This is a genomic window from Marinobacterium weihaiense (assembly GCF_019061305.1).
Taxonomy (GTDB): domain Bacteria; phylum Pseudomonadota; class Gammaproteobacteria; order Pseudomonadales; family Balneatricaceae; genus Marinobacterium; species Marinobacterium weihaiense.
The window spans coordinates 1-56972 of record NZ_JAHQZT010000014.1 but is presented as its reverse complement, the minus strand read 5'-3'; the positions used below and the strand labels follow the sequence as shown (position 1 = coordinate 56972).

Genomic DNA, 56972 nt, shown 5'->3' with positions numbered 1-56972 from the left:
GCACGACTGCGGGAAGAGCGCGCCCAGCTGGTTCAGCTCAACGACCAGACCCGAGGCAAAGTTGAGGCCATGATACAGCGACTCAAGGCACTGGAGCAGACTTCATGAGCGCAGACGCACGCACGGTTACCGTCAAGCTGCTGGACAAGGAGTACACCATCAGTTGCCCGGACGGCGCCGAAGCCGAGCTGCTGGCATCGGCCGACTACCTCAATCAGAAGATGGTGGAGATCCGTAATTCCGGCAAGATTATCGGCCTCGAGCGCATCGCGGTCATGGCCGCCCTGAATATGTCCCATGAGCTGATCAAAAGCCATGAACAGCAGCGCCAGAACATCGAGACCAACCTGCGCCGCCTGGGGCAGAAGATCGATCACAGCCTGGACGACCAGGCAAAGCGTCATGAAAAGCTTTCATCTTCCTGAAAAACCTTTTCTCAACAACGGGATAGCTTCGTGCTAACCAGCCCTAATTAGCATAGAACACAGGAATTTCAAGGGCTGACATCACACCTTGAATGCGTATAATGGATTTCAGGTTCCTGGAGTGTGCGGCAGTTGGTCAAGTCCCTCGAGCCGATAAGCAGTACCCAGGCAGCGTTCAACAGGTGATGTGAGCATGTCCGCTTGACGGAAAGCCTGATTTGCCTGTGAAACGCTTCCACTCTGAACCTTAGGGTTCAGGGCCACGACCGACACCGGCACTCTGGGAAGCCTTTTGCCATGATGCAGGATCGCAAGACACTCCGCCGCCAGATGCGCGCCCGCCGCCGCGCACTCAGCCCGCAACAGCAACGCCAGTCGGCCCGATCACTGTGTCGACAGCTCAGCCAGCATCTCTGGTTTCGCCAGGCCCGCCACATCGCCCTCTACCTGCCCAATGACGGTGAAATCGATACCGCTCCCCTGATTCACCTGTGTCGCCGCTTGGGCAAGCAACTGTATCTGCCGGTGCTGCACCCTATCCGTCATAATCGACTCTGGTTCACACCCTATCACCGCCATACCCCCATGCGCCGCAACCGCTACCGCATTCTGGAACCGGTCCTGCAGGGCAAGCCCGTACGGCCAGCGTTTGCACTGGATCTGGTGCTGATGCCACTGGTGGCATTTTCAGCTGACGGGGGGCGCATGGGCATGGGGGGCGGCTATTACGATCGCAGCTTTGCCTTCAAGCTGCAGGCGAAAGGACTCGGAGGACCACGTCTGATGGGGCTAGCACATGACTTTCAGCGTCAGACGCAACTGCCGCTGGAGCCTTGGGATGTACCCCTGGACGCCATTGCTACCGAACGGGGCATTTACCGGATACGCTGATCAGCTGTTGAAGGCGGTCTGGACCAGTGCGGCTAATTGCAGATCACTCTGGGAAATTCCCGTCATAACGGTTCCGACAACAAAAACGATAACGAGCACCAATACCAGATCCGGACTTTTGTTCATGGCTGTAGCAGCTTCTGTGGTTATTGATCTGAGAAAAGAGATGGGCGAGGGTGCCCGACTGATGCGATCTAGTCTTCCACAGGCAGTTTTTTTTTCAACCCTTTACGGCTTCTTTTAAACTTTTATCCTCACTTTTTCAGATCTTGCATGATCTTCTATAAAAACTACCTTTCTGAATGCTTAACTTGTTTTTAAATGGCAACACTTTCTCAATATTCACAGACACCATCACTCAACACAGCAGAAAGCGATGCCAAACCGCCCCGCCTGCGATACATTCAAATGGCACGGCACTCACCGTAACCGGACCCTACAACAACAGTAACAAGGGATCATCTTCATGCTGACATCACTGGTGCTTACCGTTATCGGCCCGGACAAGCCGGGCCTGGTGGGGCTACTATCCCACACCATCGCCAACCATCACGGCAACTGGCTGGAATCGGGCATGTCACGCCTGGGTGGCAAGTTCGCCGGCATTCTGATCACCCAGGTACCTGAAACCGAAGTCGAGGCGCTGACACAGGCCCTGCAGGGGCTTGCCCAACAGGGCCTGAAAGTCACCGTGGAGCATAGCGAGGAGCCCCCTCCCGCCGCCGCAATGCAGCCGATGGTGCTGGAACTGGTCGGGCACGATAAGCCGGGCATTGTGCGCGAGATCTCCCACGCCCTCGCCGCTCGTCATATCAACGTGGAACGCCTGAGCACCGAGCTGACCTCGGGCTCGATGTCGGCGGAAGAGCTGTTCAAGGCGGAAGCGGAGCTGCTGGCTCCGGCCGACCTGGACCCGGACGAGCTGCAGCAGGCGCTGGAGGCGATCGCGGGGGATCTGATGGTGGATATCACCCTGCGCTAGGCCGTAAAAACGCAAAAACCGCCCGAGGGCGGTTTTGGTACATCGGGGCGGACCACTCGGGATCCGCCCCTCGGCATTATGAATCAGTCGGCGCGCGCCGCCAGCAGATCACGACCGCGAATCACCGCGGCACGTACCTGATCCGGCGCGGTACCGCCGATATGGTTACGTGCCGCCACCGAACCTTCCAGCGTCAGTACTTCAAACACGTCCTGCTCAATGGTATCGGAGAACTGCTGCAGCTCGTCCAGCGTCATATCGGACAGGTCCTTGCCAGTCTTGATGCCGTAGGCCACAGACAAACCCACAATTTCGTGCGCATCACGGAAGGCCACGCCCTTGCGCACCAGGTAGTCGGCCAGATCGGTGGCGGTGGAGAAACCGCGACGGGCCGCTTCACGCATCTCGTCCTTGCGCGACTCGATCGCAGGCACCATGTCACCGAAGGCGCGCAGGCAGCCCTTGACCGTATCCACGGCGTCGAAAAGCGGCTCCTTGTCTTCCTGGTTGTCCTTGTTGTACGCCAGCGGCTGCGACTTCATCAGCGTCAGCAGTGACATCAGGTGACCGTACACACGGCCGCTCTTGCCACGCACCAGCTCCGGCACGTCCGGGTTCTTCTTCTGCGGCATGATCGAGGAGCCGGTGCAGAAACGGTCCGGCAGATTGATGAAGTTGAACTGGGCCGAGGTCCAGAGCACCAGCTCTTCCGACATCCGGGTCATATGCATCAGCAGCACACTGGCGGCAGCGCAGAACTCGATACCGAAGTCACGGTCGGAGACCGCATCCAGCGAATTGCCGGCCGGGGCGTCGAACTGCAGCAGCTCGGCGGTGTAGGCACGGTCGATCGGGTAAGTCGTCCCGGCCAGCGCCGCCGCACCCAGCGGCATCACATTGACGCGCTTGCGGCAGTCGGCAAAGCGCTCGTAGTCGCGGCTGAGCATTTCGAACCAGGCCAGCAGATGGTGACCGAAAGTCACCGGCTGAGCGGTCTGCAGGTGGGTGAAACCGGGCATGATGGTGTCCGCTTCCTGCTCGGCCAGATCCAACAGACCCTGCTGCAGGCGGCTGATTTCGCTCAGGATCAGATCAATCTCGTCACGCATGTAAAGGCGAATGTCGGTGGCCACCTGGTCGTTGCGCGAACGGCCGGTGTGCAGCTTCTTGCCGGTGATGCCGATCTTTTTGGTCAGCGCCGCTTCGATGTTCATGTGCACGTCTTCCAGCGCCACCGACCATTCGAATTCACCGCGCTCGATCTCGACCCGAATCTCGCCCAGGCCGCGAATGATGGCATCACGTTCATCTTCGGTCAGTACGCCGACCTTAGCCAGCATGCGCGCGTGAGCAACCGAACCCTGAATATCCTGCTTGTAGAGGCGCTGGTCAAAATCGACGGACGCGGTAAAACGGGCCACGAAGGCATCGGTCGGCTCGTTGAAACGGCCGCCCCACTGCTGATTGGTTGTCTGGCTCATGCCGGAAGTCTCCTGCTACTGATGCGGCCACTGCAGCGGCCCTGTCTGTTTGGCCCCGATTATAGCAACCCTGCCCGCCGTCAGTCTTGTCCCCACCGCCTTTGGCCGATGTTGGCGACGTTCTGGTACAATCGCGTTTATTTTCCCGCATGTCGGGTTGTCGCTTGCATAAGGAGAGTCACATGTCCCGCACCATCCGCATCGCCACCCGCCGCAGCCTGCTGGCCCTTTGGCAGGCCGAGTATGTCAAGGCGGAGCTGGAACGGCACCACCCGGGGATTCAGGTCGAGCTGCTGAAGATCGAATCCCGCGGCGACAAGATCCTCGACACCCCGTTGGCCAAGATCGGCGGCAAGGGCCTGTTCGTCAAGGAGCTGGAAAACGCCCTCCTCGATGGTAGCGCCGACATCGCCGTGCACTCGATGAAAGATGTGCCGATGGAGTTTCCCGAAGGCCTCGGCCTGCCGGTGATCTGCGAGCGTGAGCGTCCGACAGACGCCTTTGTCAGCAACCGGTACAACAACCTGGACGAACTGCCGGAAGGTGCCGTTGTCGGCACCTCTTCCCTGCGCCGTGAAGTGCAGATCCGCGAGCGCCGCCCCGATCTGCAGGTCAACTTCCTGCGCGGCAACGTGCAGACCCGCCTGCGCAAGCTGGATGAGGGCCAGTATGACGCCATTATACTGGCTACCGCCGGCCTGATGCGCCTGGAGCTGAATGAACGCATTCGCAAGGAGATCACACCGGAGGAAAGCCTGCCTGCGGGTGGCCAGGGTGCGGTCGGCATCGAATGCCGTAATGATGACGCCGAACTGATCGCGCTGCTGAAACCGCTGCACCATGCCGATACGGCCAGCCGCGTACTGGCCGAACGCGCCCTCAACCGCCGCCTTGAAGGCGGCTGCCAGGTGCCGATCGGCTGCTATGCGGTGCTGGATGATGCCGGTGAAGCACTCTACTTGCGCGGCCTGGTCGGCCGTCCGGACGGCACCCGCGTCCTACGGGACGAAATTCGCGGCCCCCGCGCCGAAGCGGAAGCCATGGGCATTACCCTGGCCGAGCGCCTGCTGGCAGCCGGCGCCGACGAGATTCTGCGTGAGGTGTACAGCGAACGTGGCTAAACCGCTGCAGGGCCAGCGGGTGCTGGTTACCCGACCGGCCCACCAGTCCGCCTACCAGATCCAGTGCCTGCAGCGGCTGGGCGCCGAGGCCGTGGCCCTGCCGCTGCTGGAGATTCTGCCTACCACCGCGGCGGACACTGCCGACTTCCAGCAGTGCAAGACCTGCATCCTCGACCTGGACCTGTACCGTGATGTGATCTTCGTCAGCCCCAACGCCGCCCGCATCGGCGCCGACTGGATCGACGAATACTGGCCCCAGCTGCCGCTGGGCGTGCGTTGGGTTGGCATCGGTCAACAAACCCGCGACACCCTTGAGCGACTGGGCTTCACGGCCTGGCACGCCGAAGGCGGCTTCGATTCCGAGACCCTGCTGGCGCACCCGTCGATGCAACGACTGGACGGTGAACGGGTCCTGATTCTGCGTGCCGAGGGCGGCCGCGAACTGCTCGCCGATACCCTGCGACAACGCGGTGCCCGGGTCGACTGTGCCCATATCTACCGCCGCGCCTGCCCCGCACATCCAAATGGGATTATCCAAAGTACTATTTATGCTCAACCGTTATCGGCTATCCTGATCACCAGCGGTCAAGCGCTGCGCAATCTGCTGCAGCTGTGTGCGCCTGCCACCGACATCTTGACCGACACCCTGATCATCGTTCCCAGTGCCCGCCTTGCCGAGCTGGCCCGTTCGCTGGGATGCAAACGAATCCGGGTAGCACAGGGACCGGACGACCAGTCGATGGTCGGGGCCCTGCTACCCGCCTGACCATCGGAACACGGCATGACAGACAAGCGCAACGAACACCAAGACAAGGATAACAACGCCTCGCTGCCCGACGACACTCCGTCTACGACCGGCACCGAAACCGATTCTCCCGCCAACACCCGGCCCGACACCGCCGCCGATGAAGTGCGCAGTGAAGACCCGCCGGTCTACCAAAGTGGTCCTGCATCACCGCCGCCGGCCGAGCCGGCAACCGCCGCAACCGACAAGCGCCGCGGCGCCACCTGGCCCGGCAAGCTGGCCTTGGTGTTGTCCTTTATCGCACTGGGCGGTGGCGGCTATATGGCCTGGGAAGGCTGGCAGCTGAAACAGCAGAACACCCAGCTGCAGGAACGGATCAGCCAAAAAGTGGAAACCCTGGTCGCCAACGGCCGTGCCGAAGCGGCGCAGACCGTGGCCAATGTCAGCCAGCAACTGGGCCAGCTGCAGGCACGCGCCGAAGCCGACAAGGCCAATATCGATGAACTCCAGAACCGCCTGACCCGTAGCATTCAGCAGGTGACGGCGGATGCGGAAGTGAGCCGCAAAGACTGGCTGCTGGCGGAAGTGGAATATCTGTTGCGCCTGGCCAACCAGCGCGTATTGATGGAACAAACCGCTGCCGGCGCCCTGACGCTGTTGAAATCGGCGGACGAGAGCCTGCGTGACGCCGACGACGTAACCCTGTATGACGTGCGCAAGGCGCTGGCCGAAGATATTGCGGCACTGGAGGCCGTGCCGACCCTGGATACCGAGGGCGTCTTCCTTAAGCTGGCGGCCCTCAACCGCCAGGTCAACGAGTTGCGCGTCACTCCGATCACCGACAAGCGCAAGCTGCCCTCCCTGCTGGAAGAAATCACCCCAGAAGCGGTCGAGCAGTCCTGGGGCGACGGCATCAAGGCCAGCTGGAACAAGGCGGTGGACAAGTTCGAAACGCTGGTCGTGATCCAGCACCATGACGAACCGGTCAAGCCGCTGATGTCGCCGGAACAGACCTTTTTCCTGCAACAGAACCTGCACCTGATGCTGGAGCAGGCACAGATGGCGCTGCTGCAGCGCAAGCAGCAGGCCTTCGATGCCAGCCTGGCCAAGGCGCATGACTGGATCGGCAGCCATTTCAATCCCAAGGACGCTACCACCCAGGCCATGCTGCGTGGACTGAGCGAGCTGCAGCGTGTCAATGTCGCCCCGGAACTGCCGGACATCTCCGGCTCGCTGACCAGCCTGAAAACCTACCTGCGCCAGATGCAGGACCTGCGAGCGGAGGGCTGATCGATGAAAAAGCTGTTTGTCTTTCTGTTGATCTTCCTCGTGGCCGGCGCCTGGCTGGGCCAGATGATGGTACAGGACCCGGGCTACGTGCTGCTGGCCTACAAGCAAACCACAATCGAAACCAGCCTCTGGGTACTGCTGTTGCTGCTCATCGTCGGTTTTGCTCTGGGGCACTGGCTGCTCAACCTGATTGCCGGAGCCCGCCTGCCGGGCGCCAAGGTACGCAACTGGCAGAGCCGTCGCAGCCAGCGCATCAGCCAGAAAAAAACGCTCAAAGGCATGGTAGCGCTGTCTGAAGGCAACTGGTGGAAGGCCCAGCGCTTCCTGAGCCAAGCCGCCGAGCGCTCCGACCTGCCGGCGATCAACTACATGGCCGCCGCACGTGCCGCTCAGGAACAGGGCGACAGCACGGGCGCCGACGCCTTACTGCAGCGGGCACGTGAAGCCACGCCTGAAGCCGAGGTGGCCATTGGCCTGACACAGGCGCAGCTGCAGCTGGATCGCGGTCAGCTGGAACCCTGCCTGGCCAACCTGATCAGCCTGCGCCGCCAGGCCCCGAAGAACACCCGTGTCCTGCGCCTGCTCCAGCAGGTCTATGTGCAGCTGGAAGACTGGCTATCACTGATCCAGCTGTTGCCGGAGCTGAAGCGCCAGCATGTGTTGGATACCGAGGCCCTGAATGCGCTGGAACACCAGTGCCACCTGCAGCGCCTGCAACAGAGTCTGACCACGCTGGAGGGTGATGCTGATGCTCAGCAGCAGCTACAGGCCCTGAGCCGCAGCTGGCAGGCCATACCTGTCCATCTGCAACGTGACAGCGAACTGGTCGGTCGCTACACCGAACTGATGCGCGAGATCGGAGCCGAAGCCGAGGCAGAAAAGGTATTGCTCGACCTGATCAAGCGCCACTGGGATGTGCGCCTGGTTGAATGCTATGGCCTGCTGGCCGGACAGGACGCACACCAACAACTGGAAAATGCCAAGGGCTGGCTGAAAAAGCACCCGGACTGTGCCGAGCTGGAGCTGACCCTGGGCCGCCTGAGCATGCGCAATGCCCACTGGGGACAGGCCATCAGCCACTTCGAACGCAGCTTCGAGCTGGACCCGCGCGAGGACACCTTCAGCGAGCTACAGCGCCTGCTGCATCACCTGGGCGAAACCGAACGCGCCGCTCAATTAATGCAGACCCAGCTCGGACGCCTGGCACCCGGCCTACCGAGCCTGCCGCTGCCGGAGAAAACGGACTGAACCGGCCGGGCGCGGACACGAAAAAGGGCAGCTGAAGCTGCCCTTTTTGCACCTGCATTCAAGCCATCGCGTCGGAGGAGCGGGCTCAGACACTGGCCGTCTTGGCCGGGCGCGGCGCCCAGGCAAAGACATCAGAATGAATCTGCGCTTCCGCAACACCCTTTTCTTCCAGGCGATCCACCAGCGCATGCACCATCCCCGGTGAACCGCAGGCGTACACCGCCAGGTGCTCATCCACCTGCTGCAGTTCGGCCGCCAGCACATCCGGCATCAGGCCGGTACGGCCTTCCCAGCCCGGGCTGTTGTCCGGCTCGCTGACCACCGGCACAAAACGGACATTGGCGTGCTCGTGCGCCCACTGCTCCGGCAGTTTTTCCAGATAGATGTCGGCCTCAACGCGGGCCCCCCAGTAAATATCGATCGGATTGCCGACCTGGTTCGCCAGCAGGTGCTCGACCATGCTCTTGATCTGGGCAAAGCCGGTGCTGGCGGCGGCGAAGATGAAGCGTGTCTTGGTGTCGACCCCGTACGCATCCAGGCAGGAGGTGCCTTTGGGCAGTTCCACATCCACTGCACTCTGGGTGCGCAGATGGTCCAGGATCATGGCATTGAACTCGCTGCCCGGTACCTGGCGGATATGCAGCTCCAGATCGCGCCCCTGATCGGGAGCCGAGGCGATGGAGAAAGACGCCTTTTTACCTTCCGGCAGGCACAGGTCGAGATACTGGCCGGCATGAAAGTGCATGTTGTCATGATCGGTGCTTTCCAGACGCAGACGCACCCGGAAGACATCATGGTTCAATGCTTCAAAGCCGGTGATGTCACAATGTTTCTTGGTTACAGCAAACACGTATTGACTCCTGACCGGACGCCTTGTGCGCCCGGAATAGTACGTTTAACAGATATCCAGCTGGTCCCAGATGGCATCAACCCTGTCCTTGACGGCCGGATCCATGCGGATCGGCTCGCCCCATTCACGGGTGGTTTCTCCCTGCCACTTGTTGGTAGCATCCAAGCCCATTTTCGACCCCAGCCCCGATACTGGCGAGGCGAAGTCGAGATAATCGATTGGCGTGTTGTCGATCATCACCGTATCGCGCTGAGGATCCATGCGCGTGGTGATGGCCCAGATAACATCCTGCCAATCGCGCGCGTTAACATCGTCATCACAGACGATGACGAACTTGGTATACATGAACTGACGCAGGAATGACCAGACGCCCAACATGACGCGTTTGGCATGCCCCGGGTACTGCTTCTTGATGGTAACCACCGCCATACGGTAGGAACAGCCCTCCGGCGGCAGGTAGAAATCAACGATTTCGGGGAACTGCTTTTGCAGTATCGGTACGAACACCTCGTTCAGCGCCACCCCCAAGATAGCCGGTTCATCCGGCGGCCGACCGGTGTAGGTGCTGTGGTAGATGGCATCCTTACGCCGCGTAATACGCTCCACGGTAAATACCGGGAAGGAATCCACCTCGTTGTAATAACCGGTGTGGTCACCAAAGGGCCCCTCGTCCGCCATCTCGTCGGGGTCGATATAGCCTTCCAGAATAATCTCGGCACTGGCCGGTACCTGCAGATCCGAGCCCAGGCACTGCACCACCTCGGTCTTGCCACCGCGCAGCAGGCCGGCAAAGGCATACTCGGACAGGGTATCGGGCACCGGCGTCACCGCGCCCAAAATGGTCGCTGGATCGGCCCCCAGGGCGACCGCCACCGGAAACTTCTCGCCCGGATGCGTCTGCTTCCATTCGCGGAAGTCCAGCGCGCCGCCCCGGTGAGCCAGCCAGCGCATGATCAGTTTGTTGCGACCGATCACCTGCTGACGGTAGATGCCCAGGTTCTGACGCGGCTTGTCCGGCCCACGGGTGATCACCAGCGGCCAGGTGACCAGCGGGCCGGCATCCCCGGGCCAGCAGGTCTGGACCGGGATGCGGCTCAGGTCAACCTCGTCTCCTTCCAGCACCACCTCCTGACAGGGTGCCCGGCGCACCCTTTTCGGCCCCATGTTGAGAACCTGCTTGTACAGCGGCAGTTTGTCCCAGGCATCCTTCATGCCCCGCGGTGGCTCGGGCTCCTTCAGCTGTGCCAGCAGCTTGCCCACGTCACGCAATGCCGACACCGACTCTTCGCCCATACCTAGCGCCACACGTTCCGGGGTACCGAACAGGTTACCCAGCACCGGCATGTCATAGCCCTTGGGGTTCTCGAACAGCAGCGCCGGGCCCCCAGCCCTGAGGGTACGGTCACAGATTTCCGTCATCTCCAGCACCGGATCGACCGGGTGGCTGATGCGCTTGAGCTCGCCGCGCGCCTCGAGCATGTGGATGAAATCGCGCAGGTCCTTGTATTTGGGTGTCGCCATGATGTGCTCGTTTCAGACTGGACACCGGAGCGGCAGCAGGCCCCGGATATGAAAAAGGGTAAGTCTCAGCTTACCCTTTTTGCATCGGTTCGGTTCACAGCAGTGCCGTGCGACCGGTTACTTGCGCTTCATCGACAGGAAGAACTCGTCGTTGGTCTTGAAGTCCTTCAGCTTGTCGACCACGAACTCGGTCGCGGCAGCATCTTCCATCGGATCCAGCAGCTTGCGCAGAATCCACATGCGCTGCAGCTCGTCTTCAGTGGTCAGCAGGTCTTCACGACGGGTACCGGAGCGGCGGATGTTGATCGCCGGGAACACACGCTTCTCGGCGACCTTGCGGTCCAGATGCACCTCGGAGTTGCCGGTGCCCTTGAACTCCTCGAAGATCACTTCATCCATCTTCGAGCCGGTGTCGACCAGCGCCGTGGCGATGATGGTCAGGCTGCCGCCCTCTTCGATGTTGCGCGCCGCACCGAAGAAGCGCTTGGGGCGCTCCAGGGCATGGGCATCAACACCACCGGTCAAGACCTTGCCGGACGACGGGATCACGGTGTTGTAGGCACGCGCCAGTCGAGTGATGGAGTCCAGCAGAATGACCACGTCCTTCTTGTGCTCGGTCAGGCGCTTGGCCTTTTCCAGCACCATCTCGGCGACTTGCACGTGGCGTGACGGCGGCTCATCGAAGGTGGAGGCCACCACTTCGCCGCGTACGGTACGCTGCATGTCAGTCACTTCCTCCGGGCGCTCGTCGATCAGCAGCACGATCAGATAGCATTCGGGGTTGTTGCGGGTAATGCTGTTGGCAATATTCTGCAGCATCAGCGTCTTGCCCGCCTTGGGCGGTGACACGATCAGGGCACGCTGGCCCTTGCCCATCGGGCAGACCAGGTCGATGACACGAGCCGTCAGGTCTTCGGTACTGCCGTTGCCGATTTCCATGCGCATACGCTGCTGTGCAAACAGCGGCGTCAGGTTTTCGAACAGGATCTTGCTCTTCGCGTTTTCCGGACGGTCATAGTTGATCTCGTTGACCTTCAGCAGCGCAAAGTAGCGTTCGCCATCCTTCGGCGGACGAATCTTGCCCGCAATGGTATCACCGGTACGCAGGTTGAAGCGGCGGATCTGACTCGGCGACACATAGATATCGTCGGGGCCGGCCAGGTAGGAGGAATCGGCAGAGCGCAGAAAGCCGAAGCCGTCCTGCAGGATCTCCAGTACGCCATCACCATAGATGTCTTCGCCGCTCTTGGCGTGCTTCTTGAGAATGGCAAAGATCACATCCTGCTTGCGGGAGCGGGCCATGTTGTCGAGGCCCATTTCGGTGGCGATATCCAGAAGTTCCGGAACGCTTTTCAGTTTGAGTTCGGTAAGATTCATAATTTTCAGGAAGCAGCACAGAGTCGGCTGGTTACGGATGGAAACCGGACGGTTAGTCGGAAGAATAAAGGTTCAAGGTGTTGCCTGTGACACCCGGGCCATGGACCGCCGGGCTGATAAGTGAATCACACTATAAAAGGTAAAATCGGGACTGTCCAGCAGAAGTGGCGGAAAAGCGCAATCATGCGGGGTTGCGTCTTTCCGCCCGCAGCCACCATCAGAGGTTGGCGTCGATAAACGCGGCCAGCTGGGACTTGGACAGTGCGCCGACCTTGGTAGCTTCGACGTTGCCGCCCTTGAACAGCATCAAGGTGGGGATGCCGCGAATACCGAACTTCGGCGGTGTTTCGTTGTTTTCGTCGATGTTCAGTTTGCAGACCTTCAGCTTGCCCGCATACTCCTTGGCGATCTCTTCCAGAACCGGTGCGATCATCTTGCAAGGTCCGCACCACTCGGCCCAGTAGTCTACCAGGACAGCGCCGTCAGCCTTGAGGACATCTTCTTCAAAGGAGGCGTCAGTTACATTGACGATATTTTCACTCATGGATAGATTCTCCAGTGCACCCGGTGCGTTAGAAACAGTTTTTCGATGATAACACCTGCTACACTCAACCGCCAGATTCGCACCGACGCCCCGCCGCGCGGCGCTGTCATCAAAAAAGGTAGCGCCCGCCACGGCATCCCCGGTATGTTGATCGGTTGGTATGCGCTGAGACAGAGGACACCTCCCAATGCACGTTCAGGAATCGCCCCCCGCCACCGACTCATCCCTGCTGGCCGCCATCGACCTGGGGTCAAACAGCTTCCACATCATTGTTTCCCAGCTGTTTGCCGGCGAGCTCAAGACCCTAGATGTACTGTCGGAGAAAGTGCAGCTGGCGGCTGGCATGGATGAGGATGACAACCTGACCGAAGCAGCCATGACTCGCGGCCTGGAATGCCTGAGCCGTTTTGCCCAGCGCGTTGGTGAGCTGCCGCGCCAGTCGATCCGGATCGTGGGTACCAACGCCCTGCGCCAGGCTCACAACCGCCGTCAATTCATTGAGCGCGTCCAGGCCTTGCTGGGCACGCCGGTGGAAGTGATTGCCGGCCGTGAAGAGGCACGCCTAATCTATCTGGGTGTGGCCCATACACTGGCCGATGATGCCGGACGCCGCCTGGTGGTGGATATCGGCGGCGGCAGTACCGAGTTCATCATCGGTGAACGCTTCGAGCCCCGGGTCTGTGAAAGCCTGCACATGGGCTGCGTCAGCTATACCGACCGTTTCTTTGCCGATGGACGGATCACCGCCGAGGCCATGGAGCACGCCCGTACCGCGGCGCTGCGCGAACTGCTGGCAATCCGCCGTGACTACCGCCGCCTAGGCTGGCACAGCTGTGTCGGGGCCTCGGGCACGGTCAAGGCCGCCCGTCAGGCCTGCGTTTCCCTGGGCCTGAGCAGCGAGATGATTACCGCCGAGGCCTTGCACCGGCTGCGCGATTTTCTGATCGAACAGGGCCACTGCGATCAGATCCAGATCGACGGCATCAAGCCTGAGCGCTGCGCGGTGCTGCCGGCCGGCATCGCCATTCTCAGCGCCCTGTTCGAGTCCCTTGGCGTCGAGCAAATGAGCTTTTCCGAGGGAGCCCTGCGCGAAGGGGTGCTCTATGACATGGCCGGTCGCCTGCGCCACGAAGACGTGCGGGAACGCACCATCAACGCCCTGGCCAAGCGCTACCATGTCGACCGCAAGCAGGCCAACCGGGTCGAGGCCACGGCCCTGATCGCGCTGGCCCAGGTCAAGGACAGCTGGGACCTGACCAGCGGCGTGTATCACGAGATGCTCAGCTGGGCCGCGCGCAGCCACGAGATTGGCCTGGCCGTCTCGCACAGCCAGTTCCACAAGCACAGCGCCTATTTGCTGCAGCACTCCGACCTGCCCGGTTTCACCCAGTTGGAGCAGCAACTGCTGGCCTTCCTCGTGCGCAGTCACCGGCGCAAGTTCCCCAAAGACGACTATCGCCAACTGCCGCCGGCGCTGCGCCGGCCCTACCGCTGCCTGTGCCTGCTGCTGCGCCTGTCCGTGATCCTGCATCGCAGCCGCAGCAAGGCGCGCCTGCCGGCCTTCACCCTCAAAGCCGACGGCAACCGGATCGAACTCAGCTTCCCGGCCGGCTGGCTGGCGCACCATCCGCTGACCCGTGCCGACCTGGACCAGGAAGCCAACTACCTGCGCAACATCGATTTCAAGCTCAAGGTGTCCTGATGGCAGCCGCACTGCTCACCGCCTGTCGCGAGATTCTCGGCGACAGCGCCCGGGTGATCCTCACCCTGTTTCGCATCATGATCCCGGCCATTCTGGTCGTGAAGCTGCTGACCGAACTCGGTGCGGCGGAGCTGCTCAGTCAGGCTCTGGCACCGGTGATGGGCTGGATGGGGCTGCCACCGGAAGCCGGCCTGATCTGGGCAACCACCCTGCTGACCAACATCTACACCGGCGTAGTGATTTTCTTTTCCACCGCCGGTACCGACAGCTGGACCCTGGCCCAGGTCACGGTACTGGGCACGCTGCTGCTCAGCGCCCATAACCTGCCGGTCGAGGCCCGCGTGGCCCAGAAAGCCGGCTGCCGCCTGCTGCCGCAACTGCTGCTGCGCATTGGCGGCGGCATTCTGCTGGGTATCGTGCTGCACCACAGCTATGCCCTCAGCGGCACCCTGCAGTCGGTGCATCAGGCGCCCTGGAGTCCGGCACCGGTCGATGACGGCTGGCAGGGCTGGGCCCTGAGTCAGCTGGAGACCCTGGCCTGGACGGCACTGGTGATTCTGCTGCTGATGACCGCCCTCCGGCTGCTGCGACTACTGGGGGTTGAGCGCCTACTGGCATGGCTGCTGCGCCCGGTGCTCAAGCTGATCGGTATCGCCCCCGGCGCCCTGTCGATCACGCTGATCGGCATGACCCTGGGCCTGGCCTACGGTGGCGGCCTGCTGATACGGGAGGCGGAACGGGGGGATATCGCACCGGCTGACATCTTCTGTGCCATCAGCCTGCTGGGGCTCTGCCATAGCCTGATCGAAGATACCCTGCTGGTACTGTTGATCGGTGCCGATCTGTCGGGCGTCTTCTGGGCCCGACTGGTCTTTTCATTGCTGGTGATCGCGACCCTCAGCCGCCTGCTGCCCCGACTCCGGCGTCAGCACTGGCTGGTGCGCCCCGTCCACGCCGGCTGAGCCCGGAAACGAAAACGCCCTGCATCAGCAGGGCGTTTTTTGCATCCGGGAACCGACTTTCATCAGATCTTCGGACCGGCTGCCTTGATCTCTTCGGAGACGCCGTCAAACTTGGTGAAGTTGTCAACGAACTGCTTGGCCAGGTCGGCGGCAGCGGCGTCGTAGGCAGACTTGTCCGCCCAGGTTTCACGCGGGTTCAGCAGGTTGCCGTCAACACCCGGCACCGCGGTCGGTACCGCCAGGTTGATGCCATCCAGCTGTTCGGTTTCGCAATCCTTCAGCGCACCGCTCTGGATGGCGCTGATAATGGCACGGGTGGTCGGAATGCTGAAACGCTCACCAACACCGTAGGAACCGCCGGTCCAACCGGTGTTCACCAGGTAGACGCGTGATCCGTATTCTTCGATGCGCTTCATCAGCAGCTCGGCATACACGTGTGCCGCACGCGGGAAGAAAGGTGCACCAAAGCAGGTGGAGAAGGTGGACTTGATGCCGCCACCGGAACCCATTTCGGTGGAACCGACCAATGCAGTGTAACCGGACAGGAAGTGATACGCGGCCGCTTCTTTGGTCAGCACGGATACCGGCGGCAGCACGCCGGTCAGGTCGCAGGTCAGGAAGACGATGGAATCCGGCTCGTCACCCATGTTGGTGGCGGAACGCTTCTCGACGTGATCCAGCGGGTAGGCACAACGACCGTTCTCGGTCAGAGAGGTATCGTTGTAGTCGGCCTTGCGGCTGCCGTCCAGGGTCACGTTCTCGACGATGGCACCGAAACGGATAGCGTCCCAGATGATCGGCTCGTTCTTTTTGCTCAGGTTGATGGTCTTGGCATAGCAGCCACCTTCCAGGTTGAACACCACACCCTTGCCCCAGCCATGCTCGTCGTCACCGATCAGGTAACGCTCGGGGTCAGCAGACAGCGTGGTCTTGCCGGTGCCGGACAGACCGAAGAACAGGGTGGTGGAGCCGTCTTCGCCGATATTGGCGGAACAGTGCATCGGCAGCACGTCTTTTTCCGGCAGCAGGAAGTTCTGCACGGAGAACATGGCCTTCTTCATCTCACCGGCGTAGCGCATGCCGGCAATCAACACCTTGCGCTTGGCAAAGTTCAGAATCACGCAGCCATCGGAGTTGGTGCCGTCACGCTCGGGCTGGCACTGGAAGCCGGCCACATTCAGGATCTGCCACTCTTCCTTGCCCTTGGGGTTGTACTCGTGCGGACGGATGAACAGGTTCAGACCAAAGAGGTTCTGCCACGCGGTTTCGGTGGTCATTTTCACCGGCAGGTAGTGGTTGTGATCCGCACCCACGTGCACGTCGGCGACAAAGTGTTCCTTGTCGGCCAAATACTCTTCCACCCGACCCCAGAGGGCATCAAACTTGTCGGCATCGAACGGGCGATTGATGTTGCCCCATTCGATGGCATCAGCGGTGCTGGGCTCTTCAACGATGAAACGGTCCATCGGCGAGCGACCAGTGCGCTCTCCGGTGGTGACAACCAGTGCTCCGGTGTCAGCCAGGACACCTTCATTACGCTGAATCGCACGCTCAACCAGCTCAGCCGGGGTCAGATTCACGTGTACGCTATTGACGGTTTCTTTGGTCATTACGGATTCCCTTGGCTGTTCGCCAAACAATTACCTGAAAGCAAAAAGGCTCCTGCGTTCCGGTCAACGCAGTTCGGGTCGTTATTTTGGTGCGATATTATTGCACAAAATGCCCGCTGATGGGACTGCATTGAACCATTCTCATTTGAAACCGGGAACGGTTTATCAGCCCCTGCGGTAAGGCACTGATTACTCAGTGCATTCGGCCATCTTCATCGAGGTAGCCGGGCGCGCTGAACAGGGCCCGGATGTCGGTTTCATCGAAGTGATACTGCTGATTGCAGAACTGGCAGCCCACATCAATGAGACCGTTCTGCTCGGCCAGAATTCCCAGCAGCTCATCCTCGGTCATGAACTTGAGGGCCTCGGCACTGCGCTCACGAGAACAGTCGCACTTGAACTGCAGCGCCTGGGGCTCGAACAGACGGCAGTCTTCCTCGTGAAACAGGCGGAACAGCAGGGTTTCGTTGTCCAGCCCCAGCAGTTCATCCGGCTTCAGTGTCTCCGCCAGCATGCTGACACGTGTCCAGTCCTCGTCACCGGTACCCTCGGCCGGCAGCACCTGCAGCAGCAGGCCGGCGGCTTTTTCGCCATCAGCCGCCAGTTTGATGGAGGTCCCCAGCTGCTCAGACTGCTCAAAGTAGGCCTGCAGACACTCAGCCAAGGTCGCATGTTCCAGCGGCACCACGCCTTGATAACGCTGACCGCTTTCGGGTTCGATGGTCAGCGCAATGCGCCCGTTAACCAGCAGTTCGTTGAATGCTTGGTCATCAGCCACTTCGCCCTCGTAACGGGCAATGGCGCGCAGCTCGCGGTGGTGGTTGCACTCGGCCATCAGCAGACGCACATTGCCCTCGCCCTGCGCCTGCAGGCTCAGGCGGCCCTCGAACTTGAGAGTCGAGCTGAGCATGCTGACGGCCGCCAGCATTTCGCCCAACAGGCTCTGCAGCGCCCGGGGGTAGTCATGTCGTGCCAGCACCTCCTGATAGCTGTGCTCTAGTCCGGCAACGACGCCGCGAACATCAATCTGGTCGAAAAGAATACGCTGAATCTGATCAGGGTTGCTCATGCAGGGATTCCCGGGGTTTTCTGGTCTGATAAGTCGCGCCCAGCCGCATGCAGCGGGCGGGCAGGATTGCCAACGTGGATGACCCTTCATTTTAGCCGAACACGGATGAAATGATCACCCCGTCACCGTTTTTATCCATGCACTTGCTCGCTTTCAGTCCCAACTGCCCTTGATGCGCAGCAATTCACGCCGGCTCTTCTTGTCCGGACGATGTTCCGGTGCACTGCCCAGAGTCTTGCGTGCCAAAGCTCGGGCTTCCCGCGCCTTGATGCTGTCTTCGGTTTCCCGGTACAGTTTCTGCGCTTCGCTGGCCCCGCGACGCTGGTCCGACAGTGCCAGCACTTCGACCGTCTTCTCGTCATGGCCCTGCCGCAGCTGAATCAGCGCCCCCACTTCCACGGCCTTGCTGCACTTGCTGCGCTGGCCGTCATAGTGAACCTTGCCGCCCTCGATCATCTGTTTCGCCAGGGCACGGGTCTTGTAGAAACGCGCAGCCCAGAGCCATTTGTCCAGGCGTACGCTCTTGTCTGCCGGGGTATCGGCATGCTTGTGATGATGGCTCATAGCGCGGCAATCACCTCACTGAAATCGTTGGTGGCATCATAATCGTCGATCCGGCGGGGCGGCTGCATGGAATCAGGCTGGGTGATCGACAGCAGGTGCGCGATGCCGTACCGGCGAGCCGAGGCCAGCACCGCCAAGCTGTCATCCACCAGCAGAGTCCGCTGCGGATTGAACGGCTCCACTTCCTGTAGCGCATGCCAGAACGCCTGCTTTTCCTTGGGTTGGCCGAAGTCATGGGAGCAGATCACCAGATCGACATGCGTGTCGATGGCGGTCACTTCAATCTTCAACGCCAGGCTATCCCGGTGTGCGTTGGTCACGATCACCGTGCGCCGGCCGCTGTCACGCACCGCCTTGAGGAAGGTTTCGGCACCGGGGCGAAAACCGATCCGGTCCATGATGTCACGCTTGAGCCGGGCAATCGGCAGGTTCAGCTGCTCGGTCCAGTAGTCCAGGCAGTACCAGCTGAGCGCTCCCTGCTCTTCGCGGATGCGCCCATGCAGCCAGTGGCGGGCCTGTTGCAGATCCAGCCCCTGCGCCTGCGCGTACCGCTCGGGTAACAGCTCCAGCCAGAAGTGAGAATCGAAGTGCAGGTCGAGAAGGGTGCCGTCCATATCCAGAAGGACGGTATCGATGGCTTGCCAATCCAGCATAATCAGGGAACACTCTAGGTAATAACAGTTTCCGGATATTCAGTATGACTGCCAAGCCCGAGATTTTGAAGTTGACCAAGGTGGCCAGCAGCCGCCTGTTCCACATCGAAGCCATGGATCTGCGCTTCAGCAACGGTGTCGAACGCCGCTATGAGCGCTTGCGCACCGGCGGCCAGGGGGCGGTCATGATCGTGGCCATCAACGCGCATGACGAGGTGTTGCTGGTGCGTGAATACGCAGCCGGGCTGGAAGAATACGTGCTGACCCTGCCCAAGGGACTGATCGACCCCGGCGAAGACGCCGCTACGGCGGCCAATCGTGAGCTCCAGGAAGAGGCCGGTTTCGGCGCCCGGCGCATCAGCCATGTGCGCCAGCTGACCGCGGCGCCCAATTACATGGGCCATCGTCTGGAGGTCATGCTGGCCGAGGATCTCTATCCCAACAAGCTGGAAGGCGACGAGCCCGAGCCGCTGGACGTGGTGCCCTGGCCACTGTCAGGTCTGAACGAGCTGTTTGAACAGCGCGAGTTTTCCGAAGGCCGCGCCATTGCGGCCCTGTGCCTGGTACAGCAACGGCTGGCGCGCACGGCGTCAGCGGATTCCTGACCCGGCCCCCTTGTTTTTTGCTCCGGGCGTCTCCACCTAGTGATTGATACCGGAGCAGATACCGAACACGGCCAATACTGCCACAAACTGTGTCATGATTAGCCGTTCTGTTGGTGCTATCATCACAGCACCCAACGAGGCACCGCCTCCAATAACAATCGGTTTTATGCTGAACCTGTCTGACAAATCAAGGTGAATACTATGAGCTTCGAACTGCCTGCACTGCCGTACGCGAAAGATGCACTGGAACCGCACATCTCCGCCGAAACCCTGGAATTCCACCACGGCAAGCACCACAACACCTACGTGGTCAAGCTGAACGGTCTGGTCCCGGGTACCGAGTACGAAGGCAAGTCTCTGGAAGAGATCATCAAGACGGCTCCGGCTGGCGGCATCTTCAACAACGCGGCTCAGGTATGGAACCACACCTTCTACTGGCACTGCCTGTCTCCGAACGGTGGCGGTGCACCGACCGGCGCCATCGCTGACGCCATCACCGCCAAGTGGGGCTCCTTCGAGGCGTTCCAGGAAGCGTTCAACGACAAGGCAGTGAACAACTTCGGTTCCAGCTGGACCTGGCTGGTCAAGAATGCCGACGGTTCCCTGGACATCGTCAACACCAGCAATGCCGGCACGCCGATGACCGAAGGCCAGACCGCACTGCTGACCGTCGATCTGTGGGAACACGCCTACTACATCGACTACCGCAACGTACGTCCTGACTACCTGAAAGGCTTCTGGGCGCTGGTCAACTGGGATTTCGTCAACGAAAACTTCGCTGCCTGAGTGCAGATGACGACCTGAGAAAGGCGCCCGCGGGCGCCTTTTTTGTTTATACTGCGCCCTTCACGAGGTAAGGATACCTGTACTGATGCGCCGTGCTTCCACCCTGCTGATACTGCCGCTGTGGCTCCTGCTGACACTGGTGTGTGCCACGGTCCTGGTGCGCTACGATCTAGACCACCTGCAGCAGCGCCAGCACGAACGGCTGGGCGCTCTCGCTCTGCAGCTGAAAGAGCACCTGACTCTCAGCCAGCGCCTGCTGGAACAGGTGGTGCAATTGCTCGACGTGCCCGAACCGCAACTGTTCGATCCTGCCCTGGCGGCAGCACTGGAGCAGCGACGCCAGCTTACCCCTGGAGTCAAGCGCATCCAGCTGCAACAGCGTGTTCGCAGCGACGACATTCAGGGCTTCGAGCAGCGCATGCGGCGTTATTATCCCGATTTCCTGCTGCACGGTCTCAGCGCCATGACCCTGCCCGCGCGGGAAGACTCCGGCACGCCGATCTATCATCCACTGATTCTGGTCGTGCCCGATACGCCTTCGGCACAGCCGCCTCTGCCGGGTACCGACCTGGGCCTGATCCCGGCCCTGCAGCCGGCCCTGCTGCGCACGCCGTCCAGCCATGACATCACCTACTCGCGCCTGTACAGCCAGAATCAGGGCCAGCCGCTACTGAACCTGTTCCTGAGTGCACCGCATGATCGTCGCCTGATCGCCTCGCTGGTACTGGATGTCAACCGCTGGCTGCACACCCCGACGCTGCCCGCCGGCTGCCGACTCAGCCTGTCCCTGCCCGGCAGCCACACGCCTATCCAGCTGGTCGGCCAACAGGAAGGCTCCGCTCTGCTGCAAATACAACAACAGCGTGACATCCAGATCGGCAACCTGCCGGTGCAGTTGACACTGACCAATACCCTGTACTGGACCGACCTGCTGGGCTGGGTACTGTTGCCCCTGCTGATCAGCACCGCCATCAGCCTGCTGGCCCATGCCTGGATTCGGCAGCGCCATGCCGCGAACCAGTACCGCGCCGAAACCCGCGAGACCGAACGCCTGCGCCAAAACCTGCAGCAGCATTCCGGCCAGCTGCAGTTGCAACTGCAGGAAAACCAGCGTCTGACCCAACGCATTCTCGACATTCAGGAACGTGAACGACGACACTTGGCGCAGGAGCTGCATGATGAACTGGGCCAATGCCTGACCGCCATCCGCACCGATGCGCGCATGCTGTTGCAGGATCATCCGGACAGCAACGACAGCGTTCACCGCCACGCGGCCAGCATCGATCACATTGCCGGTCACATCTATGACGTGACCTATGACCTGATGCATGCCCTGCGCCCTACGCTGCTGGACGACCTGGGGCTGGTAGATGCCATTCGCGAGCTGGTGCGCGGCCTGCACCTGGAACGGCGCGGCATCGATCTTGAGCTGCAACTCGGCGGTGCCTTGAACGAGATGGAAGAACGCTACAACATCAACCTCTACCGGATGATTCAGGAAGGACTGACCAATCTGCAGCGCCATGCCGGTTGCACACAGGCCAAACTGCACCTGTACCGCCGTGATGCCGATGGCCCCACCGACCAGCTGGAAATGCTGATCAGCGATAACGGCTGTGGCTTCGACCCGAGCATCATCAGTCGCAAGGGGCGCTTCGGCGTGCTCGGCCTGCAGACCCGCGCCAAAGCACTGGGTGGCAGCCTGGCGCTCGACAGCGCCCCGGGGCAGGGCACCTGCCTGCAGATCAGGATTCCGCTGGCTGCAACAGCGGATACAGGTGCGGCCACACCGTCTGCAGCAGAATCGGCTGTGCCGCGGCTGTCGGATGCAGCCCGTCGGCCTGCATGAACTGGGGCTTCAGCGCCACCCGCTCCAGCAGAAACGGCACCAGCGCCAGATCATACTCCTGTGCCAACTCGGGGTAGATGGAATAGAACCTTTGCGTATATTGCGGTCCATAATTGGGAGGGATCCGTATGCCGATCAGCATCACCTGGGCCCCGGCCTGGCGACTCAGTTCAACCATCTGGCGCAGGTTGCGCTCCATGATCCTGAGTGGCGTGCCGCGCAGGCCGTCGTTGGCGCCCAGTTCCAGCACCACCAGATCGGGGCGGTAATCGTTCAACAGTCGCGGTAGACGCTGCAGGCCGCCACTGCTGGTTTCACCACTGATGCTGGCATTGATCACCCGCTGGGCCAGCTGCCGCTGGCGCAGTTCCTGCTCCAGCAGGCTGACCCAGCCCTGTTCGGCAGGCAAGCCATAGGCCGCCGACAGGCTGTCACCCAACACCAGCAACGTCTTGGCCTGCAGCGGGGTCGCCCAAACCAACAATATGAATACCATCGAAATCAGGGATCGCATGTCACACCTCAACCGAGAAAAGCCGCTTATTGAGGCCCAAGATGTCGCAAAAAGTTTCAATACTCAAGCCGGCCGCGTGGACCTCTTTCGTGATCTGACCCTGCACATCCTGCCCGGCGAAAGTCTGGCCATCATCGGGCGCTCCGGAGCCGGCAAGTCCACCCTGCTGAGTCTGCTTGCCGGATTGGATACGCCCAGTGCCGGTCATGTGCTGTTTGACGGCCAGCCACTGGACCAGCTGGATGATGCCGCCCGTGCCGCCCTGCGCCTGGAACAGATCAGCTTCATTTTCCAGTCCTTCCACCTGTTGCCGGAACTGGATGCACTGGACAACGTGCGCCTGCCGCTGGAAATCCAGGGCCGGACCGATGCCGATCGCAAGGCGCGCCACTGGCTGGAGCAGGTCGGTCTTGGCGCACGTCTGGACCACTATCCGGCACAACTGTCCGGCGGCGAGCAGCAGCGGGTCGCCATTGCCCGCGCCTTCGCCACCGAACCGCGGGTGCTGTTTGCCGACGAGCCCACCGGCAACCTGGATGACGACACCGGTCAGCAGATCATCGAACAGCTGTTCCGGCTCAACCGCGATACCGGCGCGACCCTGGTGCTGATTACCCACGACACCGAACTGGCCGCCCGCTGCCAGCGCCGCCTCCACCTGCAGAACGGCCGTCTGGAGGAGGTACACTCATGAGCCTGCTGACCCGACTGGCCACGCGCCAGCTGTGGAGCCAACTGCGCACCACCGAATGGCGCGCGCTGTTGCTGGCCAGCTGGATCGCCATTGCCCTGACGACCCTGCTGGCTGTGCTCGGCGATCGCCTGGAACGGGGGCTGCTGCGTGAAAGTGCCGCCCTGTTGGGTGCCGACCTGGTGTTGAGCAGCAGTCGCCCCATTGCCCCGGAACGCCTGGATGGCCTGCCGCTGGACGGCATTCGGCAGACCCGGGTGATTCAGTTCCCCAGCATGGTCGGCCGGGGTGACGACCTGATGCTGGTGTCGGTGCGGGCGCTCCAGGCGCCCTACCCGCTGCGCGGCGAGCTGGTCACCGAGCCGCCCGGCACCGGCATCCCCGCACCGGGCGACGTCTGGGTGGAGCCGCGCGTGATGACCCAGCTGCAGCTGCAGCCGGGTGATCAGCTGGAGTTCGGTTATCAGCCGCTCAGCGTTAGCCGCGAGCTGCTCGGATCGCCGGACCGGGGGACCGGCTTCCGCAGTTTCAGCCCCCACATTCTGGTCAACGCCGCTGATCTGGAGGCCAGCGGTGTGCTGGCCCCGGGCAGCCGAGCCAACTACCGTATTCTGTTGGCCGGCCCGGCCGAGGCCATCACCGCACTCAATCGAGCACTGCAGCCCACCCTGGCCGATTACGAACGCATCCATGCCCTGAGCAAGGATCAGCCCCTGACCGGCAATGCTCTGGGCAACGCGCTCAGCTACCTCAAGCTCAGCGCACTGATCGCCCTGCTGCTGTCGGCGCTGACCATTGTGCTGGCCCTGCGCCGTTTCAGCCTGGGCCAGCATACCCGCAGCGCCCTGCTGCTGAACCTGGGGCTGAGGCCCGGTCAGCTGATCCGGGTCTATCTGTACCAGCTGCTGCTGGCCTGGCTGCTGACCGCCAGTGCCGGGGTGCTCACCGGCTATGTGCTGGAGTGGAGCGTCTACCGCTGGCTGGCCGACCTGCTGCCGCAGGCACTGCCCACGGCACACTGGCTGCGCTGGCTCAGTGGGCCCGCTCTGGGGCTGGCCCTGCTGGTGCTGCTGGGCCTGCCCCCCATCCTCCAACTGGCACGCATTCCGGTTGCCCACCTGCTGCGTGGCGACGCCCCGCCCCGTGACCGTACCGCCCTGCTGATGCAGGGGCTGTCGCTGCTGTTGCTGGCCGCCACCCTGCTGGCCTTTCTGCAGGCCCCGCTGCCCGCCCTGGGACTGCTGCTGTTCCTGCTGCTGGGCGGCGCTCTCTTCGGCTGGTTGGCCCAGGCGGGCCTGCAGGCCTGTGCCCGCCCGCTGGCCCGGCGCCTGCTGCTGGGGCGACTGCTGCTGATGCGGCTGCGCCAGCAGCGCCAATGGCACCGGCTGCAGGCCGCCGTGGTGGTCATGCTGCTGACCCTGCTCAGTGTGGTCTGGGTCAGCCGCGCCGACCTGATCGAGCAGTGGCAGGCCCAGTTCCCCGATGACACGCCCAACTATTTCCTGATCAACATCCAGCCCTGGCAGAAGGATGGCGTGGACCGCTTCTTTGCCGAACGCGAGCTGGATACCGAGCTGTACCCGATGATTCGCGGCCGCCTGACGGCGCTCAACGGCGACCCGATCAAGCCGCAGCTGAGTGCCGAACAGCAGGATCACAACACCCTGAGGCGCGAGCTCAACCTGAGCTGGCGGGTGGAGCGTCCAACCCACAACCCGCTGGTCGCCGGCCAGTGGTGGCAACCCGGTGACGCCGGTGCCATTTCTATCGAACGGGAGATGGCCGAGGAACTGGGCCTGGCGCTGGGTGACCGACTCGGCTTCGACATCGGCGGCGTGCGCGTGGAAGGCGAAATCCGCAACATTCGCGAGGTCGTCTGGACCTCCTTCCGCCCCAACTTCTACATCATTTTCAATCCCGAGGCGCTACAGAATGCCCCGGCCACCTGGATCACCAGCTTCCACCTGGAGCCGGAGCAGCGCGGCATCAGCCGCGAGCTGCTGCAGCAGTTCCCGTCGCTGACTCTGATCGACATCGACCAGGTCCTCGATCAGCTGGCCGGCTGGCTACAGCGGCTGGGCGACAGCTCGGCCCTGATTCTGGCCCTGAGCCTGGGGTGCGGGGTCATGCTGTTGGGGGTAACCCTACTGCAGGCACTGGAGCAGCGCCGCTTTGAAAGCGCTCTGTTGCAGACGCTGGGCGTGACAGCAGACCAGGCGCGACAGCTGGACCTGCTCGAGTTCCTGCTGATCGGCCTGGTGTGCGGCCTGCTGGCCAGCCTCAGTGCCGAAGGGGTATTGGCGATGCTGCATCAGTGGCTGCTGCAGATTCCGCCCCGCCTACACACCGAGCTCTGGCTGGCGTTACCGCTGCTGGCAGCACTGATCTTCGTACTGATCGGCTGGCTGATCCGACGTCCGCTGCGGCTGGACCAGTGCTACCGCCTGCTGCGGGCCGGCTGAGCCGGCCCGCAGGCAATACTCCTACAAAAATGATGCCAATACCTGGCTATAAAAGCGCCAGCGTATTGGCTATAATCCTGCGCTTTGATATTGATCAACAAACATACAGTTTTACGCAAGGGGATATCATGGCGCACCATGACGAGAACTTCCGCGATCCAGCCGGTTTTGGCTGGTTTTTCATCAACATCCTGGCCATGCTGTGGATCACCATGCCGGTCAGCATCGCCCTGACCAAAGTGGTGCAGTGGTAAGTCACTGCACCGATGCGGCTGACATGTCTGATCTCAAGATTGGAGCACTGGCCCGCCGCTCCGGCCTCAGCGTCGAAGCTCTGCGCTATTATGAACGCCGAGGCCTGATCCCACCCCCAGCACGCCTGCCGTCCGGCTACCGTGTCTTCCCTGTCGAGACTCTTGATCGCCTTGCCTTCATCAAGCGCAGCAAGGAGCTTGGGTTCACGCTGGACGAAATTCGCGACCTGCTCGAGCTGCAGGCACACCCCGAGGCCGACTCGGCTGGGGTTAAACAGCGGGTCGAGGCTCGCATCGATGAAATCGAACGCAAGATCGAGGATCTGCAACGGATTCAGCAGGCCCTGCGCGGGCTGTCGTCCCTGTGCAGCGGACAGGGCTCGACGGCGAACTGCCCGATTCTGGCTTTTCTGGAGCAGGACGAGCCCGCCGACGTGCCGGGCTCGCGGGAGAGTTAATCAGGCAGGGCGCAGGGTTTCCACGCCGTTGGGCGTACCCATCAGAATGATATCCGCACCACGGCGGGCAAACAGGCCGTTGGTCACCACCCCGACGATGTTGTTGAGCTGCGCTTCCAGAGCCTTGGGATCGAGCACGTCCAGATCATGCAGGTCGAGGATGATGTTGCCGTTGTCGGTGACAAAGCCGTCGCGGTAAACCGGCTGACCACCCAGCGCCGCCAGCTTGCGACCGACATACGAGCGCGCCATGGGAATCACTTCCACCGGTAGCGGGAACTGGCCCAACAACTCGACCCGCTTCGACTGGTCCACGATGCAGACGAACTCACGGGCCACGGCCGCCACGATCTTTTCACGCGTCAGCGCACCGCCGCCGCCCTTGACCAAATTGAGGTGAGGGTCGAACTCATCGGCACCATCGACATAAAACTCCATCTGGCTGACCGAGTTCAGGTCGAACACCTCGATACCATGCCCGCGCAGGCGTTCGGCCGTGGCTTCGGAGCTGGCCACGGCGCCGGCGAAGCGATCCTTGATCGCAGCCAGGGCGTCGATAAAACAGTTGGCGGTCGAGCCGGTGCCGACGCCGATAATGCTGTCGTTTTCAAGGCGGCCCTTGATATGGTCAACGGCTGCCTGCGCCACCGCCTGTTTCATCTCGTCTTGTGTCATGGGTCTGTCCATCGCTGATTCAAACTGAACCTTGATTATACGCAACCCGCCGTTGCCCTTGTAGACGCTGACCCATGGAGCCGATACCATTTGGACATACTTTAGTCACATCGGCCCGACCGACGCGGCCCTGTCACACCCGCCTCGCCACGCGGCCCTACGAGATACAGAAACCAGCCCTATGCCACATCGATATATCAAGAAGATCCTCGAAGCACGGGTCTATGACGCCGCCATCGAAACGCCACTGGACGAAGCCCGCGGCCTGACCGAGCGTCTGGGCAACCGCGTCCTGCTCAAGCGCGAGGATGAGCAGCCGGTCTACTCCTTCAAGCTGCGCGGCGCCTACAACAAGATGGCGCAGCTGACCGACGAGGAGAAGGCGCTGGGGGTGATTACCGCCTCTGCCGGCAACCACGCCCAGGGTGTGGCCATGGCGGCGCGCCTGCTCGGCGTTAAGGCCACCATTGTCATGCCCAAGACCACCCCTGACGTGAAGGTCAACAACGTCAAGCGCCTGGGCGGCAAGGCGGTGCTGATCGGTGATGCCTTCGACGACGCCCGTCGCCACTCGGAAAAGCTGATGGCCGAAAAGGGGCTGGTCTACATCCACCCCTACGATGACCCGGACGTCATTGCCGGCCAGGGCACCATCGGCATGGAGATGCTGCGCCAGGAAAGCGGCCATATCGATGCCATCTTCGTCCCCGTCGGCGGCGGTGGCCTGATCGCCGGCGTGGCGGCCTACGTCAAGTACCTGCGCCCCGAGACCAAAGTCATCGGTGTCGAGTATGCCGATTCCGCCTGCCTGGCGTTGGCCAAGCGCGAGGGCTACCGCGCCGTGCTGGATCAGGTCGGCCTGTTCGCGGACGGCGTGGCCGTGGCCCAGATCGGCGAAAATACTTGGGAGATCTGCAAGGACCATGTCGATGAGGTGATCACCGTCTCCACCGACGAGATCTGTGCCGCCATCAAGGACATTTTCGACGACACCCGCTCGGTCACCGAACCCGCCGGCGCACTCGGCGTGGCGGGTCTGAAGAAATACGCGGCCCGCGAGGGCGCCAGCGGCCAGACCCTGATCGCTATCAACTCCGGTGCCAACGTCAACTTCGACCGCCTGCGCCATATCGCCGAGCGTTCCGAGCTGGGTGAGCAGCGCGAGGCGATCATCGCCGCCAAGATTCCGGAGCAGCCGGGCAGCTTCAAGCAGTTCTGCAAGGTCCTGGGCAAGCGTAACATCACCGAGTTCAACTACCGCTACAGCGATGATGAACAGGCAATCGTATTTGCCGGCATCCAGATTCGCCCCAACAACGACGGCCGCGAAGAGCTGCTAGCGGAACTGGGCGAACATCTGGATGAGGTGGTCGATCTGACCGACGATGAAACCGCCAAGCTACACGTGCGTTACATGGTGGGCGGCCACGCCCCTGCCGGCGTCGACAACGAGGTGGTGTTCCGGTTCGAATTCCCGGAACGGCCGGGAGCGCTGATGAAGTTCCTCAGCAAGCTGGGTGGACGCTGGAACATTTCCATGTTCCACTACCGCAACCATGGCGCCGCCTATGGCCGTGTGCTGGTGGGCATGCAGGTGCCGAACACCGAACATGCACAGGTGGTCAGCTTCCTGGAAGAGATCGGCTACACCTTCTACGACGAAACCGACAACCCGGCCTACAAGCTGTTCCTGGGCTGAGTGCCGTCGGCCGGACGCGCCTCAGCGGGGGGCGTCCGGCGTTTCCGGCGAATGTTTGAACTCGGCGCGCGTCAGCGCCTGCAGCGTGAACAGTGCCAGTGAGACAATGCCCCAGGTCAATCCCAGTACCACACCGGCATCGATGATGCCGCGCCAGGGCTGCTCCAGCAGCCGTACCAGCATGACCAGACCGACAATGCCCAGTGTCAGGCAGATGGTGACGACCTGTCGCCGCCGCTGCGCATGAAAAAAGCCCATGCAGAAGACCGGCGCCAGCAGGGCCCGCAAGGGCGTCACGTTGCCTCTCAGATAGCGAATGCGTGCCGCCACCCGCGGTGAAAAGTTCTGCTGAAAGCCGCGATAGCCCTCAGCAAACCCCATGAAGGCCAGACACGCACCCAGTGCCAGCCAGTGGTGCCACTCGAAACTGCCCACCGGCATCTGCAGGGCCATGTCCCCCAGACGATAGATCGCGCTGGCAAACAGCAGGCAGATACCGAGGAAGCCCCAGAGTGCTGCGATTACTCCGAGCATGTTGATTCTCTGTCGGGTTATACAAAGGGCGCCTAGTATAGCGCCAATCGACAGGCATAAAAAAACCGCCACCCGAAGGCGGCGGTGGACAAACCCATGTCATCCTCATGAACTTATAGGCAAAGGCGCCCGCTCCGGATCAGTGGCCCTTCATTTTATTAAACGGACGAGACTTTTCCTGGTGTTGCTATTGTGTGGGACGATGCCAGTTCTCGTTTGGGGGATAGCGCCGGTCATGACTGGATCGAATCGTTTTTGCAAGGCCGGTACCTAGCTTCAAAAAACCGTCAACAGAATGAAATATCATTTTTATATCAATACGTTATTAACACTCCAACCAGAGAATACATCCGCTCCTGCCAACCGGCAGTGGTCGCGAGACAACACATGGCCGCCACGCCGGTAGCGTGCAAAGCCCCCCATGCAAAAGGTGCCATCGCCGCTTGTGGCAGATCAGCGTTTTTTACCCTAGGATCTGTATACTGCTGGGGTCAGTTTTAATCCTTTCTTCATGATTACCGGGATGACACACCGTGCAAAAAGGGCTTTCGATTCAACACAAGGTCAACCTGTCGCTGGTCGCGGTGTTCGTGATCATTCTGGTCAGCTCCCTGACCACCATTTACCGTAGTGAAACCTCGCTGGTCGATGAAGTCGTGACCCGGTCGACGCTGGATACCGCCGATTCCTACTTCGACAGCATCAACATGCTCATGCTCAGCGGCGCCATGGCCAACCGGGCAACACTGCAGCAGAAGATTCTGTCCAACGAGTCGATCACCGAGGCACGCATCATTCGCGGTCAGCAGATCAGTGACGTATACGGCCCCGGCAGCGCCGATTCCCACCCTGTGGACGAGCTGGATCGGCGCGCCATGCAGGGCGAGCACGTGGTAGCCGAAATGGATGACGCCCAGGGCCACCGCCTGACCGTGGTCACGCCGATGAAGGCCGTCGCCGATTACAAGGGCACCAACTGCCTGCTGTGCCACCAGGTGAGCGAAGGCGAGGTGATCGGTGCCGTGCGGGTCACCTACTCGTTCGAAGCCCTGGACAAACAGGTCAACAGCAACCTGATCAGCGTGGCGCTGATCGAGCTGGGCCTGTTTGTCGCCGGTATCATCCTGGTCAGCCTGCTGCTGCGCCGCATCGTCGTGCGTCCGGTCAACCGCCTGTCCGATACCATCCATGCCATCGAACGCGACAGCAATCTCAACCTGCGCATTCCGGTCGACTCCGGCGACGAAATCGGCCAGATGTCCAACGCCTTCAACTCCATGCTGGACGACATCCATGACAGCATGAAGCAGGTCAACCAGACCGTGGCCCAGCTGGCCGACTCGGGCAACCGCATCAGCCGCGTGGCCACGGAGTCCGCCTCTGCCGTGCAGCATCAGCAGATGCAGACCAGCTCGGTCGCCTCGGCTATGGAGCAGATGGAAGCAGCGACACGCAGCGTGGCCGCCAGTGCCGAGAATACTGTGACCGCCTCAGACATGGCGCTGCAGGAAAGCACCGAGGGTGCGGACATTACCCAACAGACGATCACCGCCATCAATCGCCTGCAGGAAAACATCGAGCGTGCGACCGGCGTGATCCAGAAGCTGGACAGCCAGAGCCAGAACGTGGGCACGGTGCTGGAAGTGATTCAGCAGATCGCCGAGCAGACCAACCTGCTGGCGCTGAACGCGGCCATCGAGGCGGCCCGGGCCGGGGAGCAGGGACGCGGCTTTGCCGTGGTCGCCGACGAGGTACGCACCCTGGCCAGCCGGACCCACAACTCGACCGAAGAGGTCAACGCCATCATTGCCGAGCTCCAGGCCGATGCCAAGGATGCCGTCGCAGTGATGCGTGAAGCCCAGACGGCGGCCGGCGAAGGGGTGGAACAGGTGCAGCGCTGCAATACCTCGCTCACCCACATCAACGAAGAGGTGCGGGTGATCAACGACCTCAACCACCAGGTGGCCAGCGCCGTGCGTGAGCAGAGCGAGATGGCCAGCAGCGTCGAGCGCAGTATCACCGAGATCAGCCGCAGCGCCGAGGAAACCGCCGAACGCTCCGAGCACCTCAACCAGGTCTCCGACGAACTGGCCCAGCTGGCACAGCGTCTGGAACAGATGGTCAACCGCTTCCAGCTCTGATCCTCGGCACCGCACCGTCCGGCCATGACCGGGCGGTGCCGCCGTGGTGGTCGCAGTTCAGTTTTTATCCGGCATACTGATGACTGTCAGCCCATATCGAACGAAATCGTGCTGAAACTTGAAAAACACCTCGCACAGTCATACTTTAGTCTGAACCCTGACCCTCCCCCGACATGAGAGCGAATCGATGCTTAAGCGTACCAAAATTGTTGCCACCCTGGGTCCTTCTACCGATGCACCGGGCGTACTGGACGCGCTTGTCCGCGCCGGCGTCAACACGGTACGTCTGAACTTTTCCCACGGCAGTGCCGCCGACCAACGTAAACGCGTCGAGGCCGTGCGTGAAGCCAGCCGCCGCACCGGCGAGGCCGTCGCGCTGCTGGGCGACCTTCAGGGTCCGAAGATTCGCATTTCCCGTTTCAAGGACGGGCCGATCCGACTGGCCATCGGCGACCGCTTCACCCTCGATGCGGCCATGGACGAAACCGCCGGCCACCAGCAGGCCGTCAGCGTCGACTACAAGGCGCTGCCACAGGACTGCGTGCCGGGGGATGTCCTGCTACTGGATGACGGCCGCGTGCAACTGAAGGTGCTGAAGATTGACGGCAGCCGTATCGAAACCGAAGTCACCGTGGGTGGCCCCCTCTCCAACAACAAGGGCATCAACCGTCAGGGCGGCGGTCTGAGCGCCGCGGCGCTGACCGACAAGGACAAGCACGACATCAAGGTCGCCGCCGAGCTGGAGCTGGACTACGTCGCCGTCTCCTTCCCGCGCACCGCCGAGGACCTGAACACCGCCCGCAGTCTGCTGGAAGCCGCCGGCAGCCGTGCCGAGATCATCGCCAAGGTAGAACGGGCCGAGACCGTGGCCACCCCGGAAGCGCTGGACGCGATCATCAATGCCTGTGACGGCGTCATGGTCGCCCGTGGCGACCTGGGTGTGGAGATCGGCGATGCCGAGCTGATCGGGGTGCAGAAGCACATCATCAAGCGTGCCCGCCAGCTCAACCGCGTGGTGATCACCGCCACCCAGATGATGGAAACCATGATCCAGAATCCGATGCCGACCCGCGCCGAGGTGTTCGACGTGGCCAACGCTATCCTCGACGGCACTGATGCGGTGATGCTGTCGGCCGAAACCGCTGCCGGCAACTACCCGGTCGAAGTGGTGGAAGCGATGACCCGCATCTGCCAGGGCGCCGAGAAGCATCAACTGTCACGCCCGGCCCCGGTTGCGCCAGATCACCTGTGCACGCGCACCGACGAGGCGATCGCCCGGGCTGCCATGTACACCGCCAACGGTCTGGAAAGTGTCAAGGCAATCATCTGCCTGACCGAGTCCGGCTCCACGCCGCTGTGGATGTCCCGTATCCGTTCCGGCCTGCCGATCTTCGCGCTGACCCGCAATCACCGCACCCTGCGCCGCATGGCCCTGTACCGCGGTGTGATGCCAATGTTCTTCGATGCCACCGCCGTGGCCGAAGAGCGCCTCAATGACGAGATCATGGCCGGCCTGCAGGCGCGCGAGCTGCTGCAGAGCGGTGACCGCGTCATCTTGACCCGCGGGGCCAGCATCGGCGAGCATGGCGGTACCAACTCCCTGCAGATCCTGCAGGTGCCCTGATTCCGATACGAGCCGCCATGTCCATTGAACAGCAACTGGCGACCGAGCTGAGCATCAAGCCGGCTCAGGTCGCCGCCACCCTCGCCCTGCTCGATCAGGGCGCCACCCTTCCCTTTATTGCCCGTTACCGCAAGGAGCAGACCGGCGCCCTGGATGATACCCAGTTGCGCCAGCTGCACGAGCGCCTGGGCCAGCTGCGCGAGCTGAACAGCCGCCGCGACGCCATCCTCGACCGTCTGCGCGAACACGACCAGCTGACGCCAGAACTGGAGCGGGCACTGAATGCCGCCGATACGCGTGCGCGACTGGAAGACCTCTACCTGCCCTATCGCCCCAAGCGCCGCAACAAGGCGCAGGAAGCCCGGGAGGCAGGACTGGAACCGCTGGCCCTGGAGGCGTTGCAGAACGGCGCCCTACCGAAAGCTAAACTGGTACAGTTTCTCAACGCGGAGGCCGGCTTTGCCGATCCGGATGCGGTAGCCGAAGGCGTGCGCCAGATTCTGCTGGAAACCCTGAGCGAGGATGCCGAGCTGATCGGTACCCTGCGCCAGCGTCTTTGGCAGCAGGGCGCGTTTCAGGTCCGCGCCGCCCGCGGCAAGGCCGACCCAGACAGCAAGTTCCGCGACTATTTTGAATACGCCGAGCCCGTGGCCCGCGTGCCTTCGCACCGCGCCCTGGCCGTGTTGCGCGGCGTGGCCGAAGGCGTACTCAAGGCCAGTCTGCACCTGCCCGAGAGCCTGAACGGCTGGCCGGAAGAGCAGATGGCCCGACGCCACAAACTGCGCTCGGCCCAGCTGGACAGCTGGATGCAGCAGACGCTGCAGCAGGCCTGGCAGAAAAAACTGCGCCCTTCGCTGGAAACCGAGTTGATCAAGCGCCTGCGCGAACAGGCCGACCAGTCCGCCATCGAGGTGTTCGCCCGCAACCTGAGCGACCTGCTACTGGCCGCGCCGGCCGGCGCCAAGGCCACTATCGGCCTTGACCCGGGTCTGCGCACCGGCGTCAAGGTGGCGGTGATCGACGCCACTGGCAAGCTGGTCGACTACACCACCATCTATCCACACGCGCCGCAGAAGCAGTGGGACAAGTCGCTGCATACACTGACCACGCTGGCGAAGCAGCACGGTGCCGAGCTGATCGCCGTCGGTAACGGCACCGCCTCGCGCGAGACCGAACAGCTGGCGCAGGCGGTGTGCAAATCGGTGCAACAGAACATCCAGGCAGTGCTGGTCAACGAGGCCGGTGCCTCCGTCTACTCAGCCTCCGAACTGGCGGCGGCCGAATTCCCGGATATTGATGTCACCATCCGTGGTGCCGTTTCTATCGCCCGCCGCCTGCAGGACCCGCTGGCGGAGCTGGTCAAGATCGACCCCAAGTCGATCGGCGTCGGCCAGTACCAGCACGATGTGGACCAGAACCGGCTGGGTGAGTCGCTGGATGGCGTGATCGAACAGTGCGTCAACCACGTCGGCGTCGACGTCAACACGGCCTCGGCCGCCCTGCTCCGTCATGTCGCCGGTCTCAATGCCACCACCGCCGACAACATCGTTGCCTGGCGTGACGCGCACGGTGCCCTGCGCAACCGGCGCCAGCTGCTCAAGGTGCCGCGCCTGGGGCCCAAGGCATTCGAGCAGTGTGCCGGCTTCCTGCGCATCCGCGACGGCGAGGAACCGCTGGATAACTCCGCGGTGCACCCGGAGAGCTACCCGCTGGCAGAGGCCATCGCCGCCAGCTGCGGGCTGAAACTGCAGGCGCTGCTGCAACAGACCGACACGCTGAAACAGGTCGATCCGGCCGGCCTGGAGGCCCAGGGCTACGGCCGCTACACCGTCCGCGATGTGATCAGCGAGCTGGAAAAACCGGGCCGCGATCCTCGCCCCGAGTTCCGTTCGGTTCAGTACGCCGAGGGGGTTGAAACACTCAAGGACCTGCAGCCTGGCATGGCACTGGAAGGCGTGGTCACCAACGTCACCCATTTCGGTGCCTTCGTCGATATCGGCGTACACCAGGACGGGCTGGTGCACATCTCTCAGCTGGCCGACCGTTTTGTCAGCGACCCGCATGCCGTGGTCAGCAGCGGCCAGATCGTACTGGTGCGAGTACTGGAGGTGGACGAGGCGCGCAAGCGTATTGCGCTGACCATGAAATCCGCTGCCGATACGGCACCGACGGACGCGCAGCGCGCCAGTGCCTCCAGGCCAGACCGGCGCCAGGCTAATACGGCTCCGGTCAAGGGCTCAATGGCCGACAAGCTGAAAGCCGCCGGGCTGAGTGCTTGGCGCCGCTGAGCGGATGCATTTTGACGGGGGGTGGACGTATAATGCGCCCCCTAACGATTCAACCACAGGAATCACCACGGTGCTGGCAACCCTCGAACACCAACTCGAACGCTTGGCCCAGGCCGGCCATGGCGCACTGCTCACCCGGACCCGCCAGGGTATCGAGAAGGAAGGCCTGCGGGTCACGCCCGATGCCCGCATTGCTCAGACGCCACACCCGGCGGGGCTGGGATCGACCCTGACCCACGATTTCATTACCACCGACTATTCGGAGGCACTGCTGGAGTTCATCACGCCGGTGCACGATACCCCTGCCCAGGCACTGGATTTTCTCACTCAGCTGCACGCTTTCACCTACAGCCAGCTGGGCGACGAGGAACTCTGGTGTGCCAGCATGCCCTGTGAAATCGAGGGTGAGGACGCCATCCCGATTGCCGAATACGGCCGTTCCAACGTGGGTCAGCTCAAGCATGTCTACCGCCAGGGGTTGAAATACCGCTACGGCAAGATGATGCAAACCATCGCCGGCATCCACTACAACTTCTCGCTGCCCGAGGCCTTCTGGCCCGCCTGGCAGCAGCTGGAAGGCAATACCGAAAGCCTGCAGGCGTTTCGTTCCGCCGGCTATTTCCGTCTGATCCGCAACTTCCGCCGTTACGGTTGGCTGCTGCTGTACCTGTTCGGCGCCTCGCCGGCGCTGTCGGCATCGTTCATGGCCGGCCGCCCGCATAGCCTGGAACAGCTGGATGCGGATACCCTGTACCTGCCCTACGCCACCTCGCTGCGCATGAGCGATCTGGGTTACTCTAACAAGGCACAGGCTGACCTGCAGATCTGTTTCAATCACCTGGACAGCTACGCCGACTCGCTGCACAAGGCGATCCACACCTCGCACCCGGCCTATGAACGGATTGGCGTGCAGGTGGACGGCCAGTACCGCCAGCTCAATACCCACGTGCTGCAGATCGAGAACGAGTATTACAGCGATGTGCGCCCCAAGCGGGTCACCGAGTCCGGCGAGAAGCCCGTGCATGCGCTGATGCAGCGCGGCGTGGAATACGTGGAAGTGCGCAACACCGATATCAACCCGCTGCTGCCACTGGGGATCGACCTGGAGCAGTCACATTTCCTGAACGCCTTTCTGATCAGCTGTCTGCTGGGCCAGGCCGACGACCTGGACGAGCAGGAGTGTGCCCGTGTCGCCGACAACCACACTCGGGTCGTCAACCGCGGCCGTGAGCCGGGGCTGATGCTGCATGGCCCCGAAGGTGAGCAACCGCGCGAACAGCTGGCACACCGCATTCTGGACAAAGTGACGCGCACCGCACGCATGCTGGATGATATCGAGGGTGGTCAGTGCTATAGCCAAGCCGTTGAGGCCCAGCGCGCCAAGGTGGACCAGCCGGATTTGACACCCTCGGCACAGGTCTTGGCGGCTCTGCGTGATAGTGGCCAAAGCCACAGTCAGTGGGTCTTGGCCATGAGCCGCCGGCACCGCGCGCGCACGGCACCACTGCTGCAGGAAGAGTATGCCCGCCAGTTGCAGCAGGCCGCCCGGACGTCCCTGGCGGCACAGGCCGCGCTGGAAGCCGAGCCGACCGTGCCGTTTACCGACTTCCTGGCAGAGTATATCGCCAGCTGAAAGCTTACTGGGTCACGAAGCTGGTGAAGAAGAGATCGGCCACATGGGTCTGGCCGGTTTCTTCCTTCAACAACCGCTGTACCGCCTGCAGTGCTTCTTCAGCCAGCAACTGCTGTGCCGCCACACTGCCGACCTCCTCTTCTTCCACCGCCGAGAACAGAAATACCAGGTCATTGCGGATATGAGCCATATGCGCATTCACCGCATGATGAGCGGCCGGGTCATCCACCTGCACGGTCACTTCCGCCTTGAGAAAGCGCACCGGCCCCGGGCCACCGAAGTTGGTAACGAAAGGCTTGAGTTCAATGTAATTGATATAGTCTTCCGGGGTTTCATCCGCCTGTGCCGGCAGGCTACCCAGGGCGGCCAGCATCAGCAGTCCGCGCATCCAGTTTCGCCACATGGCCTGTTTCTCCTGATCTCGTTTTACCCAGTATACCTTTTGCTCGCCCCCCTTCTCCATGCCATCGGCGTGTGTATTGCACCCTTTCGGGGGTGGCAGTAGTATTGAGACAACCAACCTCGGAGGGATCAGCATGCTTGAAAAATGCCGCAACGCCAAAGACCGCTGGGGCGGTGTCAGCACGATCATCGATCATTGGCTGGAAGAACGTCAGCAGCTGATCGCCGTGTTCGTATCCATTCCGGGCCAGGCGGCCGGCACGCCGCTGAACCGGGCTGTCGGCGACTTCTGCGATCTGCTGATGGATTACCTCTCCTCGGGCCATTTCGAGGTCTACGAGCAGCTGCTGCGCGAAGGTGACGAGTTCGATGACGGCAGCCTTGAACAGGCCCAGTCCCTGCTGCCCTATATCCAGCCTTCCACCGACGCGGCTCTGGACTTCAACGATGCCTACGGCACGCTGGACACACCGACCCTGCAGCAGCTGTGCCAGCTGTCTCGCGACCTCTCCAACCTGGGCGAAACCCTGGAAGAGCGATTCTCCCTGGAAGACCAGCTGATCGAGATTCTGCACAACGCCCACAAGGATCAGGTCAGCGCTACGTGAAACGCCTGTTGCCATTGTTAAGTGCCGCACTGCTGGCCGGCTGTGGTGCCGATTCGGCAGACGAATCCCACGCGCTCACTGAGCAAAGCGGCGTCTACAGCGCCGACCTGAGCCCCGATGGCCGCCATGCGCTGGTCGGGGCCGTCAGCCATGGCGGCAGTCTCTGGGACCTGCAGCAGCAGGCCCGCCAGTTCGACTGGAACCACCAGGCCGGCGAGTTCAGCGTGCTGTCGGCCGTCGACTTCTCGCCCGAGGGTCGCTATGCCCTGACCGCCACCCCCCAGGATCTGGTGCTGTGGAACCTGGCCAGCGGCGAGTCGGAAGGGTTCTGGAGTTCACCGGGCGAAATTCTGGATGCCGAGCTGTCCGCCCAGGGTAACTACGCCTTGTTGGGCCTGGATACCTTCGAGGCGGTCTACTTCGACATTCGCCGGGGCGGCATTCGCACCAGCCTACGCCACCCGGCACGGGTGCGCGCCGTGGCCCTGAGCAGCGACGAACGTTTCGCCCTTACCGGGGCCGATGACCGCATCGCGCGCCTCTGGGATCTGGAAAATGCCACAGAAGTGCAGCGTATCGAACTGGGCAACGCCGTCGATACGGTGGCTCTGTCACCGAACGGTCGGCTGGCATTCAGTGCCGGCAGCCTCGATCAGGCGCTGGTATGGGATACCGAAAGCGGCCGGGTACTGTTCACCCTCAGCGGTAACGAGGCCCTGTTCCCGCGTCGCCTGAGCTACCTGAGTGCCCGCTTTTCACGCAATAGCGATCAACTGCTGACCGGGCGTGCCGATGGCACGGTGGAACTCTGGGATCTTAACCGCCAGCAGGTCATGCGCCGCTGGAAAGTCGACAAGGCCGCGGCCTATGGTCCAACCAGCACCGGCGTAGTGGCGTTGGGGTTTGGTGCCGACAGCCAGAGCTGGCTGGCCATCGGTAGCAACGGGCGGGTCAACTGGCTGCGCTGAACGTCACCACTGTCCGCCCGCCCGGGCGTTTACTCCTTACCGTCTGACGGATTGACTTCCAACAACTCGACTTCAAACACCAGTGTTTCGTTGGGGCCGATGGCGTTGCCCATACCACCCGGACCATAGGCCAGCTCGGCCGGAATCACCAGGCGGCTCTTACCACCTTCTTTCATCAGTTGCAGTCCTTCGGTCCAGCCCGGAATCACGCCGTTCAGCGGGAAGGAAACCGGCTCGTTGCGCGCATAGGAGCTGTCGAACTCGGTACCGTCGATCAGATTACCGCGGTAATGCACCTTGACCGTGTCCTCAGCCGTGGGGCTGGCACCACTGCCGGCTTCCAGCACTTCATACTGCAGCCCGGATTCGGTGGTTTCGACCCCGTCCTTCTTGCCGTTTTCCGCCATGTACGCCTGGCCCTTGTCCAGGTTGTCCTGAGCCAGCTTGGCCATGGCCTGACGCTGCTCTTCCATCTTGCGGCTCTGGAACGCCTGCATCACTTCGGCAATCTGCTGTTGATCGAGCAGCGGAGTTTCGCCGGCATAGACCGCTTCAACGCCACGAGTGAAGGCCTCGATATCCAGCTCATCCACATCCGCCTGGATACGTTCACCCAGGATCAGTCCCAGGCTGTAGCTCAGTTTCTGCTGTTCCGTTTCCAGTGTTTCGGCCTGAGCGGCCGTACCGGCAACCAGAGCACCGCTCAGGGCGATGGCAAGCATGCTTTTCTTCATCATCATGTCCTTGGGTTCGCGTCGTTAAGCGTACGTATGTCTGTGATTAGTAAGTGCCGCCGGAGGAAAGTTCAGCTGCCGGGGGCGACAAACCCGCGGCAGCGGCACTCAGCGTTTCCAGGTCCACCGGGGACAGCGACAGGGCGCGCCAGCGCGCATAGCGGTCCAGATTAGCGCGCACCTGTGCAGCCCCCTCTGTACCAGGCTCGGCCGGCCAGCTGCGCGACGCTTGCCACAGCTGCATCAGCTCGATCTGTTCAGCGGCCAGTTCGGCCTGCTTGAGGTGCCGATAGCAGGCCTCCACCTCGGGCCGCTCCTGACGCCGGGCACGTAGCTGCAGGCGCAGGTGGCGCAGGGGTGACACCACCCCGGCCTGCCAGTCGTCTTCCGCCACCGCGCAACGGGCCGCCGTCAGGGGGACCTGTCGCTGCCCAAGCCAGCAGGCCAACAGCAGCCAGTTGACCACCGCTCCCTGATCCTGCAGGCGCAGCGCGCATTGTTCAACCCCGGGACGTGCATAAAGTGCCAGCGCATAGCGCCAGAGAGGATTGTCCAGAGCCATGCTGTGATACTATCTCCGCCATGATTCAGATACAGAACCTTAGCTTACATCGCGGCCCGCAGCAGTTGCTAGCCGAGGCCAACCTCACTCTGCACGGCGGCTGGAAAGTGGGCATTGTCGGCGCCAACGGCGTGGGCAAATCCTCGCTGTTCAAGCTGCTGCTGGGTGAACTGCACGCCGATGCCGGTGAGCTCAAGCTGCCCGGCCAACTGCGTATCGCCCACATGGCCCAGGAAGTGGGCAGCACCCAGCGCAGCGCACTGGAATACATCATTGATGGCGACCATCGCCTGCGGCAGGTACAGGCCGAGCTGGCTCGCGCCGAGGCCGAGCATCAGGCCGGTCGCATCGGTGAGCTGCATGCGGCCCTGGATGCGATGGACGGCTATCGCGCCGAGTCCCGCGCACACCTGCTGCTGGCAGGCCTGGGGTTTGCCCCCGGTGATGCCGAGCGACCGGTGAGCAGCTTCTCCGGGGGCTGGCGTATCCGTCTCAACCTGGCTCAGGCATTGATGTGCCCGTCCGATCTGCTGCTGCTCGATGAGCCCACCAACCACCTGGATCTGGATGCGACCATCTGGCTGGAGCAGTGGCTGCGCCAGTACCCGGGCACCCTGCTGCTGATCTCCCATGACCGTGATTTCCTCGACAACGTGGTCAGCCATATCGTGCACCAGGCCCATCAGTGCCTGACCCTGTACAAGGGCAACTACACCGCTTTCGAGCGCCTGCGGGCCGAAAAGCTGTCCCATCAGCAGGCGGCTTTCGAGAAGCAGCAGGCCCGGGTGGAACAGATCGAGAGTTTCGTGCGCCGCTTCAAAGCCAAGGCTTCTAAGGCCAAACAGGCGCAGAGCCGCCTGAAGGAGCTGGAGCGCATGGAGCAGATCGCGCCGGCCCACGTGGATTCGCCGTTCACCTTCCGTTTCGATGCCAGCGATAAGCTGTCCACGCCGTTGCTGAGCCTGAACGAGGCCGATCTGGGCTACCCGGATCGCACCATCCTGCGACGGCAGTCGCTGACGCTGGTACCCGGCGCCCGCATAGGCCTGCTGGGTGCCAACGGTGCCGGCAAGTCGACCCTGATCAAGACTCTGGTCGGCGACCTGGCGCTGCAGGCCGGTGAACGTCAGGAAGGCGAGCACCTGCGCATCGGCTACTTCGCCCAGCATCAGCTGGAGGCGCTGGACATGCAGGCTTCTCCCTTGCTGCACCTGCAGCGCATCAGTCCCGACGCCAGCGATCAGGAACTGCGCAACTTCCTCGGCAGTTTCGGTTTCATCGGCGATGATGCCCTGGACCCGGTAGGACGCTTTTCCGGCGGTGAAAAGGCCCGCGTGGCACTGGCGCTGATCGCCTGGCAGCAGCCCAACCTGCTGCTGCTGGACGAACCCACCAACCATCTGGATCTGGAAGTGCGTCTGGCGCTGACGCTGGCCCTGCAGGACTTTGAAGGCGCCCTGATTCTGGTCTCACACGACCGCCACCTGCTGCGCAATACCGTCGACCAGTTTCTGCTGGTGCATGATGGCGAAATCAGCGAGTTCAACGGCGACCTGGACGATTACCACCAATGGCTGGCACAGCAGCGCCGTGAAGATCAGAAGCGCGAAGCGGAAGCCACGGCAACAGAAGGGCCACGCTCGTTGAGCGCCGCCGAGCGCAAGGAACAAAAGCGCCTGCAGGCGGAGCAGCGGGCCCGCCTGCGGCCGCTGAAACAGGCTATCGGCAAGCTGGAGCAACAGATGGAAACGCTGTCTGCGGCGCTGCAAGCAATCGAAGTCACGCTGGCCGATACCGACCTGTACAGCGAGGGGCGCAAAGACGAGCTCAGGCAGCTACTGCAGCGCCAGGCCGAACACAAGCGCCAGCTGGACGATACCGAGGCCGAGTGGCTGGCGCAACAGGAAGCACTGGAGTACCTGGAAGCCGAGCTGGCCGAGGCCGACTGATCAGGACGCCTGGTCGAACAGTCGCGACAGCTGCGCCAGCTCTTCGGCCTGGGCCTTCACGGTGGCCACGGCCGCCTCGACCTGCTCCGCCGTCAGGCCAAGCTGCGCCGGCAGCACGGCCGGTACCGCCACCCGGGGGCCGTCGCTGAGCCCCTCGACCCGCAGCAACCGACTGGCCAGGTACAGAATCTGCGCATAGGTGTCATGTTCGCCGGCCTGCTCCGGCACCTGCTGGAAACGTACCGCGGCACAGACCTCATCGGGCAGTTTCCAGTTATCCAGCACCCAGCCACCGATCTGCTCGCGGGTCACGTGCAGGATCTCCTGCTCGACCTGCTGCTGCTCCAGATGCGGGTTGGCCTCGATGTAGCGCGACAGGCGTGAAAAGTGCGGCGGAAACAGATGCCCCAGCACCAGATAACCGAAGTTGTGCAGCAACCCGGCCAGGTAGGCCAGTCCCGGGCGCGGACGCTCATCCAGCGATGACTTGCGCGCCAGCAGCTCACACAGGGTCGCCGTGCTGATGGCCTGATCCCAGTAATACACCGAGCCGCGGGGGGTATCCTCCGGCAGGCTCAGCACCTTGCCCATCGCCACGCCCACGGCCAGGTTGATCACCAGATCAAAGCCCAGCACGCGAATCACCGCATCCTCGATCGAGCGCACCTTGCCGGGCGCCGCATAGTAGGGCGACGATGCCCAGCCCATCACCTGTGCCGACAGGCTGGGGTCGCGCTTGACTACCGGCACCAGGTCATCGACACCGGCATCGGGGTTGGAGCGCAGCTGCACGATGGTGCGCATCGACTCGGACAGCCCCGGCAGCCCGAGCAGATCCTGCAGTCGCTGGCGGACCCGCACGCTGGTGAAGCGCTCCACCGCGCGGTTGATGACGGTCTCATCGGCCAGCCCCGCCGACACCTGGGCAGGCACCTGGGGCGTGCTGCCGAAGCGACCCTTGAGCACCCGTTCGTGCGCCGGCAGCGCTGACAGCAGGCATTGCCAGCCCGAGTAGGGCTCCTGACAGCTCAGAGCGCTGGCCGGCAGAGCCTCATCCAGCAGCAGCGGCAGCGTGAACAGCTGCTCACGACCCGCCGCGGTTGCCAGCGCCGGCTGCTCGAAAAAGCGCCGCGTGTCTTCCGCCTTGACCGGTTGCAGCTCGCGGCCGGCCAGCTGACACAGCCGGTTCAGGTCCAGCAGCGCGGCGGCCGGCAACAATGCCAGCACCTTGCCCGCACGGTCATGCAGCAACACCAGGCGCGCGGTTGCGGATCGTTCTTCGTTCAGGCCAGGCACTCCAACAGACAAGGCTTTCTCTCCCGTAGCGTGAATGGGTTAAGCTGTCATGACGACAGGCAGAGCTTTAATGTATCCAAGCCTAAAGCAAACAGGAAGCGCACACATCCCATGCAGATCAAAATTCTCGCCGCCGGCGGCACCATCGATAAGGTCTATTACGATGCCCTGAGTGACTACAGCATCGGCGACCCCATGGCCGAAGAACTGATGCAGATGGCCGGGTTCAGCGGTCAGTATCGGGTCCAGAGCGTCCTGCGCAAGGACAGTCTGGACATGGACGACAGCGACCGCAGCGCGCTCAGAGAAGCCGTTCTGGCCGATGACTGCCGTCACATCGTCATTACCCACGGCACGGATACCCTGGTGCAGACCGCCATGGCGCTGCAGAGCCTAGAGAACCGGACCATCGTACTCACCGGCGCCATGCAGCCGGCCCGTTTTCGCGACAGCGATGCAGCCTTCAACCTGGGCGGTGCCGTGGCTCTGTGCCAGGCCATGCCACCGGGCGTTTACATCTTCATGAACGGTCGCGTGTTCCATCCCGAACGCACCGTCAAGAACCGCGTCGCCGGTGTCTTCGAGGAGTGCACATGATCCGCATTGTCTGCCTGCTGGCACTGTTGCTGTTGCCCAGCGCCCATGCTGTCAACGAATCCCTGGCGCCGGAACATGCCACCGGCTGGCAACAGCCCGACCCGGTGGTCGCCCGCGATACACTGGTGGTCAGTGCCCACCCGCTGGCGACGCGTGCCGGCATGACCCTGCTGGAACAGGGTGGCAGTGCGCTGGACGCCGCCATCGCGGTACAAGCCATGCTGACTCTGGTCGAACCCCAGTCATCCGGTATCGGTGGCGGCGCCTTTCTGCTGTACTGGGATGCCGAACAGGCACGGCTGCGCGCCTATGACGGCCGCGAAACAGCGCCCGCAGCCGTAACCCCCGAACTTTTTCTACAGCCGGATGGCCGGCCCATGCCCTGGCAGCAGGCCCTGGTGGGCGGCCGTTCGGTGGGCACGCCCGGCGTGTTACGCATGCTGGAACTGGCACACCACCATCACGGTAAACGCCCCTGGGCCGAAGCATTCGCCCCGGCCATTGCCCGGGCCCGTGCCGGTTTTGAAGTAGGCCCGCGCCTGCACCGCCTCATTGCCGGCGGCATCAACCCGGGACTGGATCGCTACCCGGCGGCCCGCGACTACTTCTTCACCCCGGCAGGCGAGCCGCTGCCGGTCGGCTTCATCCGTCACAACCCGGCCCTGGCCGACTCCCTGAGCCTGATTGCCCGTGACGGCGCCGATGCCTTCTATCGCGGTCCATTGGCCGATGCCATCATTGCCGCCGTCGACGCCGCAGCCGACAATCCCGGGCGGCTGAGCCGTGACGACCTGGCCGAGTATCGTGCGCGCGAACGCACGCCGCTGTGCCGTCCCTATCGGACCTACCGGGTGTGCGGCTTTCCCCCGCCCACGTCCGGCGGTGTTACCCTGCTGCAGATTTTGGGCGTAATGGAAGCCCAACCAGAAGACCCCGGCCAATTGTCACCGCTGGATTTCAGCCACCTGCTGACCCAGGCCAGTCGCCTGGCCTATGCCGACCGGGGCCGCTACCTGGCGGACGCCGACTTTGTCGAGGTGCCGGTCGAAGGCCTGCTGGCGCCGGACTATCTGCGCCAGCGCGCCCGTCTGATCGACCCGCAGCGCGATATGGGTGACGTGGCCCCGGGACAGCCCGCGGCACTGCCGCGCAGCGACGACCAGTCGCCGGAGCGCCCGTCCACCAGCCATTTCGTCATTCGGGATGCGGCGGGCAATCTGGTGTCCATGACCACCAGTATCGAAATGGCCTTCGGCTCGACCCTGATGGCTGGAGGCTTTCTGCTCAACAATCAGTTAACCGACTTTTCCTTTGTGCCCGAGGCTGACGGCCGCCCGGTGGCCAACCGTATCGAACCGGGCAAACGCCCGCGCAGTTCCATGGCGCCGGTGGTGGTGCTGGATGCCCAGCAACAGCCGGTCGCGGCCCTGGGTTCGCCCGGCGGCAGCCGCATCATCAACTATGTTGCCGCCACGCTGCTGCGCATGCTGCACACCGACCAGCCGCTGCAGGCCCTGCTGCTGCAGGGCCACGTCAGCAACCGCAACGGCATCACCGAGTTGGAACAGGGCACGGCCGCCGCGGCACTGCAGCCGGCGCTGGAGGCGCGCGGGCATGAGATCAGGATTCGGGATCTGAACAGCGGGCTCCACGCCCTGCGTCAACGGGCGGACGGACGCTGGGAAGCCGGCGTGGACCCACGCCGGGAAGGGCTGGCACTGGGGCGCTGATCCGCGCCCCGTCTCCTTACTGGCGAGTAATGTGATTGACTGAGCTGAGCCCGCGTAGCTTGCGAATCACTCGCGCCAGGTGCACGCGGTTGAATACGGTCAGCTCCATCTGCACGCTGCACAGCTGACCGTCACGCTCACCGCTGTCGATCTTGAGCAGATTGGCGCCCACATGAGCTGCTGCCGTGGCCAGGTTGGCGATGATGCCCCGCTGGGAGCGTACTTCCAGCTGCAGACCGACCACGAACTCTTCTTCATTATCCTGCGGTGCCGACCATTCCAGATAGATGGTCTTTTCCGGGTTATCGCGCAGGTAGCCGATGTTGCGGCACTCGGTACGATGGACCACCAGGCCGCGACCGCTGCTGACATGGCCGATGATGGCGTCACCGGGGATCGGGTGGCAGCAGCGCGCATACTGCATCACCATGCCCTCGGCTCCGCGGATCGCCAGCGCCCGCCCCTGCTCCACCGGGGCTGCGTCCTGCTCCGTCTGAGCCTCCGGCCGCAGCCGGCGCGCCACCACATAGGCCATGCGGTTGCCCATGCCGATGTCCTCGAGCAGATCATCCAGGGTCTTGAAGTCCGCTTCCTTGAGCAGCTGTGCCAGACGTTCGGAATCGATATCGTCCAGCGATGCCCCATAGTTACCCATGAACTGGCTCAGTAGACGCCGTCCCAGCTCCACTGACTCGTTGCGCTGCTGGTTCTTGAGGAAGTGACGGATGCTGGTGCGCGCCTTGCCGGTGACGACAAAGTTAAGCCAGGCCATGTTGGGCTGGGCTCGGGGGGTGGTGATGATTTCCACGGTCTGCCCGCTTTCCAGCGGCTCAGACAAGGGCGCCAGGCGGCGATTGATGCGACAGGACACGCAGGAATTGCCGATATCGGTGTGCACGGCATAGGCGAAATCGACTGGCGTGGCCCCGCGCGGCAGTTCCAGAATGCGGCCCTTGGGCGTGAAGATATAGACTTCGTCGGGAAAGAGGTCCTTTTTCACGCTTTCAATGAACTCCATGGAGTCACCGGCGTTCTGCTGCATCTCCAGCAGCCCCTGCACCCACTTGCGCGCCCGATTGTAGGAGCCGCGCGCCGTTTCGGTGCTGCCCTTGACCTTGTAATGACTGTGCTCGGCAATGCCCTGGCTGGCCACCGCATCCATGTCACGGGTACGGATCTGCACCTCGATGGTCATGCCCCTGGCCCCGAACAGGACCGTGTGCAGCGACTGGTAGCCGTTGGCCTTGGGAATGGCGATGTAGTCCTTGAAACAGCCCGGCACCGGCTTGTACAGGTTGTGCACCGCACCGAGGATGCGATAGCAGTCATCCACCGAGTCGGTCACCACCCGAAAGGCGAACACGTCCATGATGTCGGCGAACGCCTTGCGCTGCACCTTCATCTTGCGATAGATGCTGTACAGATGCTTTTCACGCCCGCTCACCTGTCCACTCAGCCCTTCCTGGTCCAGCCGAGTCTGCATGCTTTCACGCATCTGCTCGATGATATCCTTGCGCTGCCCGCGCGCATGCACCACCGCCCGGCGGATCCGCTTGGCCCGCATCGGGAAGTAGGACTGAAACGCCAGGTCTTCCAGCTCGACCTGCAGGTCACGCATGCCCAGTCGGGCCGCAATGGGGGCGTAGATATCGAGGGTTTCACGGGCGATGCGGCGCTGCTTGTCGGGCCGCATGGCGCCCAGAGTGCGCATATTGTGCAGACGGTCGGCGAGCTTGACCAGAATGACGCGGATGTCTTCCGCCATCGCCAGCACCATCTTCTGGAAGTTTTCCGCCTGGGCTTCGGCCTTGGTTTCAAATTCCAGGTGCGTCAGCTTGGACACGCCATCCACGATATCCGCTACCGAAGTGCCGAACTGGCCCTCGATGCCGCCATAGTCGATTTCGGTGTCTTCGATGACGTCGTGCAGCATGGCCGCCATCAAGCTCTGATGGTCCATATGCATGCCAGCCAGAATGTTGGCCACGGCCAGAGGGTGCGTTACGTAGGGTTCACCGCTCTTGCGGCGCTGGCCATCATGCGCCTGTTCGGCATAAAAATAGGCGCGCCTGACGCGGGCAATCTGATCGGATGTCAGGTATTCGTCAAGGCGATGGGAAAGGGCGTCTATCGTCGGCATCAACGTCTCCGCTAAGGGCTGAAGGCTGACTGACGTCAGCCACCTACCCTCTGATGATGCCGTATAACGGTCGCGGGGAAAAGATCAGCGCTGATCCTGATCGTCCATCACGTTTTTATCGATCAGGTTTTCCGCGATTTCACGCAGGGCGACAACCGTGGGCTTGTCGTTTTCCCACTCGACCTTGGGATCCTGCCCCCCTACTGCGATCTGACGCGCACGCTTGGACGCAACCATCACCAGCTCAAAGCGGTTTTCTACATTTTCCAGACAATCTTCAACGGTTACTCGTGCCATTGCGACCTCGAACAGGGTTGGAAAGAACTAAAGGACACGACAGTTTACGGGGCTTTCAGTCTTCAGACAAGAGCTGTTCCAGCAGCCCGGCCTGCTTCAGCTGTTGTGCCGACTGGCGCAGGCGGCGGGCGCTGAACAGGCTCGCCAGCTGCTGCAGTGCCGTCTCGAAGTCGTCGTTGATCAGCAGGTAATCGTATTCCGGGTAATGGCTCATTTCGCTGGTCGCTTCCGCCATGCGTCCGTCGATGACGGCCTCGCTGTCCTGGCCTCTGGCGTTGAGGCGCTCGCGCAAGGCAGCACGGCTGGGCGGCAAGATGAATACCGTCACCGCTTCCGGCATCAGATGGCGTACCTGTTCGGCGCCCTGCCAGTCGATTTCCAGGATCACGTCACGGCCAGCCGCCAGCTGTTCCTTCACCCACTGCTGGGAGGTGCCGTATTTGTTGCCAAACACCTCGGCGTATTCCAGGAACTGGCCCTGCTCGATCAGGGCATTGAAGGCATCCATGGTGACAAAGTTGTAGTCGACGCCGTCCTGCTCGCCCGGACGCATGTCGCGGGTAGTATGGGAGACCGAGACCACCACCTGCTCATCCTGCTGCAGCAGAGCCTTGACCAGGCTGGTTTTACCCGCGCCCGAAGGGGCTGAAAGAATGTACAACGTACCGGCAAGCTGGTTCATCTGTCCGTTCCGATCTGGTGACTGGGAAAGCGCGCACTATAGCCGTTGCCCGGCAGTCGATCAAACCACCAACACCGGACAGTGCGCATGTCCGGCCACCCGCTGGGAGACGCTGCCCATCAGCATGCCATCCACATCCCCGGTGGTGCCGCGACTGCCCATGACGATCAGGTCCACATCCTTGTCACGCGCCATGCGGATGATGGTTTTGGAGGGGCGCCCGCCCTTGACGAAGCCCCGCAGCGCCTGCGCCCCTTCATGCAAGGCATGGGCACGCGCCTGTTCGATCACCTCGCGTGCGTACTCACGCAACGCCTCATCCGGGATCTGCATCTGGTCGGGCCGCACCATCGACAGCGAGGCTTCAAACAGGCTGTGATGCTTGAACACGCACAGCAGCATGATGTCGGCACCGGTCAGCTGCTGCAGCTCGACCGCCTTATCCAGCGCCTGCAGTGCCTTGACCGAACCGTCGACGGGAACCAGTATCCGTTTGAACATGCTTGTCTGCCTCGCTTGTGGTTTCAGAACGCCAGGTCACGCAGGAACAGCGCTATCTGGGGAAAGATGATCAGCAGCGCCGCTGCCAGTACCAGCATGAACACGAACGGCGGCGTACCACGAATCACCTCCATGTAAGGGCGCTTGAAAATGGCAATGGCGGTGAATATGTCACAACCGAACGGCGGGGTTGCCGAGCCAATCGCTACCTGCAAGGTGATCAGCACCCCGACCAGTACCGGATCGATACCTGCCGCCTGCACCACCGGGGCAAAGATCGGCACTAGCACCAGAATCACCACGATCGGATCCACAAACATGCAGCCGATGAAAAAAGCGATGGAAATGGCAATCAGTACGCCGGTGGGGCTGGCATCGGCCAGACCAATGGAAGCCAGAATCGCCTGAGGGATCTGGGCAAAGGAAATGATCCAGGAAAACGCCGCACCCGCCGCCACCAGGATGAATACCACCGCCGTGATCAGACCGGTGGATTTGGCGATTTTGTACAGCTCCATCGGCTTCAGGGAGCGAAACACGATAAATTCGAGAATCACCGCATAGAGTACGCACACTGCCGCCGCTTCGGTGGGGCTGAACACCCCGCCATAGATGCCGCCGACAATGATGACCGGAAAACCCAACGGCCAGATAGCCTGGCGCACGGCGCGCCAGCGCTCGGGCCAGGTGGCTTTCTCCTCGGTGGGCACCTTATGGATGGTGGCGTAGATGTAGCTGTACAGCGCAAACATGCCCAGAATCAGCAGCCCGGGGCCGATACCGGCAATGAACAGCTCGGAGATGGATGTGTTGGACACCACGCCATAAATGATCATGCCGATACTGGGCGGAATCAGGAAAGCGATGTCACTGGCATTGATGATCAGTGCCAGCACGAAGTTATCCTTGTAACCGGCCTTGAGCATTTTCGGCCGCAGTGGCGAGCCCACCGCCACTACCGTGGCCTGGGTGGAGCCGGACACGGCGCCAAACAGGGTGCAGGCCGTGGCTGCGCTGATCGCCAGCCCACCGCGAATGTGGCCGATGAATTTCATCACCATGTTGATCAGACGGTCGGCGGAATGCCCGCGCGTCATGATGTCAGCCGCCAGAATGAACATGGGCACGGCAATCAGCGATGCCGGGCGAATGCCGGCCATGAATTGCTGAATCATGAAATTCATCTGGTCAAAGCCGCCAAACATGGCATAAAAACCAATGAAAGCCGCCGCGATCAGCGGGATCATCATCGGAAAGCCCAACAGCAACAGCACGATCATCGTGCCGACCATGATCGTGGTCATCGGTGTACTCCTGTACAGCCGGAGGTCCGGTTATACCTCGGTTTCGTCATTGTCATATCCGTCCAGTACCTGTGTCGACAGGTACACATCGCGTGACAGCAGGTTTTTCAGTGCCGTCAGCAGATACTGGATGCCAGTCACGGCCAGCCCCAGCGGTACCCACAGAAAGATCCACCATACCGGTATCTGCAGCGCCGGCAGAATCCGCCCGGAATCGGCCACACTCATGATGTAGCGCACCGAGAAAGTAGTCAGCGCAAACATGAACAGTGACGTTACCAGTGCAATGAACACCATCAGCCAGCGCCGTCCGCCCACCGGAACCGCATCGAACAGTGCCGACATGCGGATATGACGGCCGTGGCGCGCGGCATAGCCGACACCGGCAAAGGTAATCATGACAATCAGAATGCGATTGACTTCTTCGGTAAAGAACAGGCTGTTTTGAAACAGGAAACGTCCGATGACGTTGGCAACCGTATTCAGGGCCATCAGCAGGACGCCGGCCCCCAGCATCAGGGCTTCTGCACGCCCGAGCCAGGTATCGATCCAGCCCAGGGGGCCAGGGAGGGAAGACTCGCGCCCTGGCAGGCTGTGTTTGGACATGGGATGGGTCTCGTCTGGATGTTGCGGCCCGAGAAACGGAACCGGGCCGCATCCACGGGGTTTACTTGGCAGCTGCCTGAGCTGCTTCCAGATCCTGCTTGAACTGCTGCAGCAGGGCCGTGCCACTGTCGCCGGTCATGTCGACGAACTTGGCTTCCACTTCTTCAGCCGCGGCACGGAAGGGAGCACGCTGCTCTTCGGTCAGGCGAACCACTTTCATGTCCGGCTTCTCTGCCAGAATCTTCTCCAGAGAGCGCTCGCTCAGTCCCTTCTGGTATTCCATGATGTGATCGAAGGCGACCTGCATGGCATCCTGCACCAACTGCTGATCGTCGGCCGGCAGGCCGTCAAAGAAGCGCTTGTTGGCCATCACCGCAGTGGTGAAGTTGTTGTGACCGGTGAAGGTGATGACGTCAGTCACCTCATACATCTTGGCCGATTCAACCCAGAACAGCGGGTTTTCCTGACCCTGGATGATGTTGGTTTGCAGACCACCGTAGACTTCACCCCAAGGCAGCGGCGTCGGTGTGGCGCCAAACGCCTTGTAGGACTCGACCAACAGCGGGTTGGTCATGACGCGTACCTTGACGCCATCTAGGCCTTCCGGCGCCTCAAAGGGTTTCTGTGTGGTAATGACCACCTCCCCTTCGGGGAACATCTTCAATAGTTCCAGACCGTGCTGGGCATAAATGGCCTTGAAATCTTCATTGATCGCCTTGCTGTTACGGAAGAAATGATCAAGTGCTTCGTGGGTTTCCGGCAACAGGTAGGGAATGAAGAAGATCTGTGCTTCCGGAATCAGCGAACCGGTGAAACCCGGAGACTGGTCGACAAACTGCAGTAGACCGGCCTGTGTCTGTTCCATGATGTCGGCCGACTCACCCAGGGTGCCATAGGGAAAGAGTTGAATGGAGTGATCCGAGTTGGCTTCGATGTATTCCTTGAACTTGCTGGCATAGACCCCCTGCACATCGGTAATGGCTTCCTCGAAGGCGTAACGCCAGGTAGCAGCTTGCGCACTCGCGGTAGCACCCAGAGTCGCCAGTGCGACCGTGCAGGCGCCTACCAGTGTTTTCAGCTTGGTCATCTCAGATCTCCAATCGTCAATTGCTCGGGACAGGGTCCATCAGTGGACCGCCTGACTGCCTCGGTAAGAGTAGCCCTTATTAAATACTTAGCATATCTAACGATTATGATGCAAAAAAAGCGCTGAAAACTAAACAGGACTGATCATCCAACATGCTTGATTCGTTAATTTCAGCAAATTTCGCCGAAGGTATGATAAAAAAACAACCTTTAACGTGATAATGCTATCGCAAACAACGGGGCAAAAGCATCGCGCTTGAATGTTTTCGCACTGCGATGCTTTTACGAGGCGGGGCAGACAAGTTATTCGATATTCTGGATCTGTTCGCGCATCTGTTCGATCAGCACCTTAAGCTCAACGGCGCTGCGCGTGGTCGCCGCCACGATGGATTTGGACGATAAAGTATTGGCTTCGCGATTGAGTTCCTGCATCAAGAAGTCGAGTCGACGCCCGATCGGTCCCTTGCCCTTGAGTACCCGACGCACCTCCTGCACGTGGGTATTCAACCGATCCACCTCCTCATCCACATCAGCCTTGTGAGCCAGCAGCACCACTTCCTGCTCCAGGCGACCGGCGTCCAGCTCGCCACTCAGCTCCGCCAAACGCTGCTGCAGGGTGTCACGCTGGCCCTGCAGGATCTGCGGCATCATCCGACGGACATCCGCCACGATGGCATCGATGGCATCAAGACGCTGGTGAATCAGCTGACTCAGCTCGGCCCCTTCGCGTTCACGCCCTACCACCAGATCATCCAGTCCCTGGCGGAACAGCTGCAGCGCCTGTTGTCGCACGGCCTGCATGTCGAGTGCCGACTCTACCAGTACGCCGGGCCAGGACAGCAACTCCAGCGGGTTGAGCGCGGCCATCTCGGCTCCCGCCGCTGTCAGCTCTCGCGTCGCTGCCAACACCTCGGCGAGGCGCTCCTGATCCACCTGCAGGGCGCCGCCGGATTTTTCCGGCACAAAGCGCAGGGTCGCCTCGATCTTGCCGCGACTGATCGCCTTGCGCAGGGCTTCACGTAGCCCGCCTTCGATGTCACGCAACGAGTCCGGCAACCGGAAATGCGGCTCAAGATAACGATGATTGACGGAGCGTAACTCCCAGATCAGGGTTCCCCAGGGCTGCTGAATCTCCTGTCGGGTAAAGGCGGTCATGCTGCGTGTCATAATCGATCGATCTCTATTAGAATTGTGTTTTTCATTATTCTAACAGTCATCCTCGCATTGCGCGCGAACCGGGTGACGACACAGAAGGACAGGCCACATGAGTTCGAGCTTTTCTGAACAACTGCAGAATCTAGGACTGAACAAGATGCGCCCCAGCGGTCGCCAGCCGGACCAGATGCGCGATGTGCGCATCACGCGCAATTTCACCCGCCATGCAGAAGGTTCGGTTCTGGTTGAATTCGGCGATACCAAGGTGATCTGTACCGCGACCGTTGATCGCGGCGTACCGCGTTTTCTGCGCGGCAGCGGCTCCGGCTGGGTCACCGCCGAGTACGGCATGCTGCCACGCTCTACCAATACCCGCTCCGATCGTGAAGCGGCGCGGGGCAAGCAAACCGGCCGTACCATCGAGATTCAGCGCCTGATCGGCCGTTCCCTGCGTGCCGCACTGGATCTGAACAAGCTGGGCGAGAACACCATCACCATCGACTGTGACGTCATTCAGGCCGATGGCGGCACCCGCACGGCCTCCATCACCGGTGCCTGCGTTGCATTGATGGATGCCATCGCCGTGCTGAAGAAAGACAAGAATGGAGCCATGAAGGGCAATCCAGTCAAGCAGATGATTGCCGCGGTCTCCGTGGGCATCTACAAGGGCGAGGCAGTCCTGGATCTAGATTACGTCGAAGATTCGGCGGCCGAGACCGATATGAACGTAATCATGACGGACGCCGACGGTTTCATCGAAGTACAGGGGACTGCCGAAGGCGCGCCTTACAGTCAGGACGAACTCAATGCCATGCTAGCCTTGGCACGCAAGGGTATCGGCGAGCTGGTTGAGCTACAGAAACAGGCACTGGCCGAGTGATGGCAAACGGGCCGCTGATCAGCGGCCCGTTTCGTTTCAGATATCGATATCGTAATCGATGATCAGGGGTGCATGCTCCGAAAAGCGCTGATCACGGTAAATTTGTGCCTGCTTGACGGTCTTGCGCAAATTGGCTGTGGTGATCTGATAGTCTAGGCGCGCACCTTCGTTCAAGGTCCAGGCGCGGTTGTAATCCGGCCACCAGGTATACTGCCGCTCGGCCTTGTTCACTTCCCTGAAAGCATCCACATAGCCCATTTCACCCAGCACTTCCTCGATCCATTCACGCTCTTCCGCCAGGAAGCCTGATACCCGCTGATTAACGTACCAGTTACTCAAATCAACCGGACGATGCGCAATGTTGAACGTGCCGGCGAAAATAAACTCTCGACGCTTGCGCAGCGTCTTTTTCAGATGCCCCATGAACAGCTCGAGATATTCCATCTTGGCTGCTTGTTCTTCAGGGCTGCGCAGCCCGGACGGGATCGTCATGGAACTGACGCTGACCTTGTCAAAGTCGGCCTGAATGAAACGACCGTTGAAATCACACTGCTCAAAGCCCAAACCGGTCATGATCGCCTTGGGCAAGTGGCGCGTGTACAGGGCAACACCACTGAAACCGTCTTCAAAGGCATCAAAGAAGTAGGCGTGATAACCCTCGGGGTGATAGCGATCGCCATCCAGCTGGTATTCTTTTGCCTTTAGATTCTGCAGACATACTACATCGGCATCCTGCTTGGTCATCCAGTCAAAAAAACCGTTGTCTGCAGCCTGTTCAATACCCTGAGTATTGAAGGTGATCACACGCATAAGTGTCTTAGCCCCGTTGAGCGAATTCGGACGAATCTGGGATGGAAGGTAAACGCAAATTGTACCCACTGCGGGCACAAAATTGAAATCTTTCTAACCTTATACCGCATGGATGCCATGTACTGCAGCGGGTATCATAGCGTTGTTTTCATTATCGCTGCGGAGAGACCGATGCTGGACTATCAACGTGAATTTATCGAGTTTGCACTGGAAAAGAACGTTTTGCGTTTCGGGGAATTTACCCTCAAGTCCGGCCGCAAAAGCCCCTATTTCTTTAACGCCGGCCTGTTCGACTCTGGTCTTGCGCTAGCCAAGCTTGGCCGCTTCTACGCCGCTGCGCTGGAGAATTCGGGTATCGACTTTGATGTCATGCTGGGTCCGGCCTATAAGGGCATTCCGCTGGCTGCCGCCACCTGTGTGTCACTGGCCAATGAGTATGGCAAGGACGTGCCTTATGTATTCAATCGCAAAGAAGCCAAGGACCACGGCGAAGGCGGCAATCTGGTCGGTGCTCCTCTGGAAGGTCGCGTACTCATCATCGACGATGTTATCACGGCCGGCACAGCCATCCGTGAAGTGATGTCCATCATCGAACAGGCCAAAGCCAGTCCGGCGGCCACTCTCATTGCCCTGGATCGTCAGGAAAAAGGCACCGGAGAGTTGTCAGCCATCCAGGAAGTCGAGCGCGACTACAAGATGCCGGTCATCAGCATCATCAGCCTGAACGATCTGGTGGAATACCTTCAGGAGCGCGGCAACATGCAGGCCGAGCTGGCCGCCATTGAAGCCTATCGCGCGGAATATGGTATCCAGGCTTAAATAGGAGTTTTTCCTATATACCCACTCTTTGTGCATGGGTACTATTGGTTTTGAGGTTCACAGGATGTGACACGCTGAATGGAGTATCGGCACCTCAAATGTCTGCGTGGGAGTCACGCAGCGGCTGACACGGATGTTGGCGACAGGGTCCCTGGCAATGGATGCAGCGGGGCCCTTTTCCACAACTGTGTATATCTTTGTTATTCACAGCCTCCTCTCGTCTCTCCCGAATATACAGGCAGTGTGTCGGGCTGCACACAGCTGGGGGTAACTAAGTCAGCCATGCGGCAAAAAGCGGCCTTCACGGTTATCCACACCTTTGAGTATGCATGATGCCAGGGGTCTGAATCACACCCTGTGATTCATCCTATATACTTATTCACAGCATCTCTTGCTACCTGTTCACAGCTTTCACGTATCCACCCGTCTTGAATATTGTGTGAAATCCCACTTGTTCACGCTCATCAACCGCATACAAATAAAGCAAATGGGGCTTGCGCAATTTTAGGAATTATTCCTATAGCCGGCCACCAGCCGAGCCCCTATTATAATCATCGAGGTTCACAGGACGTGATTGGCTGACAGGATGAGCGCCACC

Annotated in this window: 54 protein-coding genes and 1 other RNA gene (1 of these 55 running past the window's edge); 30 read left to right on the top strand and 25 right to left on the bottom strand. The window is 61.5% G+C overall.

The window, feature by feature from the left end; genetic code table 11:
- From KTN04_RS11575 to KTN04_RS11555, 5 genes are all read left to right on the top strand, one after another.
- On the top strand, window positions 1-108 hold the 3' portion of the coding sequence (locus KTN04_RS11575) for a TIGR02449 family protein (RefSeq protein ID WP_217335391.1). The gene continues 102 nt to the left of window position 1, outside the view; only the last 108 of its 210 coding nucleotides appear in the window; the start codon falls outside the window, past its left edge; its stop codon occupies window positions 106-108.
- A complete protein-coding gene (locus KTN04_RS11570) occupies window positions 105-425 on the top strand; it encodes a cell division protein ZapA (RefSeq protein WP_217335390.1) in 321 nt (106 codons plus the stop codon). The genes KTN04_RS11575 and KTN04_RS11570 overlap by 4 nt, the downstream gene beginning before the upstream one ends.
- Before the next feature lie 110 nt (window positions 426-535).
- Window positions 536-716: non-coding RNA, 6S RNA (ssrS, locus tag KTN04_RS11565), on the top strand.
- A gap of 6 nt (window positions 717-722) precedes the next feature.
- The gene (locus KTN04_RS11560) at window positions 723-1316 is read left to right on the top strand and encodes a 5-formyltetrahydrofolate cyclo-ligase (RefSeq protein WP_217335389.1); all 594 of its coding nucleotides are present in this window, start codon (window positions 723-725) and stop codon (window positions 1314-1316) included.
- A 466-nt stretch (window positions 1317-1782) separates the two neighbouring features.
- A complete protein-coding gene (locus tag KTN04_RS11555) occupies window positions 1783-2298 on the top strand; it encodes a glycine cleavage system protein R (protein WP_217335388.1) in 516 nt (171 codons plus the stop codon).
- Window positions 2299-2381: 83 nt separating this feature from the next.
- Here KTN04_RS11555 and argH read toward each other — a convergent pair whose 3' ends face one another.
- The gene (gene argH, locus KTN04_RS11550) at window positions 2382-3779 is read right to left on the bottom strand and encodes an argininosuccinate lyase (protein ID WP_217335387.1); all 1398 of its coding nucleotides are present in this window, start codon (window positions 3777-3779) and stop codon (window positions 2382-2384) included.
- Window positions 3780-3961: 182 nt separating this feature from the next.
- On the opposite strand from argH, the gene hemC reads away from it, so the two are divergent.
- The 4 genes from hemC to KTN04_RS11530 are packed head-to-tail and all read left to right on the top strand — an operon-like array spanning window position 3962 to window position 8183.
- The gene (gene hemC / locus KTN04_RS11545) at window positions 3962-4900 is read left to right on the top strand and encodes a hydroxymethylbilane synthase (RefSeq protein ID WP_217335386.1); all 939 of its coding nucleotides are present in this window, start codon (window positions 3962-3964) and stop codon (window positions 4898-4900) included.
- On the top strand, window positions 4893-5666 hold the full coding sequence (locus tag KTN04_RS11540; RefSeq protein WP_328515983.1) for a uroporphyrinogen-III synthase: 774 nt from the start codon (window positions 4893-4895) through the stop codon (window positions 5664-5666). Before hemC ends, KTN04_RS11540 begins: the two co-directional genes overlap by 8 nt.
- A 15-nt stretch (window positions 5667-5681) precedes the next feature.
- On the top strand, window positions 5682-6935 hold the full coding sequence (locus tag KTN04_RS11535; protein WP_217335385.1) for a uroporphyrinogen-III C-methyltransferase: 1254 nt from the start codon (window positions 5682-5684) through the stop codon (window positions 6933-6935).
- Window positions 6936-6938: 3 nt separating this feature from the next.
- Window positions 6939-8183, top strand: coding sequence for a heme biosynthesis HemY N-terminal domain-containing protein (locus KTN04_RS11530; RefSeq protein ID WP_217335384.1), 1245 nt, complete (start codon window positions 6939-6941; stop codon window positions 8181-8183).
- 85 nt (window positions 8184-8268) lie between these two features.
- On the opposite strand, the gene KTN04_RS17295 is transcribed toward KTN04_RS11530, so the two are convergent.
- From KTN04_RS17295 to trxA, 4 genes are all read right to left on the bottom strand, one after another.
- The gene (locus KTN04_RS17295) at window positions 8269-9033 is read right to left on the bottom strand and encodes an NAD(P)H-flavin reductase (protein ID WP_217335383.1); all 765 of its coding nucleotides are present in this window, start codon (window positions 9031-9033) and stop codon (window positions 8269-8271) included.
- A 45-nt stretch (window positions 9034-9078) separates the two neighbouring features.
- A complete protein-coding gene (ubiD, locus tag KTN04_RS11520) occupies window positions 9079-10554 on the bottom strand; it encodes a 4-hydroxy-3-polyprenylbenzoate decarboxylase (protein WP_217335382.1) in 1476 nt (491 codons plus the stop codon).
- Window positions 10555-10671: 117 nt separating this feature from the next.
- Window positions 10672-11931, bottom strand: a complete 1260-nt coding sequence (gene rho / locus KTN04_RS11515) for a transcription termination factor Rho (RefSeq protein WP_217335381.1) — start codon at window positions 11929-11931, stop codon at window positions 10672-10674.
- A gap of 217 nt (window positions 11932-12148) precedes the next feature.
- Window positions 12149-12475 carry a thioredoxin TrxA gene (trxA, locus tag KTN04_RS11510; protein WP_106591462.1) on the bottom strand — a complete coding sequence of 109 codons (327 nt, stop codon included), beginning with the start codon at window positions 12473-12475 and terminating at the stop codon, window positions 12149-12151.
- A gap of 187 nt (window positions 12476-12662) precedes the next feature.
- On the opposite strand from trxA, the gene ppx reads away from it, so the two are divergent.
- The gene (gene ppx / locus KTN04_RS11505) at window positions 12663-14177 is read left to right on the top strand and encodes an exopolyphosphatase (RefSeq protein ID WP_217335380.1); all 1515 of its coding nucleotides are present in this window, start codon (window positions 12663-12665) and stop codon (window positions 14175-14177) included.
- Window positions 14177-15139 carry a hypothetical protein gene (locus KTN04_RS11500; protein WP_217335379.1) on the top strand — a complete coding sequence of 321 codons (963 nt, stop codon included), beginning with the start codon at window positions 14177-14179 and terminating at the stop codon, window positions 15137-15139. Before ppx ends, KTN04_RS11500 begins: the two co-directional genes overlap by 1 nt.
- A 62-nt stretch (window positions 15140-15201) precedes the next feature.
- On the opposite strand, the gene KTN04_RS11495 is transcribed toward KTN04_RS11500, so the two are convergent.
- The 4 genes from KTN04_RS11495 to yrfG all read right to left on the bottom strand — a co-directional run bounded on the left by KTN04_RS11495 (window position 15202) and on the right by yrfG (window position 19035).
- Window positions 15202-16749, bottom strand: coding sequence for a phosphoenolpyruvate carboxykinase (locus KTN04_RS11495; RefSeq protein ID WP_217335378.1), 1548 nt, complete (start codon window positions 16747-16749; stop codon window positions 15202-15204).
- A gap of 193 nt (window positions 16750-16942) precedes the next feature.
- Window positions 16943-17818, bottom strand: a complete 876-nt coding sequence (hslO, locus tag KTN04_RS11490; protein WP_217335377.1) for an Hsp33 family molecular chaperone HslO — start codon at window positions 17816-17818, stop codon at window positions 16943-16945.
- Window positions 17819-17971: 153 nt separating this feature from the next.
- Window positions 17972-18382: a ribosome-associated heat shock protein Hsp15 gene (gene hslR / locus KTN04_RS11485; RefSeq protein ID WP_217335376.1), complete on the bottom strand. Its 411-nt coding sequence runs from the start codon at window positions 18380-18382 to the stop codon at window positions 17972-17974.
- A complete protein-coding gene (yrfG, locus tag KTN04_RS11480; RefSeq protein ID WP_217335375.1) occupies window positions 18379-19035 on the bottom strand; it encodes a GMP/IMP nucleotidase in 657 nt (218 codons plus the stop codon). The genes hslR and yrfG overlap by 4 nt, the downstream gene beginning before the upstream one ends.
- 44 nt (window positions 19036-19079) lie before the next feature.
- On the opposite strand from yrfG, the gene nudE reads away from it, so the two are divergent.
- The 3 genes from nudE to KTN04_RS11465 all read left to right on the top strand — a co-directional run bounded on the left by nudE (window position 19080) and on the right by KTN04_RS11465 (window position 22275).
- The gene (gene nudE / locus KTN04_RS11475; protein WP_217335374.1) at window positions 19080-19640 is read left to right on the top strand and encodes an ADP compounds hydrolase NudE; all 561 of its coding nucleotides are present in this window, start codon (window positions 19080-19082) and stop codon (window positions 19638-19640) included.
- Window positions 19641-19841: 201 nt separating this feature from the next.
- Window positions 19842-20426, top strand: coding sequence for a superoxide dismutase (locus KTN04_RS11470; protein WP_217335373.1), 585 nt, complete (start codon window positions 19842-19844; stop codon window positions 20424-20426).
- Window positions 20427-20511: 85 nt separating this feature from the next.
- A complete protein-coding gene (locus KTN04_RS11465) occupies window positions 20512-22275 on the top strand; it encodes an ATP-binding protein (protein ID WP_217335372.1) in 1764 nt (587 codons plus the stop codon).
- Here KTN04_RS11465 and KTN04_RS11460 read toward each other — a convergent pair.
- A complete protein-coding gene (locus tag KTN04_RS11460; RefSeq protein ID WP_217335371.1) occupies window positions 22172-22789 on the bottom strand; it encodes an arylesterase in 618 nt (205 codons plus the stop codon). The two genes, KTN04_RS11465 and KTN04_RS11460, sit on opposite strands and share 104 nt — an antisense overlap.
- Between KTN04_RS11460 and KTN04_RS11455 the strand changes: the two genes are divergently transcribed.
- The 4 genes from KTN04_RS11455 (at window position 22788) to KTN04_RS11445 (ending at window position 26654) form a co-directional block, all read left to right on the top strand.
- The gene (locus KTN04_RS11455; RefSeq protein WP_217335370.1) at window positions 22788-23483 is read left to right on the top strand and encodes an ABC transporter ATP-binding protein; all 696 of its coding nucleotides are present in this window, start codon (window positions 22788-22790) and stop codon (window positions 23481-23483) included. The genes KTN04_RS11460 and KTN04_RS11455 overlap by 2 nt on opposite strands.
- Window positions 23480-25942: an ABC transporter permease gene (locus KTN04_RS11450; RefSeq protein WP_217335369.1), complete on the top strand. Its 2463-nt coding sequence runs from the start codon at window positions 23480-23482 to the stop codon at window positions 25940-25942. Before KTN04_RS11455 ends, KTN04_RS11450 begins: the two co-directional genes overlap by 4 nt.
- A gap of 128 nt (window positions 25943-26070) precedes the next feature.
- Window positions 26071-26196 carry a hypothetical protein gene (locus KTN04_RS17085; RefSeq protein WP_256449086.1) on the top strand — a complete coding sequence of 42 codons (126 nt, stop codon included), beginning with the start codon at window positions 26071-26073 and terminating at the stop codon, window positions 26194-26196.
- Between the two features lie 23 nt (window positions 26197-26219).
- The gene (locus tag KTN04_RS11445; RefSeq protein WP_217335368.1) at window positions 26220-26654 is read left to right on the top strand and encodes a heavy metal-responsive transcriptional regulator; all 435 of its coding nucleotides are present in this window, start codon (window positions 26220-26222) and stop codon (window positions 26652-26654) included.
- On the opposite strand, the gene rpiA is transcribed toward KTN04_RS11445, so the two are convergent.
- Window positions 26655-27329 carry a ribose-5-phosphate isomerase RpiA gene (gene rpiA / locus KTN04_RS11440; RefSeq protein WP_217335367.1) on the bottom strand — a complete coding sequence of 225 codons (675 nt, stop codon included), beginning with the start codon at window positions 27327-27329 and terminating at the stop codon, window positions 26655-26657.
- A 181-nt stretch (window positions 27330-27510) separates the two neighbouring features.
- Between rpiA and ilvA the strand changes: the two genes are divergently transcribed.
- Window positions 27511-29028: a threonine ammonia-lyase, biosynthetic gene (gene ilvA, locus KTN04_RS11435; protein WP_217335366.1), complete on the top strand. Its 1518-nt coding sequence runs from the start codon at window positions 27511-27513 to the stop codon at window positions 29026-29028.
- A gap of 21 nt (window positions 29029-29049) precedes the next feature.
- Here ilvA and KTN04_RS11430 read toward each other — a convergent pair whose 3' ends face one another.
- A complete protein-coding gene (locus KTN04_RS11430; RefSeq protein WP_217335365.1) occupies window positions 29050-29562 on the bottom strand; it encodes a hypothetical protein in 513 nt (170 codons plus the stop codon).
- A gap of 533 nt (window positions 29563-30095) precedes the next feature.
- Between KTN04_RS11430 and KTN04_RS11425 the strand changes: the two genes are divergently transcribed.
- The 4 genes from KTN04_RS11425 to gshA all read left to right on the top strand — a co-directional run bounded on the left by KTN04_RS11425 (window position 30096) and on the right by gshA (window position 37248).
- Complete coding sequence (locus KTN04_RS11425) at window positions 30096-31703, top strand: methyl-accepting chemotaxis protein (protein WP_217335364.1); 1608 nt, start codon at window positions 30096-30098, stop codon at window positions 31701-31703.
- A 187-nt stretch (window positions 31704-31890) separates the two neighbouring features.
- On the top strand, window positions 31891-33327 hold the full coding sequence (gene pyk / locus KTN04_RS11420; RefSeq protein ID WP_217335363.1) for a pyruvate kinase: 1437 nt from the start codon (window positions 31891-31893) through the stop codon (window positions 33325-33327).
- A gap of 17 nt (window positions 33328-33344) precedes the next feature.
- Complete coding sequence (locus KTN04_RS11415) at window positions 33345-35615, top strand: Tex family protein (RefSeq protein ID WP_217335362.1); 2271 nt, start codon at window positions 33345-33347, stop codon at window positions 35613-35615.
- 70 nt (window positions 35616-35685) lie between these two features.
- Window positions 35686-37248, top strand: coding sequence for a glutamate--cysteine ligase (gene gshA / locus KTN04_RS11410; protein ID WP_217335361.1), 1563 nt, complete (start codon window positions 35686-35688; stop codon window positions 37246-37248).
- 4 nt (window positions 37249-37252) lie between these two features.
- On the opposite strand, the gene KTN04_RS11405 is transcribed toward gshA, so the two are convergent.
- Window positions 37253-37651 (bottom strand): flagellar basal body-associated FliL family protein, encoded by a 399-nt coding sequence (locus tag KTN04_RS11405; protein ID WP_217335360.1) that lies wholly within the window; start codon window positions 37649-37651, stop codon window positions 37253-37255.
- 133 nt (window positions 37652-37784) lie between these two features.
- On the opposite strand from KTN04_RS11405, the gene rsd reads away from it, so the two are divergent.
- Window positions 37785-38258: a sigma D regulator gene (rsd, locus tag KTN04_RS11400; RefSeq protein WP_217335359.1), complete on the top strand. Its 474-nt coding sequence runs from the start codon at window positions 37785-37787 to the stop codon at window positions 38256-38258.
- Complete coding sequence (locus KTN04_RS11395; RefSeq protein WP_217335358.1) at window positions 38255-39226, top strand: WD40 repeat domain-containing protein; 972 nt, start codon at window positions 38255-38257, stop codon at window positions 39224-39226. The genes rsd and KTN04_RS11395 overlap by 4 nt, the downstream gene beginning before the upstream one ends.
- 29 nt (window positions 39227-39255) lie before the next feature.
- Here KTN04_RS11395 and KTN04_RS11390 read toward each other — a convergent pair whose 3' ends face one another.
- Window positions 39256-39960 carry an FKBP-type peptidyl-prolyl cis-trans isomerase gene (locus tag KTN04_RS11390; protein WP_217335357.1) on the bottom strand — a complete coding sequence of 235 codons (705 nt, stop codon included), beginning with the start codon at window positions 39958-39960 and terminating at the stop codon, window positions 39256-39258.
- A 46-nt stretch (window positions 39961-40006) separates the two neighbouring features.
- Window positions 40007-40522, bottom strand: a complete 516-nt coding sequence (locus KTN04_RS11385) for a TIGR02444 family protein (protein WP_217335356.1) — start codon at window positions 40520-40522, stop codon at window positions 40007-40009.
- 20 nt (window positions 40523-40542) lie between these two features.
- Here KTN04_RS11385 and KTN04_RS11380 point away from each other — a divergent pair, with 20 nt between their 5' ends.
- Window positions 40543-42471 carry an ATP-binding cassette domain-containing protein gene (locus KTN04_RS11380; RefSeq protein ID WP_217335355.1) on the top strand — a complete coding sequence of 643 codons (1929 nt, stop codon included), beginning with the start codon at window positions 40543-40545 and terminating at the stop codon, window positions 42469-42471.
- Here KTN04_RS11380 and KTN04_RS11375 read toward each other — a convergent pair whose 3' ends face one another.
- Complete coding sequence (locus KTN04_RS11375; protein ID WP_254262518.1) at window positions 42472-43779, bottom strand: HDOD domain-containing protein; 1308 nt, start codon at window positions 43777-43779, stop codon at window positions 42472-42474.
- A 99-nt stretch (window positions 43780-43878) separates the two neighbouring features.
- Here KTN04_RS11375 and KTN04_RS11370 point away from each other — a divergent pair, with 99 nt between their 5' ends.
- Both KTN04_RS11370 and ggt read left to right on the top strand, forming a co-directional pair.
- Window positions 43879-44364, top strand: a complete 486-nt coding sequence (locus KTN04_RS11370; protein ID WP_217335354.1) for an asparaginase domain-containing protein — start codon at window positions 43879-43881, stop codon at window positions 44362-44364.
- Window positions 44361-46094: a gamma-glutamyltransferase gene (ggt, locus tag KTN04_RS11365; RefSeq protein ID WP_217335353.1), complete on the top strand. Its 1734-nt coding sequence runs from the start codon at window positions 44361-44363 to the stop codon at window positions 46092-46094. Before KTN04_RS11370 ends, ggt begins: the two co-directional genes overlap by 4 nt.
- A gap of 16 nt (window positions 46095-46110) precedes the next feature.
- Here ggt and spoT read toward each other — a convergent pair whose 3' ends face one another.
- The 8 genes from spoT to KTN04_RS11325 form a co-directional block, all read right to left on the bottom strand.
- Entirely contained in the window at window positions 46111-48234 is a 2124-nt protein-coding gene (gene spoT / locus KTN04_RS11360) for a bifunctional GTP diphosphokinase/guanosine-3',5'-bis pyrophosphate 3'-pyrophosphohydrolase (RefSeq protein ID WP_217335352.1), read from the bottom strand.
- 84 nt (window positions 48235-48318) lie between these two features.
- Complete coding sequence (rpoZ, locus tag KTN04_RS11355; protein ID WP_217335351.1) at window positions 48319-48531, bottom strand: DNA-directed RNA polymerase subunit omega; 213 nt, start codon at window positions 48529-48531, stop codon at window positions 48319-48321.
- A 55-nt stretch (window positions 48532-48586) separates the two neighbouring features.
- Complete coding sequence (gene gmk, locus KTN04_RS11350; RefSeq protein ID WP_217335350.1) at window positions 48587-49213, bottom strand: guanylate kinase; 627 nt, start codon at window positions 49211-49213, stop codon at window positions 48587-48589.
- Between the two features lie 60 nt (window positions 49214-49273).
- On the bottom strand, window positions 49274-49714 hold the full coding sequence (locus KTN04_RS11345) for a universal stress protein (RefSeq protein ID WP_217335349.1): 441 nt from the start codon (window positions 49712-49714) through the stop codon (window positions 49274-49276).
- A gap of 23 nt (window positions 49715-49737) precedes the next feature.
- The gene (locus KTN04_RS11340; protein ID WP_217335348.1) at window positions 49738-51018 is read right to left on the bottom strand and encodes a TRAP transporter large permease; all 1281 of its coding nucleotides are present in this window, start codon (window positions 51016-51018) and stop codon (window positions 49738-49740) included.
- A gap of 30 nt (window positions 51019-51048) precedes the next feature.
- On the bottom strand, window positions 51049-51624 hold the full coding sequence (locus KTN04_RS11335; protein WP_217335347.1) for a TRAP transporter small permease: 576 nt from the start codon (window positions 51622-51624) through the stop codon (window positions 51049-51051).
- 61 nt (window positions 51625-51685) lie between these two features.
- The gene (locus tag KTN04_RS11330; protein ID WP_217335346.1) at window positions 51686-52711 is read right to left on the bottom strand and encodes a TRAP transporter substrate-binding protein; all 1026 of its coding nucleotides are present in this window, start codon (window positions 52709-52711) and stop codon (window positions 51686-51688) included.
- Window positions 52712-53013: 302 nt separating this feature from the next.
- Complete coding sequence (locus KTN04_RS11325; protein ID WP_217335345.1) at window positions 53014-53877, bottom strand: YicC/YloC family endoribonuclease; 864 nt, start codon at window positions 53875-53877, stop codon at window positions 53014-53016.
- 97 nt (window positions 53878-53974) lie between these two features.
- Between KTN04_RS11325 and rph the strand changes: the two genes are divergently transcribed.
- Window positions 53975-54745 carry a ribonuclease PH gene (rph, locus tag KTN04_RS11320; RefSeq protein ID WP_305799450.1) on the top strand — a complete coding sequence of 257 codons (771 nt, stop codon included), beginning with the start codon at window positions 53975-53977 and terminating at the stop codon, window positions 54743-54745.
- Window positions 54746-54781: 36 nt separating this feature from the next.
- Here rph and KTN04_RS11315 read toward each other — a convergent pair whose 3' ends face one another.
- A complete protein-coding gene (locus KTN04_RS11315; protein ID WP_217335344.1) occupies window positions 54782-55555 on the bottom strand; it encodes an exodeoxyribonuclease III in 774 nt (257 codons plus the stop codon).
- Window positions 55556-55726: 171 nt separating this feature from the next.
- On the opposite strand from KTN04_RS11315, the gene pyrE reads away from it, so the two are divergent.
- On the top strand, window positions 55727-56374 hold the full coding sequence (pyrE, locus tag KTN04_RS11310) for an orotate phosphoribosyltransferase (protein ID WP_217335343.1): 648 nt from the start codon (window positions 55727-55729) through the stop codon (window positions 56372-56374).
- Window positions 56375-56972: the final 598 nt, after the last annotated feature.

Bases quoted from the DNA above. Each gene is read 5' to 3' on its own strand.
- KTN04_RS11570 (WP_217335390.1), top strand. From the start codon at position 105: ATGAGCGCAGACGCACGCACGGTTACCGTCAAGCTGCTGGACAAGGAG.
- KTN04_RS11560 (WP_217335389.1), top strand. From the start codon at position 723: ATGATGCAGGATCGCAAGACACTCCGCCGCCAGATGCGCGCCCGCCGC.
- KTN04_RS11555 (WP_217335388.1), top strand. From the start codon at position 1,783: ATGCTGACATCACTGGTGCTTACCGTTATCGGCCCGGACAAGCCGGGC.
- argH (WP_217335387.1), bottom strand. From the start codon at position 3,779: ATGAGCCAGACAACCAATCAGCAGTGGGGCGGCCGTTTCAACGAGCCG.
- hemC (WP_217335386.1), top strand. From the start codon at position 3,962: ATGTCCCGCACCATCCGCATCGCCACCCGCCGCAGCCTGCTGGCCCTT.
- KTN04_RS11535 (WP_217335385.1), top strand. From the start codon at position 5,682: ATGACAGACAAGCGCAACGAACACCAAGACAAGGATAACAACGCCTCG.
- KTN04_RS11530 (WP_217335384.1), top strand. From the start codon at position 6,939: ATGAAAAAGCTGTTTGTCTTTCTGTTGATCTTCCTCGTGGCCGGCGCC.
- ubiD (WP_217335382.1), bottom strand. From the start codon at position 10,554: ATGGCGACACCCAAATACAAGGACCTGCGCGATTTCATCCACATGCTC.
- rho (WP_217335381.1), bottom strand. From the start codon at position 11,931: ATGAATCTTACCGAACTCAAACTGAAAAGCGTTCCGGAACTTCTGGAT.
- trxA (WP_106591462.1), bottom strand. From the start codon at position 12,475: ATGAGTGAAAATATCGTCAATGTAACTGACGCCTCCTTTGAAGAAGAT.
- ppx (WP_217335380.1), top strand. From the start codon at position 12,663: ATGCACGTTCAGGAATCGCCCCCCGCCACCGACTCATCCCTGCTGGCC.
- KTN04_RS11500 (WP_217335379.1), top strand. From the start codon at position 14,177: ATGGCAGCCGCACTGCTCACCGCCTGTCGCGAGATTCTCGGCGACAGC.
- KTN04_RS11495 (WP_217335378.1), bottom strand. From the start codon at position 16,749: ATGACCAAAGAAACCGTCAATAGCGTACACGTGAATCTGACCCCGGCT.
- hslO (WP_217335377.1), bottom strand. From the start codon at position 17,818: ATGAGCAACCCTGATCAGATTCAGCGTATTCTTTTCGACCAGATTGAT.
- hslR (WP_217335376.1), bottom strand. From the start codon at position 18,382: ATGAGCCATCATCACAAGCATGCCGATACCCCGGCAGACAAGAGCGTA.
- yrfG (WP_217335375.1), bottom strand. From the start codon at position 19,035: ATGCTGGATTGGCAAGCCATCGATACCGTCCTTCTGGATATGGACGGC.
- nudE (WP_217335374.1), top strand. From the start codon at position 19,080: ATGACTGCCAAGCCCGAGATTTTGAAGTTGACCAAGGTGGCCAGCAGC.
- KTN04_RS11470 (WP_217335373.1), top strand. From the start codon at position 19,842: ATGAGCTTCGAACTGCCTGCACTGCCGTACGCGAAAGATGCACTGGAA.
- KTN04_RS11465 (WP_217335372.1), top strand. From the start codon at position 20,512: ATGCGCCGTGCTTCCACCCTGCTGATACTGCCGCTGTGGCTCCTGCTG.
- KTN04_RS11455 (WP_217335370.1), top strand. From the start codon at position 22,788: ATGTCACACCTCAACCGAGAAAAGCCGCTTATTGAGGCCCAAGATGTC.
- KTN04_RS11460 (WP_217335371.1), bottom strand. From the start codon at position 22,789: ATGCGATCCCTGATTTCGATGGTATTCATATTGTTGGTTTGGGCGACC.
- KTN04_RS11450 (WP_217335369.1), top strand. From the start codon at position 23,480: ATGAGCCTGCTGACCCGACTGGCCACGCGCCAGCTGTGGAGCCAACTG.
- KTN04_RS17085 (WP_256449086.1), top strand. From the start codon at position 26,071: ATGGCGCACCATGACGAGAACTTCCGCGATCCAGCCGGTTTTGGCTGG.
- KTN04_RS11445 (WP_217335368.1), top strand. From the start codon at position 26,220: ATGTCTGATCTCAAGATTGGAGCACTGGCCCGCCGCTCCGGCCTCAGC.
- rpiA (WP_217335367.1), bottom strand. From the start codon at position 27,329: ATGACACAAGACGAGATGAAACAGGCGGTGGCGCAGGCAGCCGTTGAC.
- ilvA (WP_217335366.1), top strand. From the start codon at position 27,511: ATGCCACATCGATATATCAAGAAGATCCTCGAAGCACGGGTCTATGAC.
- KTN04_RS11430 (WP_217335365.1), bottom strand. From the start codon at position 29,562: ATGCTCGGAGTAATCGCAGCACTCTGGGGCTTCCTCGGTATCTGCCTG.
- pyk (WP_217335363.1), top strand. From the start codon at position 31,891: ATGCTTAAGCGTACCAAAATTGTTGCCACCCTGGGTCCTTCTACCGAT.
- KTN04_RS11415 (WP_217335362.1), top strand. From the start codon at position 33,345: ATGTCCATTGAACAGCAACTGGCGACCGAGCTGAGCATCAAGCCGGCT.
- KTN04_RS11405 (WP_217335360.1), bottom strand. From the start codon at position 37,651: ATGTGGCGAAACTGGATGCGCGGACTGCTGATGCTGGCCGCCCTGGGT.
- rsd (WP_217335359.1), top strand. From the start codon at position 37,785: ATGCTTGAAAAATGCCGCAACGCCAAAGACCGCTGGGGCGGTGTCAGC.
- KTN04_RS11390 (WP_217335357.1), bottom strand. From the start codon at position 39,960: ATGAAGAAAAGCATGCTTGCCATCGCCCTGAGCGGTGCTCTGGTTGCC.
- KTN04_RS11385 (WP_217335356.1), bottom strand. From the start codon at position 40,522: ATGGCTCTGGACAATCCTCTCTGGCGCTATGCGCTGGCACTTTATGCA.
- KTN04_RS11380 (WP_217335355.1), top strand. From the start codon at position 40,543: ATGATTCAGATACAGAACCTTAGCTTACATCGCGGCCCGCAGCAGTTG.
- KTN04_RS11370 (WP_217335354.1), top strand. From the start codon at position 43,879: ATGCAGATCAAAATTCTCGCCGCCGGCGGCACCATCGATAAGGTCTAT.
- ggt (WP_217335353.1), top strand. From the start codon at position 44,361: ATGATCCGCATTGTCTGCCTGCTGGCACTGTTGCTGTTGCCCAGCGCC.
- spoT (WP_217335352.1), bottom strand. From the start codon at position 48,234: ATGCCGACGATAGACGCCCTTTCCCATCGCCTTGACGAATACCTGACA.
- rpoZ (WP_217335351.1), bottom strand. From the start codon at position 48,531: ATGGCACGAGTAACCGTTGAAGATTGTCTGGAAAATGTAGAAAACCGC.
- gmk (WP_217335350.1), bottom strand. From the start codon at position 49,213: ATGAACCAGCTTGCCGGTACGTTGTACATTCTTTCAGCCCCTTCGGGC.
- KTN04_RS11345 (WP_217335349.1), bottom strand. From the start codon at position 49,714: ATGTTCAAACGGATACTGGTTCCCGTCGACGGTTCGGTCAAGGCACTG.
- KTN04_RS11340 (WP_217335348.1), bottom strand. From the start codon at position 51,018: ATGACCACGATCATGGTCGGCACGATGATCGTGCTGTTGCTGTTGGGC.
- KTN04_RS11335 (WP_217335347.1), bottom strand. From the start codon at position 51,624: ATGTCCAAACACAGCCTGCCAGGGCGCGAGTCTTCCCTCCCTGGCCCC.
- KTN04_RS11330 (WP_217335346.1), bottom strand. From the start codon at position 52,711: ATGACCAAGCTGAAAACACTGGTAGGCGCCTGCACGGTCGCACTGGCG.
- KTN04_RS11325 (WP_217335345.1), bottom strand. From the start codon at position 53,877: ATGACACGCAGCATGACCGCCTTTACCCGACAGGAGATTCAGCAGCCC.
- rph (WP_305799450.1), top strand. From the start codon at position 53,975: ATGAGTTCGAGCTTTTCTGAACAACTGCAGAATCTAGGACTGAACAAG.
- KTN04_RS11315 (WP_217335344.1), bottom strand. From the start codon at position 55,555: ATGCGTGTGATCACCTTCAATACTCAGGGTATTGAACAGGCTGCAGAC.
- pyrE (WP_217335343.1), top strand. From the start codon at position 55,727: ATGCTGGACTATCAACGTGAATTTATCGAGTTTGCACTGGAAAAGAAC.